Genomic DNA, 57671 nt, shown 5'->3' on the forward strand with positions numbered 1-57671 from the left:
CTACTCAACTGTGCGGAGGTGGGACGACGAAATCGAATTCTAACGAATTACCGATTTCTGTCCCACTCTCTTTTTTAGTTTAAGAATTCACAGACAACCTCTTGAAATGCTTTATTTTCTTCATAAAGAGCATGCCCAGAGTGCTTAAGAATGAGGAGTTGACAACCCGAAATCGCTTTTGCCAGTTCCTTGGAATCGTTCACACCGATCACATCATCTTCAAGTGCACCAAGGACCAAGGTCGGACATTGAATTTCTTTTAAGACCTCCAGGCTATTATGTTCCAGGCAAGACTGAGACTGAATGGCTATTCTATTTTCATCTTTGATTCGCCCCAAGCGACCCATAATATTATAAAGCAACCGCCACTTTTGATAACTCTTTTGCGTGAAGGAATGCTTTGCAATATCCAGCATGAGATGCTTAAAATTTCCAGATTGACTAAGTTTTTGCCAATGCTCAATTCGTTCTCTAGCAAGTTGACTAGGTTTTGCAGTGGTTACGGCTAAGATGAGCTTTTGAACCTTTTCAGGGAAATCCGCCACCAACCATTGGGCAATCATTCCACCTTGTGAAATCCCCATAACATAAGCGGTATCTAAGTGCAGTGCCTCCATTGCTTCTGCTACATCTGCTGCCATATCCCGCGTCGTATAGCCCTGCCTCAACTCATTGATTCGAGAAAAAACATAGATCTTATATCGCTTAGCAAGTAGACGATACGAGAGAGAAAAGAGTTGTGCCTTTCCTTTAACGGTCTGTAACCCATCCCCCAAGCCTGGTATGATCACTAATGGCTGTTTACCTTTTCCAAATGTTACATAGTCCATGGTTTTCCCATTCATGGACAAGGTAGCGTTCTTAGCTGAATACAAAGATTATTCTCCTTTCAGAGCATCAAACTTAGCTTTCATGGTTGGATTTTTCCGTGTCAATTTTTTTACAGAAACATCATCTAGCTTGTTATTAGCGAGACGAAGTTGATTTTCTGATGTAGTCAAGAACTTCTTAACTTCTTCCATCCGTTTGATGGCCTTATCGATTTCATCAATGGCCTTACCGAAGTTGACGGAAGCTGAATTGTAGTTCTTAGCAAAGGCTACTTTAAAGGCATCTAGGTCTTCTTCAAAGTGGGTGATATCGATATTTTGTTCGCGGACAAGCGCTAATTCCTGCTTGTATTTAAGGGAATTGAGGGCCGCATTACGCAGGAGCCCAATAATCTGTATAAAGAACTGAGGACGGACGACATACATCTTCTCATACTCGTGGCTAACATCGACAATTCCTGTGTTGAAGTAGTCGTTATCTGCTTCAAGCATGGTCACTAAAACCGCATATTCACAGTTCTTTTCTCGACGGTCCTTGTCCAACTCCTTGTAGAAATCCGCATTCTTATGCTTCTTCTCTGTCCCATCAGCTTCATTCTTCATCTCGAACATAATGGAGATAATCTCCACTCCATTTTCATCACACTCGCGGAAGATAAAGTCGCCTTTAGACCCACGCGCAGAGACCTTGTTGTCCTTTTCAAAATAGGCATTTGGAAAGGCAAAACTGCGAACCTTGTTGAATTCACTTTCCGCATACTGCTCCAAGCTTTCCCCAATGGCCTTGGTCGACTGTTGGGCCTTGAAGTTCTTATAGAACTCAACTTGCTCATTTGCTACCTTAAGTTGGGCTTCGTAGTTTTGCTTAACAGAAGTCAGAGAAAGCTCGTTTTCTTTTTCTTGTAATAGGAGCTGATTTTTGACCTGATCTCTTTCTTTCTCTAGATCAGACAGTGTTTTTTGCAGCTGATTTTCATGTTCCAAGCGCAAGGTGGCCAACTGATTCTCCAGTGCTTGCACTTCTTTTTCTTTCTCTAGCAGGCTTTGGCTAGCTGTTTGCTCCACCTCTTTTTTAGCCAATTCTTTTTCAGTATCAAACTGTTGAATCTGGTTTTGTAACTGAGCAATTTCTTGATCCTTCTTTGCTAACTTCTCTTGCTGCTCATTAAGGGCCTTTTGCTCTGCTAAAGCCAACTCTTGCCGAATTCGCTCATGAATTTCCTTGTCAAACTCTGCTGTCCGTACCTGTGACAAGAGTTCGCTGTATTGACTTTCATTGACTGTAAAGACTTCCCCACAGTTGGGGCACTTGATTTCGTTCATAGCATGCCTCTTTCTCTATTCTTAGTATATTATATCATGCCACCAGTAAAATCAAAACCAGCAAACGAGGCTTGCTGGTTTTAACTGAATATTCATTTCTCTATTGAGACTTTCCTTAAGTGAGGACGGACGGTAGCGACTCCCTTTGGGATTCCATACCTTAGATTTGAGCCTTCTGTCTCAAATCTACCGAGCACCAGAAACTAATACGTTTCCGATGCTTTCCTCACGGCGAAAAGTCTCAATCTATTTTGCACTAGTTCCAAAATATCTTTTTTCAATAGTCTCATTCAGTAATAACTTTAAATTTCTGAAAAGATGTTACTTGTTTATAATCTGAAACAGTGAACTTAGCTTCCTGGTCTTAACTTATTTCTTTTCAATCGGCGCGACACTGGCTAAGAGTTTCTTTAGCCCCACTTCTGGGAAGTTGATCTTGAGCTCTTGGGTACTACCACTACCAGAGACTTCTAAGACAGTCCCCTCGCCCCACTTCTTGTGAATGGCAATGTCTCCAATGGCCCATGCGACGCTTTCTTTAGCAGCAGCTCGGTTACTATTGCCAAAGGGGAGGCTTGATGATGTGAGAGTACTTGGGGCTGCTTGTCTCTTGCGCTCTTGAAGGGCTTGTGACAAGCTCATGCCTTTTCCAAAGGTCGTTCCGCCACCATTACTATAAGAAGCTTTAAAGCTGGTATTAACTGGACGGGCTAATCCTTGGTAGGTTAATAAATCCGAGCTAATTTCATTGATGAAACGCGTTGGCCGGTTGTAGCTGGTCCGTCCAAAGAGCAAACGTGAGTTAGCATTGGTCAAGAAGAGAACCTTCTCTGCCCGCGTGATCCCTACATAAGCCAGACGGCGTTCTTCCTCCAACTCATCTGGATCCTCAGCCGCACGACTAAGAGGAAAGACATTTTCTTCCATCCCAATCAAGAAGACGACTGGGAATTCCAATCCCTTGGCTGCATGAAGAGTCATCAAGGTGACTTCTGAGGTTTCTTGGGCCCCATCGTCTGTATCGGCAATCAAAGCCAAATCGTTCAAGAAACGACTCAAGGTATCCACACCTGATTCGTCTTCGACGGTCTCTCCATTTTCATCAAAATTCTTGGTAACAGATAGGAACTCTTGGATATTCTCGATGCGGGCCTGACTTTCCAAATTTCCCTGATTGGTTAGGGCCGTCATATAACCTGTCTTGTCAAGGACTTCTTCGACCAACTCTGTAATGGTCAGCTGGTCCAATCTTTCTCTCAAATCAAGAATGAGATTGGCAAAGTCCCAGATGGCTTGGGCTGCCTTTCCTTTGATGCCAGAGAGCATGATATTGGCTGAAGCATCCAGGAGTGAAGATTCTTGCATTTGAGCAAAGTCACGAATCTTATCCACTGTACCTGGCCCGATTCCCCGCTTAGGTTCATTGATAATTCGCTCAAAACTGATATTGTCACTGAGATTGGCAATCAAGTTCAGATAAGCAATGACATCTCGAATTTCCTTACGGCTGTAGAACTTGGTGCCCCCTACCATGGTGTAAGGAATGTTGGACTTGAGCAGCGCTTCTTCAATGGTCCGTGACTGGGCATTGGTTCGGTAGAGAACAGCAAAATCACGGTGCTTGTAGCCAGCTTCGCGACTCAGCTCTTCAATGGTTTTAGCAACAAAGACTGCTTCATCCTGCTCGTCATTAGCCCGGTAATAGACAATCTCTTCCCCGTCTTCATTTTGGGTCCAGAGATTCTTCGGACGGCGGTGGCGATTGTTTTTGATGACATCATTGGCTGCTTGCAAGATCGTCTTGGTCGAGCGGTAATTCTCTTCTAGGAGGACGACCTTAGCTTCCTTATAATCCTTCTCAAAGTCCAGGATATTCTGCATATCTGCTCCCCGCCAGCCATAAATAGACTGGTCCGCATCCCCAACGACACAGATATTTTTAAAACGTGAAGCCAAAAGTTTGACTAATTGGTATTGGGCATGGTTAGTATCTTGATACTCGTCTACGTGGATGTATTGGAACTTCTGCTGGTAATAGGTCAGCACATCTGGATGCTGATCAAAAAGACGCAAGGTCAGCATAATCAAATCATCAAAGTCCACTGCTTCCGACTGACGGAGTTCCTTTTGGTAAGCCTCATAACACTTGGCGACGATCTGGGTATACATATCTCCAGCCTGGGCGGCATAGGCCACTTCATCGATCAAGTCATTTTTAGCATTGGAAATAGTCCCCAAAATAGTCCGTTCATTCCATTTCTTAGGATCCAAATTCAAGGACTTCAAAATCCGCTTCATCAAGGTCCGTTGCTCACCTGGATCGACAATAGTGAAGTTACGATTGTAACCAATATGATCCGCATCTCGACGAAGGATGCGCACACACATAGAGTGGAAGGTCGCAATCAAGCAATCTTGGGTGGCTGGATTCAACTGATAAGCCCGCTCCTTCATCTCCCGAGCAGCTTTATTGGTAAAGGTAATGGCCAAAATATTCCAAGGATTGACCATTTTTTCATCGATCAAGTAAGCGATGCGGTGGGTCAGGACACGTGTCTTACCAGAACCAGCTCCCGCCATGATCAAAAGGGGACCTTCTGTCGTTTGGACCGCCTCTGCCTGGCGATCATTCATACCATTCAATAAAGGATTCATCTCATACTCCTCATTCATTCAATCGTTCTATTATACCACATTTTCGCCCTTTCTCCTTTTGGAAACAGTTGGCATCATTTGAATTTTGCACTCAAAAAGGCTATAATAAAGGCTTAAGAAGAACGAATATTTCCTCATTAACAACGATCCAAGTTTTTCGCTTAGGAGGAAATCTACAGAAGTCTGGAGGAGTTATCAGTGAATCAATCACAAAGTAATTTAAAACTAGCCGAACGTGGAGCCCTGATCAGTATTGTCGCCTACCTGATTCTTTCCGCAGCTAAATTAGCAACAGGACATCTCCTTCACTCCTCCAGTTTGGTCGCGGATGGTTTTAATAACTTATCCGATATTATCAGTAACGTCGCCCTTCTCATCGGCATTCGCATGGCCCGCCAGCCAGCTGACCGCGACCACCGATTTGGTCATTGGAAGATTGAAGATCTAGCTAGCCTGGTAACTTCCATCATCATGTTTTATGTGGGCTTCGATGTCCTACGAGATACCGTTCAGAAAATCCTCAGTAGGGAAACCACTGTCATTGATCCTTTAGGGGCCATTGTCGGAGTTGGATCAGCCCTTGTCATGTTTGCGGTCTATCTTTATAACCGGACTTTAGCTAAGAAAGCTCAATCCAAGGCCCTCAAGGCAGCTGCCAAAGACAACCTGTCTGACGTGGTCACTTCTTTAGGAACCTCTGTTGCGATTGGAGCTAGTGCTCTTAACTATCCGATTGTGGACCAATTAGTGGCCATCGTTATTACCTTCTTTATCCTAAAAACTGCCTACGACATTTTCATTGAATCCTCCTTCAGCCTCTCCGATGGTTTTGATGAAAGTCTCCTGGATAAATACAAGGCGGCTATTCTGGAATTGCCAAAGGTCAGCCGGGTCAAATCCCAACGGGGACGGACTTACGGAAGCAACATTTACCTAGATGTCGTCATCGAAATGAATCCAGACCTCTCTGTTTATGAGAGCCATGCTATTACCGAAGAGGTCGAGCGCCTTCTCAAGGAACAGTTTGGCGTCTTTGATATCGATGTCCATGTGGAGCCAAGTTCTATCCCTGAAGATGAGATTCTGGACAATGTCCTTCTCAAATTAAAGACCTATGAGGAACGCTTGCAGGCTCAGCAGGAATACCAAACCCTCCTAGCAGACAACTTCACCCTCATCAATGAGTATGGCCAAGAAAGCCACAAAGAGGACCTGGTCCGTTTGCAGGAAGAACATCAAATTCCCTTTAAGAATTTCGAAATTGAATCTATCAGTCAAAAGACCAAATTGATTCGCTATGAGTTAAATGACCAGATCCATACCAGTCTCTGGCGGCGTCATGAACACTGGCAAAAGGTCTTTCACCAAATTACCAGTAAACAGAAAAAATAGAACCCTCTACCTCAATCTAACCAGAATAAAAAGCTATTGCAATTCTTTTTTGCAGTAGTTTTTTTGTAAGAAAAAATAGCCTTTCGGCTATTCTTCTACTTTTATAAATCCAAATTTATTAAGAGGATAGAGACGTAGATTCACGACTCCTTCGATCTGATTTTTATGGATATAACCAAACTCACGGCTATCTTCTGTATCTCCACGGTTATCATTTAAGACTAGGTAAGTATCGGATGGTACACGACCAGCCTTGGTCCCTTTTAATTCTGATAAAAAGAAATCATCCGTATAATACCCATTACTCGTTGGAGCAGCTAAGTGTTTGTTGAGCATTTTATTCAGGTAAGGTTCTGGTGTTGCCTGTCCATTCAAATAGAGGACATCATCTACGTAGCTGACTTCGTCGTTTTCTTTGGCAATGACACGTCCAAGGTATTCTTTTCCACCGACCTTGTATAAGACCAAATCACTGCGATCTACCTGAGCATTTCTAGTCGCTACCACAAGATCTCCAGTTTTCACAGAAGCATTGGCCATTTTATCATTGATACTAAATGGATGAAATACAAAGATTCGAAGCAAAATCAGTGCCAAAACCAGTACAGCGACAATGATGACATTTCTAATTAAATCTCTCCTTGGCATGTATGTCTCCCTTCCTTTTTATTTATTATACCATGTTTTTGATCTTTAAAAAAGAGAAAGTAAGCATTAGTGAGTATTCTTGTCAACACACACCAGAAGAAAAAGAAAAACCTCGCGGTCAATCCTTTCGGACCAACCAGCAAGGCTTTAAGATCAAATTGTCTATTAACGTACTGTACGGATACGCATTGTGTTTGTACGAACAGCTTCTCCAACTGGTACACCAGCAACGATAACGATATCATCACCAGATTTAACAAGACCAGCTTCAACTGCTTTACGTTCAGCAATTTCGAACATATCATCAGTTGATGAAGGAGCATCTGTCAACATTGGGATAACACCCCAGTTCAACATCAATCCACGTTCAGTCAATTCGTCAAATGTCAATGCCAAGATATCAGCATCTGGACGGTATTTAGAGATCAAACGTGCAGTGTGACCTGTCTTAGTCAATGTTACAACCAATTTGATATCCATTGAGTTTGTTGCATCTTTAACAGCTGAAGCCATAACTTCTGTCTTAGAGTTACGTTCGAATGAAGCTGGGTTCAAACGACCATATTCTTTCAAAAGTGTTTGAGCGTTCATGTCGATTTTCGCCATTGTAGCTACAGATTCAAGTGGGTATTTACCGTTTGCAGATTCACCTGAAAGCATTGTAGCATCAGTACCATCGATAACCGCGTTGAAGACGTCAGATACTTCAGAACGAGTAGCACGTGGTTTTTCAGTCATTGTTTCAAGCATGTTTGTTGCAGTGATAACAACTTTACCAGCAGCATTTACTTTAGAAGTAATCATTTTTTGGTAAACTGGAACCATTTCGAATGGTACTTCAATACCCATGTCACCACGAGCGATCATGATACCATCAGTAACTTCGATGATTTCATCCAAGTTTTCGATACCTTGTTGGTTTTCGATTTTCGCAAACAATTGAACGTGGCTGTTACCAGTTTCTTCACAGATAGCACGAACTTCTTGAACGTCTTTTGCAGTACGTACGAATGAGATCGCGATGAAGTTGATACCTTGTTCCAAACCGAAGCGGATATCGTCGTTATCGCGTTCAGCAAGTGCTGGGAAAGGAATCTTAGTGTTAGGGATGTTTACACCTTTTTGTTTAGCGATGATACCATCGTTTTCAACTTCAACAACAAATTCACGTTTAGCAACGTCTTTTTCTACAACGCGAAGACCCAATTTACCATCATCAACCAATACTTGGTGTCCAACTTCAACGTCATCAAAGATGTCAAGCGCACCAGCAACGTTCAAAGCAATCACTTCACGAGTTGATTTGATGCCTTGTTTTGTAGCAACGCGGATACGTTCACCAGTCTTGTATGAATATTCTTTAGCTTCGCCTTCGAACAATTCAGTACGGATTTCAGGACCTTTTGTATCAAGAAGGTAACCAACTTTTTTACCAGCGATTTCTTCTGCACGTTTAACAGTCGCCATACGTTCACCTTGTTCTTGGTGGTCACCGTGTGAGAAGTTGAAACGGAAAGTGTTCGCACCAGCTTCGATCAATTTAGCAATGTTTTGTGCTGAAGCTTCAACGTCAAGTTTTTCAGCCCAGTATCCATCTTCACCGAATTTTTTACCACCACGGATTTCTACCGCAGGACCTAAAGTTGCAACGATTTTTACACGTTTGTTCATGATATATATGACTCCTTTTTAAATATATCTGTCTTTTTAAGACAAGGTTAACGAATTTATGAAATAAAATTAAATTGAAGACAAGCTACGGTTCAACTCGGCAAGACCAAGATCAGCTTTATGTGGATTGTTTACCACAATCTTACCATCTTCTGTCAAGCTAAAGAGGGCTCCTTCTTCTGCTTTACCAAGGATTGGATTTTCCACCATTTTTTCATTGCGGATACCAACGGCTACACCACCGATTCCTTGTTTCAACAATTTAACAGCGTGTGCTCCCATACGTGAAGCAAGAACACGGTCACGCGCAGTAGGTGAACCACCACGTTGGATGTGGCCAAGCTCAGTCACACGAAGGTCACTTTCATCACCAGCTTCTTTCAACGCTTTACCAAATTCATCTGCAGACATCACGCCTTCAGCCAAGATAATGATGTTGTGGGTACGACCTTTTGCGTAACCTTCTTTGATGCTCTCAACAACATCTTCGATCTTGAATCCTTCTTCAGGGATGATGATTTCATCTGCACCAGATGCAATCCCTGCCCAAAGAGCGATATCTCCAGCGTTACGTCCCATCACTTCGATAACGAAAGTACGGTGGTGACTAGATGAAGTATCACGGATCTTATCGATCGCGTCCATTGCAGTTGTGACTGCCGTATCAAAACCAATTGTAAAGTCAGTTCCGACGATATCGTTGTCGATCGTACCAGGAAGACCAACAGCTGGGAATCCAAGCTCAGTCAAGCGCATCGCACCATGGTAAGAACCATCTCCACCAATAACGACAACACCTTCGATCCCGTGTTTCTTCAATTGCTCGATCCCTTTTAATTGACCTTCGCGTTGAGCGAATTCAGGGTAACGAGCTGAATGAAGGAAGGTACCACCACGGGAAATAATATCTCCAACAGATGAGGCGTCAAGGGGCTGAATTTTACCAGCAACCATTCCCGCATATCCATCATAGATACCGAAAACTTCCATTCCTTCTGAAATTGCTTGACGAACAACTGCACGGATAGCAGCGTTCATTCCAGGGGCATCTCCACCACTAGTTAAAACAGCAATACGTTTCATTTCGTTGTTTGCTCCTTTTTTCTTTTACATTCTACGTAATTATAACACAAAGAAGACTAAAATTCTCGTATTTTTCGCAGTTTTTACCGATAAATCGTTTTCATAACGAGATTCTTTAGTTCATCTTCCAATTCTTTGTTTTTCTGGACTGTATAGCCCTTCAATTGAAGAGTTTTTTTCTCGTCTTCATAGCGTAATATCACAGGATATGGGCCCGGATATTTTTTCAAGATAGAAAGAATCGTTTTATCCTGACGATGATCGAGCAACTGGATCCAGAACTTTTCATTGGTTGCCAGTTGCGCCTCTGCTAGAATCATCTGCAAGCGCCCATCACGCTCTTGTATCTTCCCTGTCAGGTAATAAAAGCCACCTTCTTTTATCAAGGAGGAAAATCGATTGTAGGTTTCAGGGAAAAGGGTCACATCCAATTTTTTCTTGGTATCACTGACTTGTAAGAAAGCCATGAGATCGCCCGACTTGGTTCGAATGGTTCGAATGTTTTGTACCTCAATGAGAATGCGTGCCTGCTCTCCTTGAACTAATTGTGAAATTGGTTGAATCTCGTAGGGACTTGTTTGCCCAATCGCAACCAATGGGTGGGTACTGAGCCCGACACCAATAATGGCCTCTTCCTTCTCATATTTTTCAGCCTGGCTAAAGTCCTCCGCTTCTGTCCAGGAATAGTTAGAATCCGCAAACAAACTACCTAGCTCATCGGCAAAGACAAACAAATTCGGCAAATTGTGAAGCACCTTGCGCCTATTTTTTTCAAAAATATCAAACAATCCAAGCTCCACTAAAGGTGTTAACAAAGGCAATTTATGATACTGATTGGGTAGTCGTAAAATAAAATCTTCGACACTTTCAAAGGGACGATTGTCAATGATCCAATATGCTAAATCTCTTGGGAGTCCCTTGATATTTTTCATTCCCAAGTAGATTTTCCGATCCTGGAACTTATCCCTGTAAGGGATGGTATTGATGGATAACGGCGCGACTTTAAAATCAAACTGGAGAGCATCTGTCAGATAATCACTACTCGAATAATTGAGCATGACATCAAAGAAAACATCTGGATAATGGACCTTGAAATAGGCCATCTGAAAGGCCAAGGCAGAATAGGCATAGGCATGGGAACGGTTAAACCCATAGCCTGCGAATTTTTCCATGATTGCAAAGACCTCTTTGGCTTTTTCTTCCGTATGCCCAAGTTTAAGAGCACCTGAGACAAAATCGTCTTCCATCTGATGCATTTCAGCTGCATTTTTTTTGCCCATAGCCCGACGTAAAATATCGGCTTTCCCTAGACTAAAGCCTGCAAAACGCTGGGCAACCTGCATCACCTGCTCTTGGTAGAGCATGATCCCATAAGTGGGCCTTAAGATTTCTTCAATAGCTGGATCTAAAATCTCAACTTTTTCTTGACCGTGCTTTCTTTTGACGAAATTATCAATGTAATCACTAGCTCCTGGACGATTGAGAGAGGTGGTCGCTACCACTTCTTCGAAATGATTGGGTCTCACTCGTCTCAAGAGGCGAATGGCTCCAGCCTGTTCAAATTGGAAAATCCCCTTGGTATCCCCAGCAGCAAACAAGGCCAAGGTTTCTGGATCTTCTAAATCAATGGCTTCAATCACAATCTCTTCTTGGTACTTTTCATAGACGGCTTCCTTCATTTTCTGAACAAAGGTTAAATTTCGCAGACCCAAAAAGTCCATCTTCAACAGACCATTGGCTTCAACCGCATGGGCATCATACTGGGTGACAAACATGTCTTCTCCGTACTTGAGAGGAATGTGATCCGTCAAATCCTGGTCACTCATCACAACCCCAGCCGCATGGATAGAGGTCTGCCTTGGTTGGCCTTCAATTCTTTTAGCAATTTCAAAGCCACGCTCAAAATCTGCTCGGCTATGAATCACTTGTCGAAAAGCTAGATTCTGTTCATAAGCTGTCGTCAGTGTATCCCTAAAGCCAATCCGCTTGGTAATGGAGGTCAATTCGTACTCTGGTACCCCAAAACGTTTAAAGACATCTCGAATGGCTTGTTTGGCCCCAAAGGTTGAAAAGGTCACGATCTGAGCTGCATGGTAACTCCCGTAACGGTCTCGCACATAGCGGATAAATTCTGGACGATAGATATCAGGAATATCAATATCAATATCCGGCATGGTGTAGCGCTCCACATTTAAAAAGCGCTCAAAGAGGAGGTTCTTCTCCACAGGATCAATCCCTGTAATCCCTAGGGCGTAGGCTACCAGTGAGCCTACAGCAGACCCACGTCCCATTCCCATATAATAGCCTTGACTCCGTCCGAAACGAAGAAGGTCCCAGACAATCAAGAAATAATCATCAAAGCCCATCTGGTGAATAATGTCTAATTCATGCTCCAGACGTTCTTGATAGACCGGTCTGGTCAAGTTCTTTCGAAGGAGACCCGCTTGAGCTAATTCTCTCAGTTCCTCAACAGCTGGTTTCTGGGGATTGAAGCGAGGCAATTTCAACTGGGTGTCAATATCATATTGAATCCCTTGGACTAGTTTTTCCAGATTTGTGATGGCTTGAGGAAATCGCTCTGCAAAATTACTCTTTAAATCCTGAGGAGTTTTTAGGACTGTTGTAGGGTCAATTGGTCCTGTTTCTGTCAAGCTTTGATTGTCCTTGATGGCTGCCAGCATCTGCATGGCTTCTACATCTTCCGCCTCAAAAAATCGAACGGTATGAAGAGGGAGCACAGGGTGGCTAAACTCTTGGACCGGCGTATCCGCAAAAACTCCGATGAAGTAATCTAGACTAAGAGAAAAGGCTCCACTAGCAAAAGGCGCTGGGACAATGACTGCTATTCCTTCTGTTAGGTGCTTCACATCCTCCCAATTGCTCTTCCCCATCATTTTGACGGTCGACATCTTCATCAGATTCTGGTAGCCCTTCGTTGACAAGGCGATCATTCGAAACGGAATTGTTACATTGTCTACCTCTAGTCCAATTTCTAAACCGACCAAGGGGCTGAGCTTTTGGGCCTGACAGGCTTCGATAAATTCATAAGCACCATACAAATTATCTACATCCATGATTCCCACTGCATCATAACCCATGCTTTTAGCCACTTGGACATAGTCTTTTATGGTCACAAGGCTTTCCATAAAGGTATAGACTGATTTGGTATCTAGCTGCGTAATCACTTTTTCTCCTCCCTCACTTGTCTATTTTTGGGACTCTCTTTTGTACAAAAAAACACCACTGCTACACAATGATGTCTCAACAACGGAAGACATGGGATTCGAACCCACGCACGCTTTTACACGCCTACCGCGTTTCCAACACGGCCTCTTAAGCCTCTTGAGTAATCTTCCATGAATAAAAATATGGAGCCGGTGGGAGTCGAACCCACGTCCAAACACCTGCCAGCATATTTGTCTACAACCATAGGTTATGTCTTAATTTAACAGCTACATGACACATAACTCAAGCCCTGTACCTGCGAGTCTATCAATCTCTTATCTAACTCCTAGACCAAGCTAGATCGTATCTCGCTAAAATTAAGACCTGTCATCAAACACGAGCGATTCGAATCGGGTCACGCCTGCTGGTGTTTAGGCAGCTAAAGCGTAAGAATTATTATTTTTTGCAGTTATATTTAACTGGCGTTTTACATCCGCTAGATGAGTTGCAAAATATGCCTCATAATGCCTGTCGAATCCGTAACGACCCCAAAACGAATACAATTAGTATATCAAAATGTATCTAAAAATGCAAAAGAAAAAAATTGAACAAGAAGGCTTCCACTGGGGAGCTTCTTGTTCAATTAACTGTTCTTATTGAAGATTCAACTTATACTTGCTGATATAGTGAATCGTGAAGTACATAGAAACAATCTTGATGACTTCATAGATAAGACCTGGGATAAAGTTAGGTCCAAAATCATCAAACTTTCCATAAACCAATGCATACCCGACAGCATATGAATCTTTTAATGGGTTGACTGCTGTACCAATGATACTTAAAACAATGCACAAAAGAAAGAAAAACAGAATAGCCTTAAATCCACGACGATTTTGGAAGAGTTGGCCAAGTGCGATCGATACATAAAATAGTAAAATTCCTGAAGCTGTGGTAAAAATCCACCAAACGATAATCCAATAAGCAATAGAATGACTAAAAGCCTCAGCAATAATACTAAATACAGGAGAGAGGTCTTGTCCAATGACAGCACCCATCACAAGTATTGTGATAAAACCACTAAAAAATAGAAGGAATAGGCAGTAAAGACTCGCTACTAAAGCTCCCACAAATTTAGACAAAATGATCGCATGCGGGCTAGCTGGAAGGGTCCAGGTCAAGTAACCTTCACGTCCGTATAAGTTGGAATAGAAACGACGGATAATAATATAGTAGTTGCTAAGATAAAGACCAATGACTCCTCCAAAAATGAGAATCCCAAGAGTCCCTGTTATGATTTGCATACTATTGGTTTCCATATCCACAAAACCGTTTGTAGCACTTCCACCAATAACACCTGTAATCACTGACAAACCTAGTGCAATCAGGGTGATCAATAAATACCACTTAGCTGTCGATTTAAATTCATATTTTAATAATTTACCAAACATGGGTTCCTCCTAATAAACACGGAATTGATCACGGAAGATCTCATCGATTGATTTTCCGTGTTGATTGCGCATAACAGTCGTATTTTCATGCAAGAGGATTCTTCCTTGGTTGATGAAAATCGCTTCATCCAAAACTTGCTCAATATCCGCAATCAAGTGAGTAGAAATTAAGACAGAAGAGTTTGGACGTCTGTTTTGAATAATGGTCCGCAAAATATAATCACGCGCCGCTGGGTCAACCCCACCGATTGGTTCATCAAGAACATACAAGTCCGCTTCACGGCTCATCACCAAAATCAATTGCACTTTTTCCTTGTTCCCTTTTGAAAGGCTGTTCAATTTTTGATTTGGATGCAAATGCAAATCGTTGAGCAATTGGTAAGCTCGTTGGACATTAAAATCTGCATAAAAATCTTGGAAATAGCTAATAGCATCAACAATTTTCATATTTTCATTCAGATAAGTTGTATCTGGCAAATAGGAAACTACTTTTTTAGAAGCAGGGGATGGTAGTTGCCCATGAATATAGATATTTCCAAGGCTTGGTTGCAACAAACCATTGATCAATTTAATGATGGTTGTTTTTCCACTACCATTGGGACCCAAAAGACCAATAATACGGCCAGGTTGGATGTTCAAACTAACATCCATGAGAGCAACTTCATGCCCATAATTCTTTGTCACATGGTCCAAGTAGACCAAAGGATACTGATTCATGTAAATCTCCTTTATTTTCTATTTATGCTATTATACCTTGTCCCCTTGATGATTGCAACTTTATCTGAAAATTTGCTAAGAATTTGTAAATGCTTGTCCAAAAAAACAGGGATAAATAAATCAGAGGTTAGGGAAACCCCAACCTCTGATTTGTTTTTATGCATAGAATGTTTAACTAATTCCAAGTGCGATCCGTGCATAACGGCTCATCTTTTCAACCGTCCAAGCAGGATACCAAACCAACTTCACATCCACAGATGTCACTTCTTCTACTTCTGCTAAAACATCATGAATCTGATCTGTCAGAAGATCCGCTAATGGACAACCCATGGTCGTTAAGGTCATATCAATGATGGTTGCTCCAGTTTCACCATCAAAATGGATCTCGTAGACAAGACCTAAATTGACAATATCAATCCCAAGCTCAGGATCGATTACCTCTTCCAAAGCATTTAAGATTTTATTTTTAATTTCTTCAATTTGCTCAGTTGTATATGCCATATGACTTCCTTTTTTGCTATTTTACTCTCGATAGAATTACTTGGCTCGGGTTAAAAAGATCCGCAGGATCTGGGTCGCTTCTTCATTTCTAGGCGACCGTTAAAAAGATCCACCAGACCTTCCTCGCTTCCGAATTTTTCGGCTCGGGTTAAAAATGTCCCTCGGACTTGGGCCACCCTCTTATTTTTGGGTGGCCGTTAAAAAGGTCCCCCGGACCTGGGTCGCTTTTTGATTTCTTGGCGACCGTTAAAAAGGTCCCCCGGACCTTTTTAATCCTCTATAAAGTCACGCAGTGGTTTGCTTCTGCTTGGGTGGCGGAGTTTGCGGAGGGCTTTGGCTTCGATTTGACGGATCCGTTCACGGGTCACGTTGAAGACTTTCCCCACATCTTCCAAGGTCCGCATTTTTCCATCATCAAGACCAAAACGAAGACGCAAAACATTTTCTTCCCGGTCAGTCAGGGTATCGAGGACTTCATCCAATTGTTCGCGTAGTACCACACGAGTGGTGTAGTCTACTGGATTTTCAATCACTTCATCTTCGATGAAATCGCCCAAGTGGCTATCGTCTTCTTCCCCGATTGGAGTTTCAAGAGAAACAGGCTCTTGCGCAATCTTCAAGATTTCACGCACTTTGTCTGGTGTCATATCCATACGTTCAGCGATTTGTTCTGGTGTTGGATCTTGTCCCAATTCTTGCAAGAGATTGCGTTGTTCACGAACCAACTTGTTAATGGTTTCCACCATGTGAACAGGGATCCGAATGGTCCGTGCTTGGTCTGCAATGGCACGAGTGATGGCCTGACGAATCCACCAAGTAGCATAGGTAGAGAACTTGAACCCTTTGGTATAGTCAAACTTATCAACGGCCTTCATCAAGCCCATATTTCCTTCTTGGATCAAATCCAAAAATTGCATTCCACGACCAACGTAACGTTTCGCAATGGATACAACCAAACGAAGGTTGGCTTCTGCAAGACGTTGCTTAGCTTCCAAATCACCTTGTTCCACTAAAATAGCCAATTCTTGTTCTTCTTCATTGGTCAAAAGAGGAACAACCCCAATTTCTTTCAAGTACATCCGTACTGGGTCGTTGACCTTGGCAGAGTTGCTTCCAAGCAATTCCTCATCTGACAATTCTGGCTCTTCTTCATTGTTCAACACACGCGCACTTGGGTTACCATCTTTATCCGTGATCGAAATTCCTGCATCTTGAATACGTTGCAAAAGATCTTCAATCCCATCTGCATCTAGTGTGAATGGAATAACCAACTTGTCATTAATTTCATCATCTGTTGCAGTTCCACTCTTCTTGTGGCTGCGAATAAACTCTGCAATTTGAACGTCCAATGTTGTAATATCTTTTTGTTCTTTAGCCATTCCTACTCCATTCTTCTTTTTTGAGCGATCAAACGCTCGAGTTCCAATAAAGCTTTTTCCGCATCCCCTGTCGAGGAAGCTTCCTTCACTTTATTTCCAATTTGCTGACTTTCTTTGCGAAGAAGCTCACGATTTCGCGTTTCTTCCACTTCTTCTAATTCACCATCCGCTATCTCTTCTGGCAAATCTTCTTCTAACATCCGGTACCAGGCGTGCTGGACCCCTTCAGGTTGCTCGGACAAATCCTGAGATGTGACTTCTCCATTTTGACAGAGCAATTTATACAAGCTCTGTAACTCCGGTGTGTCGAAGACAAAATCAGGTCGCAAACGGTAATCATTGAGCACCATTGGAAAATCTTTCATCCTACTTAATAAATGATTTTCCGCCTTGATCAAGCGCGTCATCCCACGATTAGGCAGGAGATCGACTGAAAAATTCGACGTTCTTGATCGTCCACCACTTTGATCCTCCTGCCGTTGATGCAAGCGACTATTATTGACAATCTGCTCAATCTGCAAATAATCAAAGTCTGGCAATAAATCTGCCAACTTATAAATATAGGTGTTTTGCGCTGTGATGGAGCGCGTCTGGGCGATCATCGGTGCCAGCTTCTCGACAAACTCAATCTGTGCCTGTAAGTTCTCAATATACTGGGGTTTCCAGTAGTGCATCAAGAATTCAACCTTACTGATCCGCGAATTCTTCAAGAGGGAAGCTAGATCTTCTGGGGAGGTCTTTTTGAGGTACTCATCGGGATCCATCTGATCAGGGATACGGACGATCTCCAACTCCAGATCCTGCAAGACATCCAAAGCCTTAGCGGTTGCTTCAAGTCCCGCCTTATCCCCATCATAGGTCAGAATGACCTTTTTGGTAAAATGAGACAGGTGCTTGACGTGCTCTGGTGTCAAGGCTGTCCCCATAGAGGCGACTGCATTTTCAATCCCAGCTCGATAAGCCGCAATGACATCCATAAAGCCTTCCATGATATACATTTCATGTTGCTTTTTGGCGCTCGTCTTAGCTTGATCCAAATGATAAAGTTCATAACTCTTATTAAATAGACGGGTACTTCGACTATTCTTGTACTTGGCTTGATGACTGCCATCATCCGTTAGTTTCCACAGCCTACCAGAAAAAGCAATGACACGTCCACTATCATCCGTCAAAGGGAACATAATCCGATCCTGAAAGGCATCAAAAACTGTTCCAGTATCTGAGATTGTGAATAACCCCGAATCGGTAATCACTTTCTCAGAGAACTTCTCAGAGAGATTTCGATAGAGATAATTCCCTTCTGCTGGGGCTAAGCCCAATTGAAAATGTCGGATGACCTCATCCGTCAGACCACGTTCATGCAGATAATTTCGCGCTTCTTCTCCCATCTTTGTCGTCATCAGAATCGCCTGGTAGAACTTACTGGCTTCCTGATGAATCTCATAAAGTTCTTGGTTGGGATTGATAGACGTTGGTTGAGCCGGCCTTGCTTGGTACTGAAGCGCAATACCCGCTTTTTCTGCTACGATCTGAACCGCATCCATAAAAGCGACTCCACGGTATTCCTCAATAAACTTAAAGACATCTCCCGAGCGACCACATCCGAAACAATGGTAAAACTGCTTGTCTTCAACGACATTAAAAGAAGGAGTCTTTTCACCATGAAAAGGACAGAGCCCTAAAAAATTACGGCCAGCCTTGGTCAAAGAAACAACTTCTCCAATAACTTCAACAATGTTTACACTGTTTTTAATTTCTGCAATTAGCTCTTTATCAACCATAAACAGTGCCTCCATTTTACCATAGATTATCACTTTATATTTTATACTAAAAGTTAGTAAAAGTAAATTTTTTCCTACCGATTTCACACATAAAAGAAAAGATTTTCAACCTTTATCACTAATTTTAAAAAATGAGGCATATTCCTTGTCAGTCGAATATTTTTCCGTTATACTATCATAGTAAAAAATTATTATGAAAGGACATATTTAGGATATGTTAAAAGATTTGAAAGCTTTTCTCCTTCGTGGGAATATTGTTGACCTTGCTGTAGCAGTCGTTATCGGAGCTGCATTTGGAGCTATCGTAACATCACTTGTTAACGATATCATCACTCCACTTATTTTGAAACCAGCTATGAAAGCTGCTGGTGTTGATAAGATTGCTAATTTGTCATGGAACGGTGTTGCATACGGTAGCTTCTTGAGCGCTGTGATCAACTTCCTTGTTGTTGGTACTGTTCTTTTCTTCGTAGTGAAAGCTGCTGAAAAAGCTCAAAACCTTGGTAAAAAAGAAGAAGCTGTCGAAGAAGAAGCTCCTGCTCCTACTCAAGAAGAGTTGCTTACTGAAATCCGCGACTTGCTTGCAAACAAATAATCAGATAAAAAGATCCGATCTTCTAGCTAGAAGATCGGTTTTTTTGTCTTTAACGGATGAAAAAAACAAAAAACAGACCGAAGTCTGTTCTTGTATTCAATTAGAATTTTTTACGTTTACGAGCTGCTTCTGATTTACGTTTACGTTTTACAGAAGGTTTTTCATAGAATTCACGTTTGCGTGTTTCTTGAAGAGTACCAGCTTTAGTAACCGCACGTTTGAAACGACGAAGAGCATCGTCAAGAGATTCATTCTTACGTACTACTGTTTTTGACATATTTTTCACTCCCTTCAAGCCTAAAATCTTAATAATTTTATCACACTTTAAGGACGCTGTCAAGATCTTTTGAAACTTTTCTAGCCCTCCTAGCCTTCATATCATTTCTTTTTCCAACTTTTTCATTCTTCCCATTTTATGATACAATGGAAACAAAGAAAACCCTGAAGGAGATACTATGTCAGAAATTTATGATATTACAATTGTTGGGGGCGGACCAGTTGGTCTGTTTGCTGCTTTTTATGGCAATATGCGCCAAGTAAAAGTCAAACTGATTGATTCCTTACCTCAACTGGGAGGGCAACCAGCTATTCTCTATCCAGAAAAGAGTATCCTCGATGTACCTGGCTTTACCAATTTAACTGGTGAAGAATTGAGCAACCGCTTGATCGAGCAAGTCAAACGGTTTGATACACCGATCTTTCTCAATGAAACTGTAGAGGATATTCGAAAAGAAGGCGACCTCTTCACCATCACTACTTCTCGCCAACTGCATCAGTCTAAAGCAGTCATTATTGCCATGGGCGGTGGTGCCTTTAAGCCACGCGCCCTTGACATTGAGGGAGCTGAAGACTTTGATAACGTCCACTATCATGTTTCGAACATCCAACAATATGAAGGACAGCAGGTGACCGTCCTTGGTGGTGGAGACTCTGCTGTAGACTGGGCTCTTGCTTTTGACAAGATTGCTCCAACTACGATCATTCATCGTCGGGATAACTTCCGTGCTTTAGAACATAGTGTAGAAGAACTCAAACAATCTTCTGTTAGCATTAAAACACCATTTATTCCTAGCTGCTTGATTGGCGAAAATGGTCATGCCACTCATCTTGAAATCACAAAAGTTAAAACCGATGAAACCGAACTCATTCCGATTGATCACTTATTTGTCAACTATGGCTTTAAATCTTCAATCGGAAACTTGAAAGAATGGGGTGTAGAATTGCAACGCCATAAAATCAAGGTCAACCAAAAACAAGAAACCAGCCTTCCTGGAATTTATGCTTGTGGAGACTGCTGCTTCTATGAAGGAAAGATCGATCTCATTGCTACAGGTCTGGGAGAAGCCCCAACAGCTGTAAACAATGCCATCAACTACATCTATCCAGATAAGAAAGTCCAACCAACCCACTCAACCAGTTTATAATAAAAAAGGCCTTTGGTCTTTTTTAAATTGAAGTCAAACTATTTTAAGTTAATCGATTCTGCAAGTAAGTAAAAATGAGTTCCTATTTTTAGAATGAATCAAGAAAAAATAAAAACTTTCCGCTGTGAGAAAAGTGCCTGAAACAATACGTTTCAGGCACTCGGGAGTTTTGAGAGTAAAACAGTTTGGGAAACTGTTTTAGCCTGAGCCCAGAAAATAAAGAGCGAAGGGGCTCAATACGAATTGAACACGGGCTGCGGCTTGTGTCAAAAAGATAAGTTTTCCTAGAACCTAAGGTTTCTGCGTCAAACTTCCTATTTTGACTTGATCCGCAGACGCCCTTAGTATCTTGATTTAGTCATGGAACTTCTATGAAGTTTGCTGACGTCCGTACTCACCTAAGGAAAGTTTTTAAAAAGACTTTATCCTCATTATGAAAGGCCCTTGGCCTTTTTTATTTGTCTAAATCGTCTGCGATCTTATTGATCTTACGCAAGCGGTGATTGACACCGCTTTTTGAAATAGGTTGTTGCAAACTATCCGCAATCTGCTGGATGGAATAATCTGGATGGTTCATCCGGATATAGGCAACTTCTTGCAAGTCACTTGGTAAACTCCCTAGACCGACCGTATCCACAATTTTACTGATATTATTGATGGTTTTCATACTGGCTGTGACTGTGCGCTGGATATTGGCCATCTCGGCATTATTGGCCCGATTGAGGTCATTACGCGTCTCTCTCATGACCTTGATGGACTCAAATTCCTGCATGGCTTGCATGGCCTCTACGACAATGAGAAAATCAATAATATCTTCCGCTCGTTGCAGATAGGTCACCACTCCTTTTTTCCGCTCGATGGTTTTCGCATCTAGTAAAAATCCTTGCATGAGAAGGGCAATTCCTTCCGCGTGGTCTGTATAAACAGAATGAATTTCCAGCTGGTACTTCCCTTTTTCAGGATCTTTTATCGAACCACTCGACAGAAAAGCTCCCCGAAGATAAGCACGACTAGCTACTTCATCTTCTAAAACACTAGCATCAATGCCTGTCTCAATCCCAAAGAAGGCATCTGCCAAATGCAAGTCAGCTAAAATTTCTTCTACCTTTTCATCCAAGAATACTGTGTAGACACGATTCTTTTTCAAATTGGTTTTTTGATGGTGGCGAATATCTGATTTGGCCTCATAAAAATGATGCAATAATTCATAGATATGGCGAGCAATCTTGGCATTTTCTGTCGTTACCGAGAGCGTCAAGCCGCCCATTGATATGCCGAGGCTCCCAGACATCTTGATAATAGCAGCTAATTCACTCTTTTCAAATCGCTTGAGAGACAATAATTCTTCTTTGACACGAACCGTAAAACTCATTTTCTCACCTGCACGATCTGCATCAGCTCTTCGACCACTTTTTCACCATCATGAAAGGCGCCACCATTGACTAACTTCAAGAAATCGGAAGAAATCACTTGAGGAACTTGCGAGTGCAACCCCTTAAAATCGTGCTCTACCTGGACCAAGTATTCATCAAATTTATTGCTGTTCATATAAGCTGCGGGAACCTGATTGATATTGACAAGGACGGTATCGATGAACTTCTCTCCTAAATGTTTGTGGAGAACGGCAACGTGGTCACTGTCTGTGAAGTGTTCTGTCTCCCCTCTTTGGGTCATGATATTGCAAACATAGGCCACCTGAGCCTTGGTTTCAAGGATGGCTTTCCCAATCTCATCGATCATCAAATTAGGAAGGATCGAGGTAAAGAGCGAACCAGGACCCAAGACGACCATGTCACTTTCAAGAATCGCTTCCACCACTTTCTTACTAGCCTTTGGACGCTCTTGATCAAAGGTATTGGTCACATAAACATGATCAATCATGCCGGTGTAGTTGGCAATGTGGCTTTCTCCTACCACCTCTTTTCCATCTTGAAAAACGGCATGAAGGGTCAAGGGACTATCACTGGAAGGATAGATCTTGCCGGTCGTATGAAAGAATTTGGTTAACAACTGCATGGCGTTGTAGGTCGAGCCTTGCATCTCTGAAATCCCTGCAATGATCAAGTTTCCCAAAGGGTGCCCAGCCAAAGGCCCATCATCGTCCGCAAAGCGGTATTGAAAGACTTTCTCATAAAAACGAGGCATATCTGACATAGCAACCAAGACATTTCGAAGATCCCCAGGTGGTGTTAATTTTTGGATGTTCTTCCGCAATTCACCTGAACTCCCACCATCATCTGCAACGGTTACGATGGCAGTAATATCGACCGGTTTCTTTCTCAGACTATCGAGAATAACAGAAATCCCTGTCCCTCCTCCAATAACAGTTACTTTAGGTTTTCTCATGAGCGATTCACCGTTTCTTTCCGTCTGTCTTTGTCTCTATGACTGCAATTGACTTGCCAATTTTTTTCTAAATCATGCGCTAAGCGCTCTGCAAAGGCAACTGAACGGTGTTGCCCACCGGTGCAACCCATGGCGATGGTGAGAACAGATTTACCCTCCCGTTTATAGGACGGTAAAATCGGAACGATCAAGTCATGGAGGTGACGGTAAAAGTCCTCCGATTCAGGATGATCCATGACATAATCATAGACTGCTGGATCTTGACCGGTTAAATTCCGAAGTTCCAATTTGTAGTAGGGATTCGGAAGAAAACGCACGTCAAAAACGAGATCAGCATCGATCGGAAGGCCATATTTAAACCCAAATGACATGACCTCAACCCGAAAATCTGGCTGATTATCTTGACTGGCAAATTGTTCTGCGATCGTTTTTCTCAGGTTACGAGGCGTCAACTCAGTCGTATCCACCACATTTTGACTGATATTTTTTAATGGTGACAAGAGTTCGCGCTCTAAGGCAATCCCATCCAAGACACGGCCATCTGCCGCTAGTGGGTGACTACGACGAGTTTCCTTGTATCGTGCTACCAACTCACTGTCAGTGGCATCCAAGAACAAGACCTTGAAATCGAGGTCTTCTTGGTTATCCAATTCATCCAAAATGGTGCGAATTTCATTGAAAAAAGAACGGCTCCGCATGTCCACAACAACGGCTAATTTATTGTTATCGGGACTGTGGCGCATGAGCTCAATAAATTTCAGCAAGAGCGCCGGTGGCATATTATCGATGGTAAAGTAACCCAAATCCTCAAACGATTGGATGGCGACGGTCTTTCCAGCACCGCTCATCCCTGTTACCATGACCAGTTGAATCTTACTTTCTGTCATTTTCTCCTCCCATAAATAAAACAGAGTGGCCTACAGTTTCCTGCTCTCCACTCTGTCTTTTTGTCTTTGAATGGTTATTAGGCTTTGATTTCCGCAATAACTTCAATTTCAACCTTCACATCACGTGGCAGGCGTGCTACTTCAACAGCAGACCGAGCTGGAAACTCTGTAGTAAAGACTGTTTTATAGACCTCATTAAAAGGTACAAAGTCATTCATATCACTTAAGAAACAAGTGGTTTTCACCACGTGGTCGAAGTCTGTCCCAGCCTCTTCCAAAATAGCCCCAATGTTCTTTAAGACTTGCTCTGTTTGTTCTTGGATGGTTTCGCCAATGATTTCACCTGTTTCAGGTGACAAGGGAACTTGTCCGCTTGCGAAGAGAAGATTGCCTACGATTTTCCCTTGAACATAAGGTCCAATTGCTGCGGGTGCTTTATCTGTATGAATTGTTTTTGCCATAGTATTCTCCAAGTCTATTTACTTCTGCTGATTTTCTTTTGCTAATTTTTCCCTTTGTAAGCGCAATTTCCGCTTAGGATTTAGCGTATTAAAGAGTTCTTCTAGTTTTTCAGCATTCCAAACATCGGCTGCTGAAACAAAATTTCCATTTTCATCTCGAAAAGATATTGGTTTATCTCCCACTGAAAAAGCCTCACTTCTTATTTGGAATCCTTGATCCTCTGGGGATCTATCCTAATCTACAAACTCAAATTCAAATTTACCGATCCGGACAATATCGCCATCTTTTGCCCCACGCGCACGGAGAGCTTCATCAACACCCATGCCACGCAATTGACGAGCAAATTTCATGACCGCTTCATCCCGATCGAAATTCGTCATATTAAAGAGTTTTTCAAGTTTTTCACCAGACAAGACCCAAGCGGCATCGTCATCCCGACTGATGTCAAAGGCTGGCTGGTCTTCATCAAAGCCATAGTAGACTTCTTCTTGAGCCATTTCGTCTTCTGAATACAAGAGGAATTCTGGCGTTTTATCTAACAATTCTGCCGTTGCTTCTAACAAGTTATCCAAACCTTGATGCGCCAAACTAGAGATCGGGAAGATCTGTGGCAGTTCATCAAACTCATCGTAATTGGCTGCCAATTTCTTCTTGAACTCTTTCAAGTTTTCTTGACTTTCTGGCATATCCATTTTATTTGCCACGATAATCTGAGGTCGCTCCATCAAACGAAGATTATAAGTTTCAAGCTCTTTATTGATTTGAACATAATCTTCGTAAGGATCGCGTCCTTCACTCGCTGACATATCAATAACATGCAAGATAACTCGTGTGCGCTCGATGTGGCGAAGGAACTGGGTTCCTAGTCCGACTCCTTGGCTAGCTCCTTCAATCAATCCAGGAAGGTCTGCGACTGCAAACGATTCACCTGATGGCGTCCGAACCATTCCCAAATTTGGAACGATGGTAGTGAAATGATAAGCTCCAATCTTTGGTTTGGCTGAAGTGATGACACTAAGAAGGGTAGATTTCCCAACAGAAGGGAAGCCAACCAAACCAACATCTGCCAAGACCTTGAGTTCTAATTCAAGTTCGCGTTCCTGACCAGGCTCTCCATTTTCAGAAATCTCTGGTGCTGGATTTTTAGGAGTGGCAAAACGAATATTTCCACGTCCGCCACGGCCACCGTGTGCAACAATGTACTCTTGTCCATTTTCAACTAGGTCCGTAATGACCTTGCCAGTCTCAGCATCTCGGACGGTCGTTCCTTGAGGGACTCGTACATAGAGATCTTCTGCTCCCCGTCCGTGCATCCCTTTGGTCATTCCTTTTTCCCCATTTTGGGCTTTGAAATGTCGGTTATAACGGAAGTCCATCAAGGTACGCAAGCCTTCGTCTACTACAAAGATGACATTGCCACCACGACCTCCATCACCACCCCAAGGTCCGCCATTAGGGACATATTTTTCGCGACGAAAAGCCACCATGCCATCGCCGCCATTTCCAGCCTTGACCTTAATCTTGGCTGTATCTAAAAACATACTCATAAATAGATGATTTCCTTTATTTCTGCGTGCGTCTTAGTAAGAAAGAGCACCAATTGCGGTTGCAAAGATTGCACCAACCGTTACAATCAACATAATCACAATGACGACCATCGTGATCATTTCAAATGGTGTTTTTTTACGTTTTCCGTTATCTCCAAAAGCCACTTCTAATACCTCGATTACTATAAATTCATTAGCCCTATTTTACCACGAAATAGGGGATTTTTCAAATCGAGTCTACACAAAAAGACCAGACAAAGGTCTGATCTTTTATGAATAGATTTAGGAATCTTTTCTTACACGTAAAATACCAACCGATAGAACTGCTAGGAAGACACCCATGACAAGAACCACCGGTGTCATCTTTTCACCTGTACTTGGAAGAACTTTTTTCTTACCAGGTTTTGGGGCTTCTTCTTTAACAGAAGATGAAGATGATTTCGATGAAGAACTTGATGTGGATGTTGAGTTCGATGTAGAACTGGAACTCGTTGAAGATGATGAACTTGATGAAGAACCAGAACTCGTTGAAGATGATGAACTTGATGAAGAACTAGAACTCGTTGAAGATGATGAGCTTGATGAAGAACTAGAACTTGATGAGGAGGTTGAGCTAGGTGTCGGTGGCGTTTGTTCTTTCTCACCCAATCCTTCGCCAGATCCTGTTTCCAATCGCACTTCACGGGTTAAACTACGCGGTGCTGGGAAATTGGTTGCCTTCCATGTTAATGTATTATGGACAATATCGCCTACTTTCGTTCCAGGTGCCACTTTCGTAGAATATTCAATATACATTGGCCAATTGTAATTATCACCAAATTCAATCGTAAAACCAGTGGTCTTTCCATCTGCATTCTTATTGAAAACAGCTTTTTTAGTAAAGTTATCCAGAACTGGGAGACTTAATATCTGAGCTTCGTTCTTAATCCCACCTTGTACAGGAGCATAACGAACAGCGCGTAAGCTACCTTCAACCAATGTTAAACCATCTCCGAATTGGTCTTTAATGACCATTCCACGAAGCATATCTTGGCGAGCATTTAAGAGAATCCGCCATTTGATAATGGTTGGATCAGACTTATCTTGGTAACCGTATTTCATCTCATAGTCTCCAGCTTCTCCAGCTGTTTTTTCATAATTCAATGAAAAATCTGTATTTCCTAGTTTAAACTGGATTGGAGATGTTTTTGTAACTACTTCTGAATCGACTTTTACATCAAAATGAAGAGCAACTCGTTTGTTGAGTGGATGAGATGCGAAATAATCATTAAAGGTAACGGTCACTGTTTTCTTAGCTGTATCAACGACAGCTTTCCCCACCGTCTGACCATTTGATTGACCTTCCTCAAGAACATTGAATTCCAGTGCTGTGTAGAGGGCTAATTCTTTTGGCAAACTAAGAGTTAAGGTATCACCAGTTTGAATAGTTTGCGAATCTGGAAAGGCTAAATAAATACTTGCTGACAATTTTTCATTTGTCAACACCTTGCTCCCATTTGTTAGCGTGTTACCGTCTTTCGTTAGACGTGCTGTCTGTGTATATGATGAGACTTCTGCAGCATGTATTGTTTTAGTCAAACCAGCTGTGAATAGAATCGTTAGCACTAAGGCAAGTGCCCATACAATTTGACGAACCTGTTTCATATATACCTCCTCTGCTCGCCTATTTGCGAGCCATGTTTTTTACAAGGTTAAAGTCCGATTTCTGCTTGAACAACTGCAGCAATGGTATCTACATAGTAGTCCACTTCTTCATGGGTTGGTGCTTCTGCCATCACTCGAAGGAGGGGTTCAGTTCCACTTGGACGTACCAAAATACGTCCATTTCCTGCCATCTCCGCTTCCATTTTTTCAATGATTTCACGAATAGCAGGTACTTCCATCGCCTTATCTTTCATGCTATTTTCAACCCGGATATTGACGAGTTTTTGTGGATAAATGGTTACTTCAGCAGCCAATTCAGATAATTTCTTGCCGGTTTCTTGCATGATTTTAGTCAATTGAACTCCTGTTAATTGACCATCACCAGTCGTGTTGTAATCCATGATGACGACGTGACCGGATTGTTCACCACCAAGGTTGTAACCAGACTTGCGCATCTCTTCGACCACATAACGATCTCCAACAGCTGTGATTTCTTTTTGAATTCCCTTCGCATCTAATGCCTTGTGGAAGCCGAGATTGGACATGACGGTTGTGACGATCGTATTTTTTTCGAGCAAGCCTTTGCTTGAAAGATAAGAACCGATGATGTACATGATCTTATCCCCGTCAACAATCTCTCCATTTTCATCCACTGCAATCAAGCGATCGCTGTCTCCGTCAAAGGCTAGACCAATCGCTGCGCCTACTTCTTTGACTTTCTCTTGCAAATGCTCTGGGTGAGTAGAACCAACCCCATCATTGATGTTCAAACCATCTGGGTTTTCACCGATGACGGTCAATTGAGCTCCCAGATCTGCAAAGATTTGACGGGCACTAGTAGAGGCTGCACCATTTGCTGTATCTAAGACTACGTGCATGCCCTCGAGTTGGACACCTGTCGATACAAGGAATTCTTGATACTTACGCAAGCCTTCTGGATATTCCATGACCGTTCCTAAACCTTGGGCACTTGGACGTGGAAGGGTATCTTCAGCAGCATCAAGCAAGGCTTCAATTTCAAGTTCGCGATCATCATCCAATTTGAAGCCATCACCACCAAAGAATTTGATGCCATTGTCCAAGGCTGGATTGTGGCTAGCAGAAATCATCACTCCGGCACTGGCTTTTTCCGTACGAACTAGATAAGCAACACCTGGCGTTGCAATCACACCCAACTTGTAGACGCGAATTCCAACAGATAAGAGGCCAGCAATTAAGGCATGCTCTAACATTTCACCAGAAATACGCGTATCACGTCCAACAAATACCAAGGGTGTTTCTTCTTCATGTTGGCTCAACACATAGCCACCGAAACGGCCTAGTTTAAAAGCCAATTCTGGCGTTAATTCTACATTTGCTTCTCCACGGACACCGTCCGTCCCAAAATATTTACCCATTCTTCATTACCTTTTTTACTTTCTAATTACTTGAACTGGAGGAGGTCGACGACGAGCTGCTTGAGCTTGACGTAGACGAGCTACTCTTTGTGGTCACTTGAATCCGTGTTTCACTCGGCTTGACCAAACCTGGTAGAACATTTCCTTGGGCATCTACTGCATTTAAGGAAATAGTTCCGCTATAATTTCCACTAATGATCTCACTGGATGGGAAGACCGCTTGGACATGATCAATGCGACTCAAGGTTTCTTGATCGCTGGTCACTTCTACCTTGGTGGTTTCAAGAGAAATATCCGAAACCGTTATTCCATCCACAATTTGATTGTCCGGGATCGTAGCCCTGACCGCAAACGATTTTTTCGCTTTCTTCCCGATTTTTACAGAAACTTTCTGAGGCTCTACGGTTGCGGTCAAACCAGCCGGAAGATCTTCCACAATCAACGGCACTTCAACGGTACCTTCCTTGGCCTTACGAAGATCCGCTACCACGCGAAACTTCCGAGTTCCCGGCTGCATTTCGCTTGCTAGAGCGACCCGGTTTGAACCCTTTAGAAAGACTGTTACTTCCGATGTTAACCCACTGACAAAGTATGTCTTGTCATTGTACTTGGCATCAATCGGAATATTGGTCAAGGTATTGGTGTAGGTCTCTGAACTTACTTGTCTAGCGCTGCTATTATTTTGAAAATTAAAGGATGACGCATTAATAAACAAGATAAAGGACAATAAGACGGAGGCAAAAACATAAAGAAATTCTTTTTTCGATCTCATTTTGTCACCCTCCCAAATAGACGCTCTTTCCAACTACTCGTTTTATTCTCTTCAGGAACCAAGAAGGATCTCAATTCTGCCTCGAACTCTTCTAAAGTTAAATCGTGTCGGAAGGTTCCATTATAGGTCATAGAGATCCCGCCCGTTTCTTCTGATACCACAAAGGTAAAGGCATCCGAAACTTCAGACAAACCAATGGCTGCGCGGTGACGCGTTCCGAACTCTTTTGAAATTCCGGTATTTTCCGTCAAGGGCAGGTAGGCACAAGAAACGGCAATTTTATCATTGCGGACAATGACCGCTCCATCGTGCAAAGGAGTATTAGGAATGAAGATATTAATCAGCAATTCTCCTGAAATTTCCGCATCTAGTGGAATCCCTGTGGAAATGTATTCCTGAAGGGTTCTGGCCCCTTGAATAGCTACCAAGGCACCAATCTTACGTGGGCTCATATAAGCCACTGCCTTGACATAGGCCTGTACCATTTTCTCTTCCTGACTGACTTCACTCGTCGTAAAAAATTCTGTCGCCCGACCTAAACGCTCTAAGCCAATCCGAATTTCAGGGGAGAAAATCACAACCAGCGCGATAACCCCATAGGTAATCACTTGATTGATCAGCCAAGAAATAGTCGTTAAACCCAAAAAATTGGCTAAAAATTGAGCCAAGAAAAAGATAATAACTCCACGCACCAAAATCATGATCTTGGTCCCGACGATGGCCTTGATCAAAAAATACAGCAACCAAGCCACCAGGGCAATATCGATGATATTGATAATAACACTCCACCAATTTGGGAACAAACTGGTCCAAAATTGTGGATTTGAAAACTGTTGAATATTCATATTCTCATACCTACCACTTCTCTAAAAGACATCATCTTATTATAACACGTTTCAACAGATTTTTCTGTAACCTTCTGATGCTTTTTATGATAAAATATGATTTATGAAGATAAATACAACCTTGGGCCTTCTGGCAGGAAAGCTTTCCGGCTCTATTCTAGAAAAGATGGGGCGGGGATCAACCCTACCAGGTAAAGTAGCCCTCAAATTTGATAAAGATATTCTCAGTCAACTGGCAAAAAACTATGAGATTGTTGTGATTACAGGGACAAATGGAAAAACCCTGACCACTGCGCTAACAGTAGGTATTCTCCAAGAAGCTTTTGGACCTATTTTGACCAATCCAAGTGGGGCCAATATGATCTCTGGGATTACAACGACCTTCTTACGTGCTAAGCATTCGAAAGCAAATCGACCGATTGCGGTACTTGAAATTGACGAGGCCAGCCTCTCTCGGATTTGTGATTATATTAAGCCCAGCCTTTTTGTGGTCACTAATATTTTCCGGGACCAGATGGACCGCTATGGAGAGATCTATACGACCTACCAAATGATTTTGGATGCTATTCACAAGGTCCCAACTGCCACGGTTCTGTTAAATGGAGATAGTCCTCTCTTTAATAGTCAGACCTTATCCAATCCGATCCAATATTATGGATTTGATACTGACAAATCAGAGCCACAACTAGCTCATTACAATACGGAAGGAATCCTCTGTCCGCATTGCCACAACATCCTCCAGTACAAGCTCAATACCTATGCTAATCTTGGGGATTATATCTGTGAGCACTGTGGTTTCCACAGGCCTTCTCTGACTTATGCCGTATCGGATCTCCTCTCATTAACCCAGCGCTCTTCCCAATTCCGGATCCAAGGGCAAGATTACCACATCAATATCGGTGGTCTCTACAACATCTATAATGCCTTAGCAGCTGTTTCCGTTGCTGGATTCTTTGGGGTTCAACCTGAAGTGATTAAGCAAGGATTTGATCGCAGTCGCGCTGTCTTTGGTCGCCAGGAAACCTTTAAGATTGGGGATAAGGAATGTACCCTAGTCCTGATTAAAAATCCGGTTGGTGCGACCCAAGCCATTGAAATGATCAAACTAGCCCCTTATCCCTTTAGCTTGTCGGTTCTCCTCAATGCGAATTATGCAGATGGGATTGATACCAGCTGGATTTGGGATGCCGACTTCGAGCAAATCACTCAGATGGACATTCCAGAGATCAACGCTGGCGGGGTGCGCCACTCTGAGATTGCTCGGCGACTTCGGGTCACTGGCTATCCTGCAGAAAAGATCACAGAAATGGCTGAATTAAAAGAGGTTTTCCAACGCATCCAGCAACAGGAAACCCCTCACGCTTACATTTTAGCTACCTATACAGCCATGCTAGAATTCCGTGAACTTTTGGCCCAAGAACACCTGATTGAAAAGGAGATGCACTAATGACTTATACTTCCCTAGAATCTTCTGATCAGGCACAGTATCCCTACAGCCTGCGTATTGCCCATCTCTATGGCAACTTAATGAATACCTATGGGGACAATGGGAATATCCTCATGCTCAAGTACGTTGCGGAAAAGCTTGGAGCCCATGTCACTGTTGATATCGTCTCTCTCAAAGACCGGTTCGACCCTGATGCCTACGATATCGCCTTTTTCGGCGGCGGGCAAGACTACGAACAGACCATTGTATCCGAGGATCTACCAGATAAAAAAGAAGACCTCGAACGCTTCATTGATGACGATGGTGTAGTCCTTGCTATCTGTGGTGGCTTTCAGCTTCTAGGCCAATACTACATTGAAGCTTCTGGCAAACGCATTGAGGGACTTGGCATTATGGGCCACTATACGCTCAACCAAGTCAACAACCGCTATATCGGTGATATCAAAATCCATAACGAAGAATTTAACGAAACCTATTATGGTTTTGAAAACCACCAAGGTCGGACCTTCTTGGCTGAGGATGAAAAACCGCTGGGTAAGGTCATCTATGGAAATGGGAACAACAAAGAAGATGGGTGCGAAGGGGTTCATTACAAGAACGTCTTTGGCAGCTACTTCCACGGTCCTATCTTGTCCCGAAATGCCAATTTGGCCTATCGACTAGTGAGCACTGCTTTAAAAAATAAATATGGCAAGGACCTTTCCCTACCGGCTTATGAGGAGATTCTAAGCCTAGAGCAGCCGGAAGAGTACGCTGATGTGAAAAGCAAGGCCCCTGCTGAACAATAAGGAGATAATGATGAACAAAAATAATCTACACTACATTGCTTTATTACTTTTAATTTTATTGATTGCTGGTATTTCCCTTGCAAACATGCAATCAGTCACTGTGAATTTCCTCTTGGTCCAATTTAAATTGCCCTTGATCATTCTGATCTTGCTCTGTGTCCTCTTGGGTGCATTTGTCATGACCTTGGTTAATTTTTCAAAGGGCTTCTCCCTAAAAAAAGAACTCAAGAGCACTCAAAAGCAACTGGAGGAAGAAAAGAAAGAAGTTAAAATAGAAGAAAAAAATAACAACTAAAAAAGCACCGATCGGTGCTTTTTTTATGCTGATGTACCTTCTTTTGCTTGTAATTTCTTGGCGACTACTTGTGCTAAGAGTGAAAAGAGGATGACGCCAGCTCCTATCAAGAGAAAAGATTCTACACGGACACTTGGCAACCAGGTCATCAAGCCTTTAGCCACAGGCATAAAGAGAATGGCCAAGGTAAAAATGGTGCTTAAGACCCGGCCCAGATAGTCTCCTTCTACCTTGGTTTGAACCTGGGTAAAAAAGTGGATGTTAAAAATTGTCATAAAGAGCTCACAGACTAGATTTCCAGAAAAGGAAAGAAGAGGCGGAAGGGGCAAGCCCATCATGAAGACTCCTACTCCTGTTAAAATCAATAAGAAAAGTAGCATTTCCATGCTTGATTTAAATTTATTAGCAATCAAGGCTCCGATGATAGAGCCAATAGCGCCCAAGGTTAAGATGGTCGCATATGCTCCTTTGACCCCGTAAAGGCGATTCGAAAAAGGAATCAAAAACTCAAAAGCTGCAAAAAAGAAATTGACGCTGGAAGCCACCAACAAGAGAAAGAAAATCTCTTTCTGATGCCAGATATAGTGCAATCCATCCTTCATATCCGAAAAAATATCTTTTCCCGTAAGCCGTTTCTTTTCCTGAACCTTGGCTTCTTCTTTCGGAAGGAAAGCGACCAGAACAAAGGCGATGAAAAAAGTTAGCGCATCTAGTAAGAGAGTCGCATGGAGACTGGCAAATTGTAAAACAAGGAAAGAGAACACAGGAGAACTAACACCGACCACTTGTAAGGTCAACTCCAAGCGGGCATTATAGGTCACAATCTCATCCTTTTCTACAACTTCTGTGATAATGGCTTTATTAGCCGTACGAGAGAAAGCAAAAGCAATGGCCTGGACAATATTGGCAACAATCAGGCCTGCAATCATCAAGCTATCATTTGTGATAAAAGAAATTCCCAAACAAAGGAGACCACAAACCAAGTCGGTCGTCATCAAAATCTTGCGACGGGAAAAACGGTCTGAGATCACGCCTCCAAATGGATTGACTAGAATGGAGGTGACGAGTTCAGAAATCTGATAAATCCCCAACACTGTCTTTCCTACCGTCCCCATCGAAGCCAGCCAAACACTGTTCCCATAGTCATAGAGCATATTTCCCATTCTATTGATCGCCCCACGAGCAATCAACTGGATAGCATGTCGATTCATAAAAAACCTCCTTCATTTTCTGAAACTATTGTATCAGTTCATGAAAGAGGTTTTCATTTTGTCCCCTATTTGGGAAAATTAATGCTTTACAAATTTATCAAAGGATCCCTACTGTTCTTTTGATTGAAGTTGCTTAGCTACTAGCTGAGCCAAGAGTGAAAAGAGAATAACCCCAGCTCCAATCAAGAGAAATGATTTCATACGGACGCTTGGCAACCAAGTCATCAACCCTTTGGCGATGGGCATAAAGAGAACAGCCAAGGTATAAATTGTGCTCAATACTCTACCTAGATAATCATCTTCCACCTTGGTTTGTACTTGAGTAAAAACGTGGATGTCGAAAATGGTCACAAAAAATTCACAGACCAAATTTCCTGAAAAGGAAAGATAAGGCGGAAGGGGCAAGCCCATTATGAACACTCCTATCCCTGCCATGATCAGTAAAAACAGGAGAATTCTCATACTTGATTTCATTTTATTGGCAACAAGCGCTCCTAGAATAGATCCAATAGCTCCCAGCGTTAAAATAGTCGCATAAGCTCCTTTAACCCCGTATAGACGATTCGAGAAGGGAAGTAAAAACTCAAAAGCTGCAAAAAAGAAATTGACGCTAGAAGCCACCAACAAGAGAAAGAAAATCTCTTTCTGATGCCAGATATAGTCTAACCCATCCTTGATATCAGAAAAAATATCTTTCCCGGTAAACTGTTTCCTCTCTTGCACCTTAGCTTCTTCTTTCGGAAGGAAAGCCACTAGGACAAAAGCAATGAAAAAGGTCAGTGCATCTAATAAGAGGGTCATATGAAGACTGGCAAATTGTAGAACTAGGAAAGAAAAAACAGGTGAACAGACACTAACAACCTGTAAGACTAACTCCAAGTGAGCGTTATAGGTCACAATCTCTTCTTTCTCTACTACCTCGGTAATAATGGCTTTATTGGCAGGTCGAGAAAAACCAAAGGCAATGGCCTGAACAATATTGGCAAAAATAAGAGCCGCAATCATCAAGCTATCATTTGTGATAAAAGAAATCGCCAAACAAAGGAGTCCACAAACCAAGTCGGTCGTCATCAAAATCTTGCGACGAGAAAAACGGTCTGAAATCACTCCTCCAAAAGGATTCACGAGAATCCCTGTCACTAACTCAGAAATCTGATAGATCCCTAATACCGTCTTTCCTATAGTCCCCATCGAGGCCAGCCAGACACTATTCCCATAATCATAGAGCATATTTCCAATTTTGTTAATAGCTCCACGACTAATTAATTGGACCGCATGTCGGTTCATAAAATCTCCTTTATCACTGTCCTATTAGGAACATTCATTTTTTACAAATTTATCAAAGTGTTCTTGATAATAGGCCACCTGCTCTGGCAGTCCCAGCACGTCAAAAATATGCATGGCTTCCTGCATTTGCTGCCGCCCTTCTTCTGTTTGCCCCTTTTGGTACCGAGCAAATCCCTTAAGATAATGAAAAACATTGCGTTCGTAGAGTTTGATGCTCTTCCCGATAATCTTTTCTACATAGGCTTCAAAATAGCTGGCGTTTTCAAAAGAACAGTGTTCTAAACAATGTTGGTAGCAATTCAGAGCAAGAATCAAGACCAGTTTGCGATGGCGACCAATTTCTTTGTAGAAATCTTCACGCTCCATCACTTCTCTCCCAAGCCGTGTGACATAGTCCACATCATAAAAGCTGTAGAGATTGCCAAAGAGGATCAATTCATACATGGTCCACTCTTCCGTTTGAAAGAGGTAATCTGACACCTTGTCCAGATCACGCTGCTGCATCGTGTAGCTAGCATCTCTCTGGCAAATTAGCCCTTGTAGCAGGATCCAGTTCAATTCAAAATAGAGGGGATTGGTGGAATGTTTGGCTTTTTCAAGTTGTTCTCTTTGAAGCTTTTGAAAACCTGCAATATCATTTGAATAGTAAAGTGGAATAATCTGAGCCATTAAGGCGACATGCTCATGGTGTTGAAAATTTCTGGCCTTATCCATAAAATTCTCAATTGTCACATGGATATTGTCCAAAATGTCAAAGAAGCGAGAAGCAGCCAGATCCGACTCCCCCAATTCAAAACGGGATAATTGGGAGGTCGAGCAAGCTTCTCCTGCAGCTTCTTTTAACGAATAATTTTTACTGATTCGAAATTCACGAAAAACTTTTCCAAGATCTTCCATCTATTCCACCTGCTCTGACAGTTCTGCCCACTCTTCCATGACCGCTTCCTGCTGGACAGTTAGTTGATCCAGCTCGCTTTGGAGTTGAATCAAGTCAGCTGCATCGTTGGTGCTATGCATAGTTTCGGTGATGTCTTGGATTTTTTTATCCAGCTCTTCCATCTCTGCTTCCAATTGCTCAATGCGACGAGTGATTTTCCGGAGTTCCTTCTGGTTTTGCTTTTGCAGGTGATAGTCATTGCTGGTGACTTCTTCGGTCGAAGAAACAGGCACAGCTTCTGCTTGTGCTGCAGCAAGGGCCTCTAACTCCGCTTTTTTCTCCAGATAATAATCATAGTCTCCTAGATAAAGAGTTGAGCCTTCTTCCGACAGTTCCAAGACTTGTGTAGCCACCCGATTGATAAAGTAACGGTCGTGACTGACAAAGAGCAGGGTGCCATCAAAATCAATCAAGGCATTTTCCAGCACTTCCTTGCTATCGATATCCAAGTGGTTGGTCGGCTCATCGAGAATCAAGAAGTTGTTATTCTCCATGGACAGCTTGGCTAGAAGCAAGCGCGCCCGCTCTCCACCTGACAGCATGCCGACGATTTTCTTGACATCATCCCCAGAGAAAAGAAAGGCTCCTAGGCGATTGCGGATTTCTACTTCTGGCGTCAGTTTAAAATCATTCCATAGCTCATCCAAGACACTGTTGTGAGGCGTTAGTTTACTTTGGGTCTGATCATAGTAACCCACCTCGACATTGGCCCCAAAACGAGCTTCCCCCTTGATAAAAGGAATCTGCCCGACGATGGACTTGATAAGAGTAGATTTCCCGATCCCATTTGGTCCCACAATGGCGACTGCATTCATCTTGCGGATATCCAAATTAATAGGCTCTGAGAGGATTTGATCGTCATAGCCGACGGCTGCCTCTTCTACAGTCAAGACGACATTGCCCGATGTCTTATCAGAATGGAAGGTCATATGGGCAGACTTGATCCCAGCTTCTGGCTTGTCTAGGCGCTCCATTTTTTCCAACTGCTTGCGCCGAGACTGAGCCCGCTTGGTAGTCGAAGCCCGCACCAAATTGCGATTAACAAAGTCTTCCAGCGCCGCGATTTCTTTTTGTTGCTTCTCGTAGTTCTTGGCTTCGGTCAGCAATTTTTGCTCTTTTTGCTCAACAAAACTGGAGTAATTACCGACATAGCGATCTAAAGAATGCTTGGTCAAGTCCAGTGTAATGGTTGCGACCTTATCTAGGAAATACCGGTCGTGGCTGACAATGAGAAGGGCACCACTATAATTGACCAGATAGTTTTCCAACCAGGCGATGGTCTCAATATCCAAGTGGTTGGTCGGCTCGTCCAGTACCAGGAGATTTGGTTTTTCTAAGAGCATCTTGGCCAGAGCTAGACGGGTATTTTGCCCACCAGACAGCTCTTCAATCTTCATCTGCCACATGGACTCATCGAACTTAAAGCCGTTGAGAATGGCGCGGATATCTGCTTCATAGGTGAAGCCACCAGCCTGACGGAATTCTTCCGAGAGACGGTCATAGTCCTGCATGAGTTTTTCTAAGTCAGCCCCAGTTTTTTCCCCCATCTCAAGTTCCATCTGGCGCAAAGTTTTCTCCGTTTTACGGAGATCGTCAAAGACGTGGAGCATCTCATCGTAGATAGTATTGGACGACTCAAAGCGACTATCCTGGGCTAAATAAGAGAGAGAAAGATCCCGCTTTTTATTGATTTCTCCTGAAGTTGGTTCTTCTTCTCCCACCAAGATTTTTAAGAGGGTAGACTTGCCGGCTCCGTTCTTTCCGACCAGGGCAATCCGGTCCCTTTCATCCACCTGCAGGCTGATATTATCAAAAAGAACCTCCCCTGCAAAAGAGCGTTCAATTTTGTTGGCTTGTAAAATAATCATGTCCCTATTTTACTATCTTTTTACGGATTAAACAAGAAAAGACGAGCCATCAAAAAAATCCTGAGCCCCTTGAGGCTCAGAACTTTTAGAAAGTATTTTAAAACTTATTCTTCCTTATACAATTGTCGAACTGCTTCCACATCTGTATCCTGAATACTGTAGAAGGAACCAGCCGGTTGCATGACCGATTCTCCATCAGTGTGGTCCAGCCCTATCGCATGTCCTAGCTCATGCTCAGCTGTATTGACAATTCGATCATAACTATAGTTATAGACATAATTTAAAAGATAATGGCGATTGAGACGCACTGTGATGTGGGTGAAGCGGTTGGTTAAGAGGTTGGTCTGAGAGGCAGTCTCTCCAGCAGCAGAAACCGATGCGTTATCCATTTCCGTCAAGACCACATTAGCCTCTTTTTCATTTGTAACCAGCTTGAAGGTAAAGGCGCCTGTTTGGTTCCAAGCCTCAATAGCATCCCGATAAGCTTTTACAAAAGTTTGACTGATATTGGGATCCAGGTAGACTGTTGCTTCCGCTTTTTCCCAGCGAGCCCCACTATGCTCATGATTGTCTGTCTGCGTGGTCTGTGAGCTAGGTGTCATTCCAAAGCGCGATGCAAAACCCTGATCTCCAAATAAATTGCCGACTTGATAGACAACTTTTTGGGCAGCTCGTCCAAATCCATCCATACCAGAACTAGGAGAATCTGTGAAATAGATGATCCCCACTAGGACGAGAAAACTGATGGCAATAGTCCAGAAAAATCCCCAAAAGAGACTCCAAGCCATACGAAGGATTCCTCTGAAAAATCGAAAGATGGTTCTCATACATTCTCCTTTCTCTTAAAGAAGGTATGCCATTGTAACACTCCATTCTTAAAAATAACTTAAATAGCCATGCTTTTCAGCTTATTGATGGACGGTTACCTTGCCTGTCTGGTAATCCAGGCTAATCCCACTTTGAACATTAGGAACAAAAACATTGAATTCAAGCGTCCCGTCACTCGATTTGGCTTCGATATGAGAACCTAATGGAATCAAATCTTTCGGCTGATTGTAGATCAAGGTCACCCGATAGCGGATCCGCTTGTTCTTATCCAGTGCTTTTCGGACCAGGGTCTCATAGTAGTTTTGACCGGTGGAATGAGGATCATTGGCTTGATTGGACCAAGCCGTTTGCACAGCGATATTTTTGGGATTGCTAGTCGAAGCATCAAAACCTTTGAGATTGCCGATCAAGGCGTAGCCCAATAGATGGCCCCGATCCACAGCATGGTCATACTCACCGGACAGATTGTGGACCTGATGCCAACCTGCTGGTTTCCAATCGGTTAGGCCACTACCTGTTGCATCACGATCTCTGTACTGGCGAGTTGCCTTGGTCATAATGGCGTTCGCAACCGTCGGTACTGTCTTTCCATTCACTTCTTTTGTCTTGTTATCCGCATAGGGTTGACTAGCCACGCTGGCATCCAGATCTGTGCGATTTCCCTTAACTACAAAGGCTCCAGCACCATTCCATTCCAAGTCATTTCCCAATTGTGAACGGGCAGATTTCGTTAGTACAGAGCTAGCTAACTCTTTACTAGGTGTTTCTTGTTGGCTACTAGTCACCACCGAAACAACCTGATCTGTCGCTTCTTTTACCGTCGGTTGATTAAAATAATAGCCCCCAATAGCTAGGGCCGTTGCCACCACAAAACCTGCTAATGTTTGTTTGGTTCGTTTGCTTACTGTTTGTTTTGCCATACATCTCTCCAAAAAAGAGCAGCGCTAGATGGGTCATTGACTCGATTCGCTGCTCTCCTTTTTACTCAATTTTAGTTAAAAGCTTATTTGCCTGTTAGCTTTCCAATGATCTCTGACCAAGTGTCCGGAGAGAGAATGGACCATGGATTTTTTCCATCTCCAATCACTCCATAGCCAATGACCAAACCAACTGCAAAAATGATGATTCCAATCACAGCCAACAGGAGGACAATTCCTAGCTGTTTTCCAACATAGCGAAGATTAGTTTTCATCGTCTTCTTCCTCTACACGTTTCACGTCTGCACCTAGTGCCACCAATTTCTCATGGAATTGATAATAACCACGATCTAAGTGACTTAATTTGCTGACTTTCGTTTCTCCTTCTGCTACCAAGCCCATCAAGACCAAGGTTGCACTCGCTCTTAAATCAGTCGACATGACCTCTGCACCTTGGAAGCTTTCTCCTCCAACGATACGAGCTGTATCCCGCATAATGTCTGAGTGAACGCCCATCCGACGCATTTCTTCCAAATGCTGGAAGCGATTCTCAAAAACCGTTTCAATCATGGTAGACTCACCTTTAGCCATGGCCATCAAGGCTGTGAATTGAGCCTGCATATCGGTTGGGAATCCTGGATAGGGAAGGGTTTTAACCGTCACTGGACGGAGCTTACTGATATCCGATTGAATCCGAATTCCATTTTCTTCTTCGGTTACCGTTACCCCCATCTCCTGCATCTTAGATAGAAGCGGACGGTTGTGTTCCCAAATGGCATCTTCGATCAAGACATCTCCACCAGTCATGGCTGCCCCAATCATAAAGGTTCCAGCTTCGATGCGGTCTTGCACAACATTGTGGTTTGCACCATGCAAGCTCTCCACTCCGACGATGGTCAAGGTCTCAGTTCCTGCTCCCTTAACATTAGCCCCCATTTTATTTAGCAAGAGAGCTAGGTCAACAATTTCAGGTTCTCGAGCTGCATTTTCAATCACAGTGACTCCATCTGCCAAGGTTGCGGCCATCATAATATTTTGTGTCGCACCTACTGATGGGAAGTCCATATAGATGTGTGCTCCCTTGAGACGATCTGCTTTTGCTTCAATATAGCCGGCTGTTTGGGTAATTTCAGCTCCCATAGCTTCCAGACCTTTGAGATGGAGGTCAATCGGACGACTACCGATCGTACAGCCTCCAGGCATGGAAACTTTGGCATGGCCATTGCGTGCCAAGACAGGACCTAGGACAACGATAGAAGCACGCATTTTGCTCACATACTTATAAGGTGCTTCCTCTGATAATTTTGCTTGCGCATCTACGACAACCGTATTGTCTTCTTCATTGAAGGTTACTTGTGCATTCAACCCACGAACAACATTGTTCATTGTAAAGACATCTGATAAAACAGGTACATTTTTCAAGGTTGTCACACCCTCGCTTGCTAGAACTGTTGCAGCAAGAAGAGGAAGGACAGCATTTTTTGCTCCTTCGATTTTGACGGTTCCAACCAGTCGATTATGACCACCATTAACGATTATTTTTTCCATACGGGATTGTTCTCCAATTTCTTAAAGTCACGCTTTCTATCATACCATATTTTTTATAAAATGTGGCTAGAATTGGCCAATAAAAATCTGTCGACTCATCTCATAGACACTGATAAAAAATGAGCTGGCTAGATAGCCGATTCCGACGCTGATCATCAAGATCAAAAAACGGATTTTAACCGCATTTTCAGCACTTACTTTTAAAAACTTTTCCCATTGAACCAGGTTCATCAATAGGTAATAGGCAAAAAAGATAAACAATAGATGGCTTGAAAGATTAAAAATCATTTGAATCATACAGCTATTATACCATATTTGGTCCGTACTTTCTTCTTTTGATTCTCTCCCAACAAAAATAAGGTGAGGACATACCTCCACCTTATTTTGAATATCTTATAAACGATTTCCGACATTAATCCGGTTAATGGCGCGTTGAAGAGCAATTTTAGCACGACGTTCCATATCAACCGAATGCTGATCTTTGGCTTCTTCAATCGCTTTTTCAGCTCGCAGTTTGGCACGTTCTGCACGACTAATGTCAATATCTCGAGCACGTTCGGCAGAATCGGCAACAATGGTAATGACATTATCAGCTACTTCGATAATCCCACCATTGACTGCAATCCAATCAATATGTTTGTCATCGTCGACACGACGAACCTTTACTTGGTCTACAGCCAAAACCGCAATGGTATTGATATGATGAGGTAAAATCCCTAATTCACCATCAATTGTCTTGACAGATACAAATGCGGCATGATGATCATAAACCAGTCCATCCGGTGTAACGATTTGGACGTTCATTTGACTCATCTTTCACCTCTTCTTAGAATCCCATTTTTTCAGCTTTGGCGATCACATCTTCGATCGATCCAACACCACGGAAGGCATCTTCAGGAAGATGGTCATATTTCCCATCCAAAATTTCTTTAAAGCCACGAACAGTTTCTCCAACTGGTACATAAGAACCAGGTTGACCTGTAAATTGTTCCGCAACGTTGAAGTTTTGTGACAAGAAGAATTGGATCCGGCGAGCACGAGCAACCAAGGTCTTTTCTTCGTCAGACAATTCATCCATCCCCAAGATAGCAATGATATCTTGCAATTCATGGTAACGTTGAAGGACGCGTTTGACCTCAGAAGCTACTGCATAGTGTTCTTCTCCTACGATTTCTGGAGAAAGGGCACGTGAGCTTGATGCCAATGGGTCCACCGCAGGGTAAATCCCCAATTGTACCAATTTACGTTCCAAGTTGGTGGTTGAATCTAAGTGAGCAAAAGCGGTTGCTGGCGCTGGGTCTGTGTAGTCATCGGCTGGCACATAGATGGCTTGGATGGATGTAACAGAACCTTTCTTGGTTGACGTAATCCGTTCTTGCAATTGCCCCATTTCAGTTGCCAAAGTAGGTTGGTAACCAACGGCTGATGGCATCCGTCCCAAAAGGGCTGATACTTCAGATCCGGCTTGGGTGAAACGGAAGATATTGTCGATAAACAAGAGAACGTCCTGACCTTCGACATCACGGAAGTATTCCGCAATGGTTAAACCAGTCAAGGCAACACGCATCCGTGCTCCAGGTGGCTCATTCATTTGTCCAAAGACCATGGCTGTTTTTTCAATAACGCCAGATTCTTTCATTTCCCAGTAAAGGTCATTCCCTTCACGTGTCCGTTCCCCAACACCGGTAAATACAGAAATACCACCGTGTTCTTGGGCAATATTATGGATTAATTCTTGAATCAAGACGGTCTTCCCAACTCCGGCACCACCGAAGAGTCCGACCTTCCCACCTTTCAAATAAGGGGCTAAGAGGTCAATAACCTTGATCCCTGTTTCAAGAATTTCTTCTGAAGTAGAGAGCTCGTCAAAGGATGGAGCTTTTTTGTGGATGGAGTCACGAGGAGCATCCTCAGGAAAAGGTTGATCCAAGTCAATGGTATCTCCAAGAACATTGAAGACACGTCCCAAGGTTTCTTTTCCGACAGGAACAGAGATTGGACGACCAGTGTCCAAGACTTCCATTCCACGTGTTAAACCATCAGTTGATTCCATGGCAATGGTCCGTACGACCCCATCACCAAGTTCCAAAGCTACTTCAAGAACGACTTTTGATTTTTGTTGGTCATTTTTATAGACTACAAGCGCATTATTGATCTCAGGAAGTTTATCTCCAACGGAAAAGGCAACGTCTACGACGGGACCTACGACCTGAGAAATTTTGCCTAAACTCATGTCATTCTCCTATTCTAAGTAATTTCTACTGCTCAAAAGTTCTCTTTCGAGCATCTGTTTTTGTATATAAAATTGTATCCGACAACTATTCAAGGGCGCTAGCACCAGCAACGATTTCAGTAATTTCTTGTGTAATCGCTGCTTGACGAGCACGGTTGTATTGAATCGTTAATTCATCAATGACTTTCTTGGCATTGTCTGTTGCAGTTTGCATGGCCATCATCCCAGCAGCATTTTCAGCTGTTTTAGCATCAATAATGGCACCATAGATCATGCTTTCAGCAAATTGAGGAAGCAATTGATCCAAAATGGCATCTCGACTAGATTCCAATTCTAGATTCAATACATAGTCCTCATCCGCTTCATTTGGGTCCAAATCAATAATTGGAAGCATTTGTTCCACCCGCATTTGACTCGTCAAACTGTTGACGTGGTGGTTGTAACAGACGTACAACTCATCAAACAAGCCTTCCTGATACATTTGGACTGTTTTCGAAATGATCTTGCGAACTTCCTTAAAGCTAGGATGATCAGGCAAACCACGCAATTCATAAACCGGCTGAATCCCACGGGCACGGAAGAAATCCGCACCGACGCTTCCAATACAGATCACTTCAAAGTCATCTCCAGTTGGATGGTATTCTGCCTTCATTTCCATCATGGTTTTAAGGATGGAGGCATTGTAACCTCCAACCAAACCACGATCGGATGTAATCACGATATAAGCTGTCTTTTTTACCGGGCGACTCACCAACATCGGATGGGACTTGGTATTTTCTGTTTCATGTCCATGGAGCAAGTCTGTTAAGAGCTTACGAACCTTAGCAGCATAAACCTGAAAATCCTTGGCTGCCTGCTCAGATTTACCAAGTTTGGCAGCGGACACCATCTGCATGGCATTGGTGATTTGACTGGTGTTTTTTGTGGATGCAATTTTATTTTTAATATCATTTAATGAAACTGCCATCTTCCACTCCTATTTCTATTTGAAATTTGACTGGTTGACAAATTCAGTAAGGGCTGCATCCAGTTCTTCTTCTGCTGGAAGATCATGTGTCGAACGAATCGTCTCAAAGATTTGATGATAATGTGCTTCAAAGTAATCAAACAACTCTTCTTGGAAACGAAGAATGTCGTCTACTGGAACACTATCTAAGAAACCATGAGTCAAGGCATACAAGATCACGACTTGTTTTTCAACTGTCAATGGTTCATGAACAGGTTGTTTCAAGACTTCCACTGTCCGACGACCACGGTTCAATTTCGCTTGAGTGGCCGCATCCAAATCACTACCAAATTTCGTGAAGGCTTCCAACTCACGGTAGGAAGCGAGGTCGATACGAAGGGTACCAGCAACCTTCTTCATAGCCTTGATTTGAGCAGATCCACCAACCCGGGAAACAGAAGATCCGGCATCAATGGCTGGACGAATACCGGCATTAAACAAACTATCTTGCAAGAAGATTTGTCCGTCTGTGATCGAAATCACATTGGTTGCGATATAAGCGGAGATGTCCCCTGCTTGGGTTTCAATGATTGGAAGAGCTGTAATAGAACCCCCACCCAATTCATCCGAAACTTTCGCAGAACGTTCCAACAAACGGCTGTGGAGATAGAAGACATCCCCTGGGAAGGCTTCACGTCCTGGTGGACGACGAAGAAGAAGGGACAATTCACGGTAAGCTACGGCTTGTTTTGACAAATCATCATAGACGATCAAAACATGTTTACCGTTATACATGAACTCTTCTGCCATGGCAACCCCAGCATAAGGTGCCAAATAAAGCAATGGAGACGGTTGAGAAGCCGAAGCGGTTACCACAATCGTATAATCCATAGCTCCGTATTTACGGAGAGTTTCTACTTGCGTACGAACTGTTGATTCTTTTTGACCAATCGCCACATAGATACAGATCATGTCTTGACCCTTTTGGTTCAAAATGGTATCGATGGCAATCGAAGTTTTCCCTGTTTGACGGTCCCCGATGATCAATTCCCGTTGACCGCGTCCAATTGGAACAAGGGCATCAATGGCTTTCAAACCAGTTTGTAGGGGTTCTGAGACAGATTTCCGTTGCATAACACCAGGAGCTGGTGTTTCAACTGGACGGAATTTATCTGTCACAATCTCACCCAAACCATCTACTGGTTGGCCAAGTGGGTTAACAACACGACCAATCAAGGCATCCCCTGCAGGGACTTCCATGATTTTACCTGTACGACGGACAGAGTCTCCTTCACGAATATCCGTGAAATCACCCAAGATGATGATCCCGACATCCGTTGTTTCTAAGTTTTGGGCCATCCCGTATGAGCCATTTTCAAAGATTAACAACTCACCACTCATGGCATTTTCAAGCCCATGAGCGCGGGCAATCCCGTCACCAATGTAGGTTACAACACCTGTCTCAGTGACGTCAAAGTTTGGCTTGAAATTTTCAATTTGTTGCTTAATTAAAGCGCTGATTTCTTGTGCGTTAATCGCCAAAATTCACACCACTTTCTATTTCAATTTAGATTTTATAACTTGCAATTGGTGTTTGAGACTGGTATCCAACGTTTTATGATTGGCTGTCACGACAAAGCCACCAATTAAATCTGGATCGATCTTTTGTTGGATCGAGCGAACTTGAATCCCAAATTTTCTTTCGATAATGGGTACTAGCTTTTGCTCTTGAACAGGATCCAAACCAGCAACTGTCGTAACAGTGACGACAAACGCGTTGCTCAACAGTTGAATCTGATCCAAACAAATCGTTACAATGTCATAAAATAAGGCTTCACGATGATTGAGAATAACCACTTCAATCAAATGGTCGAGTAATTGTGAATCAGAGGGTTGAAAAAGTCTTAGACTTTTTGCTTTCTCTTCATCCTCTACACCGATATGAGCTAAGAAGTTAGCAAGTCCAGTCTCCTCAAAAATGCCCTTGATTTGGGTCAATTTTTCAAAGACAAGATCTTGTTCTCCTTTTTCAAAGACCAATTGAACAAAAGGCTGGGTATATTTCTCAATCACCATCAGTTGCTTTTTGTCCATTAGGCTTCTCCTAATTCATCAAGATAGCGATCGATCAGTTGGCGTTGACCTTCAGCATCCAGCTGTTGACTCAACAATTTGCTGGCAAGATTGACAGTGAGATCTGCCACATCGCCTTTGATACTGTTCAATGCTTCTTCTTTGTTATGCGCAATTTCTTGTTGCGCTTTTTCTTTCAAACGTACTGCTTCTTGAGTGGCTTCTGAAAGGATCTGAGATTTATTCTTTTCTGCAGTTTCCTTTGCATTTTCGACGATAGACGCAGCTTCTTTGCGGCTACCTGCCAACTCTTCTTCACGTTTACTTGCTAGTTCCTCAGCTTTTTGACGAGCTGATTCTGCTCCATCAATATCATCTGTAATCTTTTTGGCACGCGCTTCTAAAATTCCATTGATATTGTTCCATGCAAATTTCTTTATTAAAAAGATTAATAATAGGAAGGAACCAGCAATGAGAATAAAGTTACCAATAATTTCACTCATTGATACATGCATTCTTCTACTCCTCCTCTACTTACTCTTCACCATTAATTTTCTTACCAATATAAATTGATGACAACATGGTAAACACATAGGCTTGGATACATGAAATGAAAATCGAAAACGCTGTCCACGCCATGCTTCCAATAAAGGCAAATGGATACCAATAAACAGCTTGATGCGACAAAGTCACAAGCAAGCTTGCTAGTACCTCACCCGCAAAGATATTTCCGAAGATCCGAAGTGCCAAGGAGGCAAAGTTCGTTAATTCTTCCAAAATATTCATGGGGGTCATAAATCCGGGTGTCACAAAAGCCTTTAAATATTCCTTCACACCACGTCTGCGAATTCCTTCTACATGGGCGATTAAGGTGATCAAAAATGAAAAGGCAAAGTCATAACCCAGGTTAGCGGTTGGTGATGTCCACAAATTGTAACCATTGGTCGTTTCGATTTTAGCCATCAATCCAATGTTATTGGCTACTAAAAGAAAGAGGAAAAGAACAAACAAGAACAAGGAATAGTCCTTTATGTAATGTTCCCCAATATTTCCTTTTGTAAAGCCTACGACAAAGTCATATGCGTATTCCAGCACATTTTGTTTGCCTTTTGGTCGGATCGACATTTTTCGACTGGCCCAATAAATGAAGCCAAAAACGGCGAAAACAGAAATCAGGGTCATAGCAAGTAGGGTCAAATTAAAAGATACAGGTCCAAGAGTAATCGTTGGATTGATACTTTCTTCCAAGGTTTGACACCTCCTTTTCTAAAATAGAAGCGTCTATTTGATAATAAAGGCCATAACCAAGGTTACGAAGAAAGTACCTTCGACAAAGGCAACACCAAGAATCAAGAGGCTACGCAATTGACCGATAATTTCTGGTTGACGAGACGCAGATTTCAATAAGCTACTCATCATCAAACCTTCTGCCAGTGATACACCAAAACAGGCTAAACAAAGACCTAAAAATGTTAAATTCATGATGAATTCTCCTTTTATAAATTTTACCTCCTTAGTTTACTCCTAAAAGATATAATAGTCAAATATTTCCTATAAAAGTAAGCGTTTTAGTGAAATTACGTTATTTTTTTAATATGATAATTTTTCCTATCTACGATTGATTTCTTTTAATTTTTAGACGCTTTGTCCACCTCTATTCATTTTTTCTTCTAAAAAACTCTCACCTGCTCAGCAGATGAGAGAATTCGATTATTTAAAGATAAACGTTTTGAAACTGTCTGTTTGTTGCAGTAATTTCTTAAAGATTTTTTCTTTCAAGGCAAGGGTATTGTCAAATTTGACAGAACCGTTCTTCAAACTGGCCTGATCTTTTTCAACCGCAGTTGCAAAGGCTTGTTTTAAGTCCTCATAAGAGCTATAAGTAGTCCCATCCACTTCAATAGCCTGAAGTCCATTTTTGGCACTGGTTACCACTTCATTGAAGTAGGCTTTCTTCCAGTCTTCAAGAGTACTGAATTTCCCATCAGAAATCTTTTGAATGATGTAATCATCCCCTAGAGTCGCATGACCTGCTTGTTTGGATTCTTGTTTATACTTGTTTGAAGCATAGCCTAAGAAGCCTTTTTCATAGCCATAGTAACCCCAGAGTCTGAAGGTATTGTGTTTGAAGGACATGGCTCCAGGAGCCCCTTCACTGGTGTTTCCACCATAGATCCCTGTCATCATCGGTACCGTCACATAGGCGGAGCCAAAGTCAGATGGATTATAGACTCCATTTCCAGGACTACGATTGGTCATGAAGTTGTTGGTGATGAGATCATCTACTGAATGTAAGGTGATCGCTTTTTCCTCATCGCTCAAAGGACGTACCTTATCAAATTGATTCTTGGTGTTAGCCCCTCGGTATTGTTTATCAACCTTCTTGAACCATGCATTGTTCAAGTCTTGACTGCCTTTGTTGAGGACAGCTTCTCCTTCTAGGTAATCCAGAAGCATGAGGGTGTCGTTATAGCCTTTCATATACCGATCAATTTCGTCACGTGACTTCAAATCATTTGGATTGGTATTGTACCATTGGTTCCCATCATTTGGACGTTCATAGGCCATGTTGATACCTAAGGCCTTGTATTCCCCATTTGGATTGGATACGGATGGCGTTTGTAACATGCCTTGGGCAAAGGCTTCGATATCGGTTCCTTCTCGGTGTCTCCAACCACCTAAGTATACCATGCGGTCATTGACGTGCGTTGTTTCGTGGGTAAAGGCAGAGACCCCAAAGTCACTGATCATATCGGTCACCATGAAGAAAACAGAGTCGTCTTTATATGGGTTTCCGTAAATTCGCGCCACAGCTCCCATGCGCCAATCTGTCGCATGGTAACGATCGGTTGGACCATACAATTCACGGATTGGAGCGACATCTTTGCCACTGTTGGTATGGCCGTAACGGTCTGTACTAATGCCCTTGTAGTTTTGGTTATCAAGGACAGGGGTCGGCACCATATTATTGCTCTTCAAGAGTTGATTGCGAACCTTATCCGTTGCTAGACGTGACCAGAAATCGAGATAATTTTGTTGCCCTTTCGCCACCTTGTCAATTTCCGCTTTGAAGGCATTCCGCTCTGCTTCCGTGTTCTTACCATATTTCTCGAAGGAACTATAAGCCATGGTATTGTATGTTGAAATCAAGAACATATGGGCATCTTTTAAGTTCAAGAGTGGCAAGATCATTTTACCGTGAACATCATTGTTTAAGCCCTCATAGGCTCTATGCTTAGCAGATGCGAAAGCTGGATTGGTCGTCTCAGGCTCCACAATATAGACATTGTCTTTGGTTGCTTTAATGAACCAATCATTCAAGTCTGTCTCTTTTGTGAAGAGCTCCATATTGTACTTCAAGAAGTCATTTAGGTTCCCAGAAAGAGTCGATTTAGCCACGACTTCTCGGAAGGCATCGTGGGTACGAGTCCCTTTGATGTAGTCTTCTTTTGAACCAATTTCAATCAAGCGGTCTAAGACATCAACATTCTTCCCATAGAAATCTGGCTTGAACAACATGAGCTGTTTGAGATTGACATCATCGAACTTCACTCCATAATAGCGATTGAGGTATGACAAACCAAGAAGAACAGCGGCCTTGTTGTCATCAACTTTCTTGATAAGGGCCCGTTTGGCAGCCTCATCTGTATTTAATTGATGATCTTGGTTTTCAACTAGTTGTTTGACAAAGTGAGTCAGATTATCCTTGACTGCTTGGAAGCTTTCTTCAAGGTAAAGGTTCTTAATAGCATTGACCTTGTTAGGACCTGTTCGACCAAGATGGGTGTAGATTGGATCTGATTGTAATTCGACAGGGCTTAATTTTTCAACGATCGCACCAATGAGATCGCTCCGGTCTTTGTCCACCATATTTGGCGTATAGACCACTTCACCGAGCTCCGCCACACTGTACTCTTTGACTTGTTTAACTTTAGAGTCTTTCGACGTCATGCTAAAGATATCTTTTGTCTTATCTGCGTAGTGGATCAGGATGTGATCAGCATTAGCTAGTTCAGTAACAAAATCATTGCCCTTCATAGCGGTCACAGACAAGACTTCCTTGGTCAAGAGAGGACTCGTTGCAGCCAGTTTATTTCCTTGGTCGACAATCCATTCTTTGTTGTAGAAAGGTTGCAATTTAGCAATATTACGGTAAGCTAGCTCACGATTCGCATCGTAAGCAGTGATGGCCTTGTATTGATCGTCTTTGCTAACAAGGTGATTGAGCGTGTCTTCAATCGGTTTACTGCTGGTGAATTTATCAGCAGTGATTCCCATTGCTTCGATTTTCTGCTCAGCTTCTGCCAGCGAGATGCTTGGGATTTTACGGGAGTTGTTAAAGGTTTTCTTCCCTTCACTCACGCCTTCCACACTGTAATTGCGCTTGGTTCTTGAATAGGTGAAGTAATCATCTGCGTCAATATCTGAGTGACCAAAAACCATCTCACCAGTTTTGACTTTCATCATGGTGATGTTGTCTTCAATAGTCCCCAAGGCCCAGTTGGTCCCTAGTAATCCACCAGACTGAACAGCTTCTTTTAGTTCAATCGAACCTTTAGCAACGGAGTTTCTGAGAACCCCTTCTTTACCGACTGTGTGGTTATTTCCACCATTTTGAGAGGAATAAACGAGACCTGCAGCTTTGGCTTTATTACCAGTGATTTCAGCATCAACGTAAGCTTTTTCAACGACACCTTTCCAGTTCTCACCAACAACACCCGCTAGATAGCCACCTTTGTTCCCAGCAGCGTGCAGTTTACCGATAAAGGCAACGTTGCTGACCTTCCCACTAACATCAATTTTATTGACAATTCCTGCTACATCATTGTTCCCGACAACACTTCCTGTTACTTTAACATTTTCAACAGTTGCATTATTTTTGATAACACCTGCGATTGGGGCTACTCGATCTGTCCCAGGTAGGTCGATATTGACATTTTCAAGCAAGAGATTCTTAACCGAGCCACCTTCGATGTTCCCAAACAATGGTCTTGTAATGTTATGGATGGCAAATGTATTCCCATCCGTACTTTCCAAAATTCCCTTGAAAGCATTGGTCACATAGGATTTCCCTGCTGGCTGGACATTAGCCGCATTCATATTGCTACCCAGTTTAAAGGTTCCAGTCGGATTGGCTTGCATGGCTTTTACAAGTTCGTTGAAATTGTAGTAGACATCACCTTCATGAGCTTTTGGTTTCGCAATATAGTGGACATAGTTCTCATTGAACTGGTTGTCCCCAGTCCGTTGGACCAAATCTGGAGCTTTGGCTGTTACTTTGTAGAGGGTCGCGCCATCTACCGTCACTTCTTCGATTTTATCAACGGCTAGTTTCGTGACCTTATTATCATGGGTGGTAACTTTTAAGTAGTATGGCTTCACATCAGACGGTGTTTCAGACAAGAGGCTGCTATCGGTCTCAAGACCTTGGTCATCCACGCTAATCAGACTGGTTTCCTTGATGTTTTTGATTTCAACTTTTTTAAGATCAATTCTCAGTGGTTCTTCCTTGAGAACTTCTTCTTCATCCCCATTTCCACGGTCATACACCATGGTCGTTGCGAGCGTATAATCCTTGTAGTAGTCCAAGTCCGCTAAAGCAGCTGCCAAGTCTGTCTCTGAAAGGGTCAGGGTTTTCACCACTTGATCACCCTTCTTCAATACAGCCTGGATGGACTTGATGGTCACACCGTCTGGTTTGTCCAAACGATAGGTAGCTTTAGCACTGCGCTTCAACACTTCCTGATCAAGATTGGTCAAGGTCAAGGTTGGCTTGTCTAATTCCTTTGTCCCTTGTTGAATGATCTGATCTTGCGCTTGTTCTACCACTTCTTCGGAAATTGTAGGAGCATCCGTTGTTTTGACACCTTTAATGGTCTTGTAGACCTTGGTGATTTTCTTCTTCCCATTTTTACCGGCTTGAGAAACCCTTTCAGTTCCTTTTAGCAAGGTGGCATCTTGTTCGGTTACCGTCTTAAATGGAATTTCTTCAAAAGCAACTTCCTCTTTTTGGCCTTCAATCGCCTTAGTCCCACGACTAATTTTTTCTGTCACAGGAGCTTTGACCGTTTCAGTGGTCGTACTGAGAGGCTCTCCAATCTTCTCACCATTGACCGTCTTATAAACACGACGAATCTCCTGGCTACCAGCCTCTCCTTTTTGAAGGAGGCTTTCTTCATCGGTGTAACGATTGGCGTCCGTTACATACTCTGTTTCATATGGAAGGATTACCGTTTCTGTCTCGGTTACCGTCCCTTCCGTAACTTGATAGGTTGGATTCTCCGGTTGAACGGGGGCTTCGCCAACATGGCCTTCTTCCTGTGTCCCTTTGGCTTCCACCATACCTGTATAGGTTGGGTTCTCCGGTTGAATAGGGGCTTCGCCGACATGGCCTTCTTCCTGTGTTCCCTTGGATTCTACTACACCTGTATAGGTTGGTTTCTCCGGTTGAACAGGAGCTTCGCCGACATGGCCTTCTTCCTGTGTTCCCTTAGCTTCCACCACACCTGTATAGGCTGGGTTCTCTGGTTGAACAGGAGCTTCGCCGATATGGCCTTCTTCCTGTGTTCCTTTATCTTCCACCACACCTGTATAGGTTGGCTTCTCCGGTTGAACAGGAGCTTCACCGACATGACCTTCTTCTTGTGTCCCCTTAGCCGTTACAACTGGAGAAGGATTGGGTTGAGGGGTTGGTTGGGCATCTTCTTTTGTCCCAACAGCAAGAATTTGTGAAACTGGTTCTTTAGTGACCTTGCTTTCAACGACTCTGCGAACTTCTTGTCCATCTACCACACTCACTTCTGTCAATAGGGTCCGCTCCCCATTTTGACCAGCAGTCAGCACCTTGGTTTGCCCTTTAGGTAATGTAGGATCAGCTTGTTTGACAGTTTCAAATGGCACAGGCTCAGTAGAGACTTCCAGGCTTGGTTTTTCAACTTGAGGAAAGGCTGGAGAGACTTCTGGGGTCACACGAGCTTGTGCTTCCACTTGTGGAATACCTGTACTTGTTTTGATCGTTCCTTCTACAGAAGGTTTCGTTTCCTGCATAGCCTTTGGCTCTCGTAAGCTCGTCTTTTGGACTGACGGGTAGCGCAGATAACCAATATAGTCATAACCGTCAATTTGAATCACGCCATTTGCAAGATCTTTGCTCGATGCGATCGCAAGATCCTGATTATAGGCGCGCAAAACTTGATTTTGTAGGGCTGCGACTTCAACTGGAAGTAGAAGACTTTGTCCCATGGCTCCAATCAAAAGGACGCCCATGACCTTCTTCCGGTGCTTTTTAGAGAGTAAGAGGACCGCAAAGGAAGCTGTGGCTAGACTTAGCCCAAAAAGGGCGACTTCCTGACTTCCTGTTTGAGGAAGAACCGACTGAATTGCTTCCTTCTTCTTATAGACGAGATAGAAAGTATCTTCATTTTGATACTCTTCAGGGATTGCATGAATCACCTGTGCTTTTTCTTCAGCAGTCAGCTCTTCTTCTGTCACATATCCTAAGTGAACATGAGCAGGTAGAGTCATCTGATCAGCTTGGACAGGACGAGCTCCTAACAAGCTTCCTCCTAATAAAAAGGCTCCAATGGCCACCGGACCAACACCGACAGTTAATTTCCGAATCGAATATTTGGTCATTTTTTCAAACGTTTGTTTCGCTTTTTTCATCCTAAAATTCCTATATAGTAATATTTAACCCTCGAGCAGGGACCTGATTATTTTTAGAGAGGATGGGATCCTTTCCAGAAATAAGAACCTTCCCGGGATTTTTTACCTTTACCTATCTTATCTTTTTTCTTCTATTTTAGCAAGCTCTAAAACTCAAAAAAATAAACCGTTTTCTTTATAGGAAGAAAGCAACACAAAAAACGCCTCGAAAGGCGTTTGTATTATAGATCTATTTATAAGGATTGGTACAAATCATTGTATCGTTGACTAGCCGTATCCCATGAGAAGTCACGCGTCATAGCTTGCTCTTGGAGACCATACCAAGCCTGTTTGTCATTGTAGTAGACAGCCAAGGCTTCATCAACTGCCCAGTTAAACCAATAGCCAGACAAATTATTGAAACTAAAGCCTGTTCCACTTCCATCAACAGCATTATACGGTTGGACCGTATCTCGAAGTCCGCCGACTTCATGCACTAAAGGAAGGGTTCCATAACGCATGGCCATCATTTGAGAAAGACCACACGGTTCAAAACGGCTTGGCATCAAGAAGACATCCGACGCTGCATAGATTTCTTGGGCCAATTGGACATCAAATGTGATATTCGCTGAAAGTTTATCTGGGTAGGCTTGACCAAACCAAGCAAAGGCATTTTCAAATCCAGGATCTCCTGTACCGAGCAAGACAATCTGAATATCCTTTTGCAAGAGTTGATGCAACTCTTCTACCACCACGTCAAAGCCTTTTTGACGTGTCAAACGAGAGACGATCCCAAACAAAGGAACATCATCGCGAACAGGTAGACCGACACGTTCTTGAAGAGCTCGTTTACTAGCTGCTTTACCTGAAAGATCTGAGAGACTGAAGTGATACGTCAAGAGTGGATCCGTTTCAGGATTATACAGATCTGCATCAATCCCGTTAACAATTCCGGTCACCTTGCCAGACTCCATCCGAAGGATCTGATCCAAGCCACAACCATATTCAGCAGTCATAATCTCATGCGCATAGCTAGGAGAAACAGTTGTCACACGGTCAGCATATAGAATGCCGGCTTTCATCCAGTTCAGGCAATCATTCCATCGAAGTGTTCCATCTGCATAGCGTTCAAATCCAACTCCGAAAAGATCCCACAACATTCCTGGGTCGAACTGACCTTGGAATTCCAAATTATGGATGGTCAATACTGTCTTAATTCCATGATAAGCTTGAATCCAACGGTATTTTTCCTTCAGCAAGAAAGGAATCATCGCCGTATGGTAATCATGGGCATGAAGAACATCTGGAATGAAGTCAACTCGTTCCATCGTTTCTAAGGCCGCGAGCTGGAAGAAGGCAAAGCGTTCGCCATCATCGAAGTCACCATACACATGACCTCTAAAGAAATAATGTTGGTTATCAATAAAGTAAAAGGTGACTCCATCGCGCACAATGCGTTTCACACCAACATATTGACTTCTCCAGCCAACCTTGGTCTCAAAATGCAAGACATCTTCGATTTGATCTCCAAACTTAGCCTCTACCATATCATAGTAAGGGAGGATCACGCGCACATCATGACCACTTTTCGCTAAGGATTTAGGAAGAGCGCCAATAACGTCTCCCAAACCACCTGTTTTAGAAAACGGTGCTCCTTCAGCTGCAACAAATAATAGTTTCATTAGACAATATCCTCTGTAACAATCGTTCCTTTTTTAACCACGACAGGTGCTTCTTCTGTCCCACGAATCGTCACACCAGCAGCCACTTCGACACCCTTATCCAGGATGGCATGTTCGACGATTGCATTTTCATGAATCACAACACCAGGGAAGAGAAGACTACTGCGGACCTCTGAACCTTGATGAAGGTGTACCCGACGTGAAACAACGGAGCGTTCAACGGTTCCTTCTACAATACTACCCGAAGCAAATTGAGACGATTTAATATGTGAAGTCTTGGAATAATACGTTGGTTCTTCATTCTTCACTTTCGTATACACTTTTTGATTTGGTGAAAAGAGCTTCATGAATTTTTGGTTTTCCAACATATCCAAGTTTGCATGGTAGTAGGATTCCACTGAATGAATATTGGCAAGGTAGCCTGTATATTCAAAGGCAAAAGCATTGTATTCCACTGCCAAATCACGCAAGATATAGCGCAATTTTTGTGGGTATTCTTTCTTGGCTTCTTCTTCAATTTTTTCAATCAACCAAGGAGTGTCCACAATAAAGACATCTGTTGACATGTTGTAGACTTCGTCAGGATCCTTGCCATCAAAAAGTCTTTGCTCTGTAACATGGTCTGTTTCATCAATTTTCAAGACAGCATTGACTTCAGAGATATTTTGAAGATGCAACTTCTTATAAACCACTGTAATCGGACGGTCAACGCTATTATGCAAGTGGAAAACTTGATTGAGGTCAATATTCATCAAGACATCACAGTTCAAAGCAACCGTTTGGTTGGAACCAGACCGTTTCAAATAGGTCAACAATTGTTGGTAATATTCTGGCCCTACCGTTGTATTTTCAACTGGAGTATTATAGATTCCGAGATAATAGTGGCTCAATAAAGTAGACAAGCCCCACTCACGACCTGAACGAATATGGTCAAAGACCGAACTAATATTTTCTTGTTGGAAAATCCCAAAAACACTACGAATACCAGCATTCGCAAGACTAGACAACGGGAAGTCGATTAAGCGGTATTTCCCATCAAACGGTAGGGATGCTACCGGACGATGGCTAGTCAAAGTGGACATATCATGATACCCAACTGTATTTCCTAAAATGGCTGAATATTTATCAATCTTCATCTGTTGCTACCCCCACTTTTTCATTGTAACCGACAACTTGTACTTCCTCTGTTCCATCAATCACGACACCTTCTGCAATGACTGCACCTTCCCCGATAATCGCGCGTTTCACGACAGCTCCTTTACCGATAATGGCATTGCTCATCACGACAGCATCTTCGACAACTGCTCCTTCACGAACTTGAGCTTCTGTTGATAAGATGGAGTGTTTGACTGTACCGTCTACCGAACAACCGTCGACGACAAGAGAATCTTCGACGTGGCCATGTTCCCCAAAGAAGTTCGGTGGAGAAATGAGGTTGCGTGAATAGATTTTCCA

General features: G+C 42.8%; 51 protein-coding genes, 1 tRNA gene and 1 other RNA gene (1 of these 53 running past the window's edge). 6 read left to right on the plus strand and 47 right to left on the minus strand.

What is annotated here, in order from left to right; all coding sequences use genetic code 11:
• Nucleotides 1–74 precede the first annotated feature (74 nt).
• The 3 genes from NFR56_RS05240 to pcrA form a co-directional block, all read right to left on the minus strand.
• Nucleotides 75–875, minus strand: a complete 801-nt coding sequence (locus NFR56_RS05240) for an alpha/beta fold hydrolase (RefSeq protein WP_420910733.1) — start codon at nt 873–875, stop codon at nt 75–77.
• A gap of 3 nt (nt 876–878) precedes the next feature.
• Complete coding sequence (locus NFR56_RS05245; protein ID WP_247913643.1) at nt 879–2153, minus strand: DUF2130 domain-containing protein; 1275 nt, start codon at nt 2151–2153, stop codon at nt 879–881.
• Nucleotides 2154–2522: 369 nt separating this feature from the next.
• Nucleotides 2523–4808, minus strand: coding sequence for a DNA helicase PcrA (pcrA, locus tag NFR56_RS05250; RefSeq protein ID WP_049472276.1), 2286 nt, complete (start codon nt 4806–4808; stop codon nt 2523–2525).
• A gap of 198 nt (nt 4809–5006) precedes the next feature.
• Here pcrA and NFR56_RS05255 point away from each other — a divergent pair, with 198 nt between their 5' ends.
• Entirely contained in the window at nt 5007–6200 is a 1194-nt protein-coding gene (locus NFR56_RS05255) for a cation diffusion facilitator family transporter (protein WP_031576616.1), read from the plus strand.
• Nucleotides 6201–6287: 87 nt separating this feature from the next.
• On the opposite strand, the gene lepB is transcribed toward NFR56_RS05255, so the two are convergent.
• The 11 genes from lepB to dnaG form a co-directional block, all read right to left on the minus strand.
• On the minus strand, nt 6288–6848 hold the full coding sequence (gene lepB, locus NFR56_RS05260) for a signal peptidase I (protein ID WP_214255159.1): 561 nt from the start codon (nt 6846–6848) through the stop codon (nt 6288–6290).
• Nucleotides 6849–7013: 165 nt separating this feature from the next.
• Nucleotides 7014–8519: a pyruvate kinase gene (gene pyk / locus NFR56_RS05265; RefSeq protein ID WP_021152957.1), complete on the minus strand. Its 1506-nt coding sequence runs from the start codon at nt 8517–8519 to the stop codon at nt 7014–7016.
• 69 nt (nt 8520–8588) lie between these two features.
• On the minus strand, nt 8589–9602 hold the full coding sequence (gene pfkA, locus NFR56_RS05270; protein ID WP_021152956.1) for a 6-phosphofructokinase: 1014 nt from the start codon (nt 9600–9602) through the stop codon (nt 8589–8591).
• Nucleotides 9603–9685: 83 nt separating this feature from the next.
• Nucleotides 9686–12787 (minus strand): DNA polymerase III subunit alpha, encoded by a 3102-nt coding sequence (locus NFR56_RS05275; protein WP_251458017.1) that lies wholly within the window; start codon nt 12785–12787, stop codon nt 9686–9688.
• Nucleotides 12788–12870: 83 nt separating this feature from the next.
• A tRNA-Ser gene (locus NFR56_RS05280) sits at nt 12871–12958 on the minus strand.
• A 10-nt stretch (nt 12959–12968) separates the two neighbouring features.
• Nucleotides 12969–13317, minus strand: a transfer-messenger RNA (tmRNA) gene (gene ssrA / locus NFR56_RS05285).
• A gap of 103 nt (nt 13318–13420) precedes the next feature.
• Nucleotides 13421–14215, minus strand: coding sequence for a hypothetical protein (locus NFR56_RS05290; protein ID WP_251458020.1), 795 nt, complete (start codon nt 14213–14215; stop codon nt 13421–13423).
• Between the two features lie 9 nt (nt 14216–14224).
• Nucleotides 14225–14932: an ABC transporter ATP-binding protein gene (locus tag NFR56_RS05295; protein WP_251458023.1), complete on the minus strand. Its 708-nt coding sequence runs from the start codon at nt 14930–14932 to the stop codon at nt 14225–14227.
• A gap of 171 nt (nt 14933–15103) precedes the next feature.
• Nucleotides 15104–15433 carry a metal-sulfur cluster assembly factor gene (locus NFR56_RS05300; protein WP_004220168.1) on the minus strand — a complete coding sequence of 110 codons (330 nt, stop codon included), beginning with the start codon at nt 15431–15433 and terminating at the stop codon, nt 15104–15106.
• A gap of 269 nt (nt 15434–15702) precedes the next feature.
• Nucleotides 15703–16812 carry an RNA polymerase sigma factor RpoD gene (rpoD, locus tag NFR56_RS05305; protein ID WP_021152924.1) on the minus strand — a complete coding sequence of 370 codons (1110 nt, stop codon included), beginning with the start codon at nt 16810–16812 and terminating at the stop codon, nt 15703–15705.
• 2 nt (nt 16813–16814) lie between these two features.
• Nucleotides 16815–18593, minus strand: a complete 1779-nt coding sequence (dnaG, locus tag NFR56_RS05310) for a DNA primase (protein WP_251458026.1) — start codon at nt 18591–18593, stop codon at nt 16815–16817.
• A gap of 214 nt (nt 18594–18807) precedes the next feature.
• Here dnaG and mscL point away from each other — a divergent pair, with 214 nt between their 5' ends.
• Nucleotides 18808–19188: a large conductance mechanosensitive channel protein MscL gene (gene mscL / locus NFR56_RS05315; RefSeq protein WP_021152922.1), complete on the plus strand. Its 381-nt coding sequence runs from the start codon at nt 18808–18810 to the stop codon at nt 19186–19188.
• 100 nt (nt 19189–19288) lie between these two features.
• Here the strand turns inward: mscL and rpsU are convergent, their stop codons facing one another.
• Nucleotides 19289–19465: a 30S ribosomal protein S21 gene (rpsU, locus tag NFR56_RS05320; RefSeq protein WP_000048054.1), complete on the minus strand. Its 177-nt coding sequence runs from the start codon at nt 19463–19465 to the stop codon at nt 19289–19291.
• A 178-nt stretch (nt 19466–19643) separates the two neighbouring features.
• Between rpsU and NFR56_RS05325 the strand changes: the two genes are divergently transcribed.
• Nucleotides 19644–20612 carry an NAD(P)/FAD-dependent oxidoreductase gene (locus NFR56_RS05325; RefSeq protein WP_251458029.1) on the plus strand — a complete coding sequence of 323 codons (969 nt, stop codon included), beginning with the start codon at nt 19644–19646 and terminating at the stop codon, nt 20610–20612.
• Between the two features lie 454 nt (nt 20613–21066).
• Here the strand turns inward: NFR56_RS05325 and whiA are convergent, their stop codons facing one another.
• The 11 genes from whiA to cdaA form a co-directional block, all read right to left on the minus strand.
• The gene (gene whiA, locus NFR56_RS05330; protein WP_003006525.1) at nt 21067–21984 is read right to left on the minus strand and encodes a DNA-binding protein WhiA; all 918 of its coding nucleotides are present in this window, start codon (nt 21982–21984) and stop codon (nt 21067–21069) included.
• Nucleotides 21981–22958 carry a YvcK family protein gene (locus NFR56_RS05335; RefSeq protein ID WP_003017791.1) on the minus strand — a complete coding sequence of 326 codons (978 nt, stop codon included), beginning with the start codon at nt 22956–22958 and terminating at the stop codon, nt 21981–21983. The genes whiA and NFR56_RS05335 overlap by 4 nt, the downstream gene beginning before the upstream one ends.
• Nucleotides 22955–23845, minus strand: coding sequence for an RNase adapter RapZ (rapZ, locus tag NFR56_RS05340; RefSeq protein WP_251458032.1), 891 nt, complete (start codon nt 23843–23845; stop codon nt 22955–22957). Before rapZ ends, NFR56_RS05335 begins: the two co-directional genes overlap by 4 nt.
• Nucleotides 23846–23922: 77 nt before the next feature.
• The gene (locus NFR56_RS05345; RefSeq protein ID WP_003006514.1) at nt 23923–24306 is read right to left on the minus strand and encodes a RidA family protein; all 384 of its coding nucleotides are present in this window, start codon (nt 24304–24306) and stop codon (nt 23923–23925) included.
• An 18-nt stretch (nt 24307–24324) separates the two neighbouring features.
• On the minus strand, nt 24325–24489 hold the full coding sequence (locus NFR56_RS05350) for a hypothetical protein (protein ID WP_003006512.1): 165 nt from the start codon (nt 24487–24489) through the stop codon (nt 24325–24327).
• 51 nt (nt 24490–24540) lie between these two features.
• Nucleotides 24541–25854, minus strand: coding sequence for a GTPase ObgE (gene obgE, locus NFR56_RS05355; protein ID WP_023917726.1), 1314 nt, complete (start codon nt 25852–25854; stop codon nt 24541–24543).
• 33 nt (nt 25855–25887) lie between these two features.
• Nucleotides 25888–26019 carry a DUF4044 domain-containing protein gene (locus NFR56_RS05360; protein ID WP_003011566.1) on the minus strand — a complete coding sequence of 44 codons (132 nt, stop codon included), beginning with the start codon at nt 26017–26019 and terminating at the stop codon, nt 25888–25890.
• A gap of 117 nt (nt 26020–26136) precedes the next feature.
• Nucleotides 26137–27498: an LPXTG cell wall anchor domain-containing protein gene (locus NFR56_RS05365; protein ID WP_049472166.1), complete on the minus strand. Its 1362-nt coding sequence runs from the start codon at nt 27496–27498 to the stop codon at nt 26137–26139.
• A gap of 47 nt (nt 27499–27545) precedes the next feature.
• Nucleotides 27546–28895: a phosphoglucosamine mutase gene (gene glmM / locus NFR56_RS05370; protein WP_023917722.1), complete on the minus strand. Its 1350-nt coding sequence runs from the start codon at nt 28893–28895 to the stop codon at nt 27546–27548.
• 22 nt (nt 28896–28917) lie between these two features.
• Complete coding sequence (locus NFR56_RS05375) at nt 28918–29667, minus strand: CdaR family protein (protein WP_023917720.1); 750 nt, start codon at nt 29665–29667, stop codon at nt 28918–28920.
• Nucleotides 29664–30512: a diadenylate cyclase CdaA gene (gene cdaA / locus NFR56_RS05380; protein ID WP_023917718.1), complete on the minus strand. Its 849-nt coding sequence runs from the start codon at nt 30510–30512 to the stop codon at nt 29664–29666. Before cdaA ends, NFR56_RS05375 begins: the two co-directional genes overlap by 4 nt.
• Nucleotides 30513–30615: 103 nt before the next feature.
• Here cdaA and murT point away from each other — a divergent pair, with 103 nt between their 5' ends.
• Genes murT through NFR56_RS05395 form a run of 3 tightly spaced genes read left to right on the plus strand, consistent with a single transcriptional unit; the run spans nt 30616 to nt 33042 of the window.
• The gene (murT, locus tag NFR56_RS05385; RefSeq protein WP_023917716.1) at nt 30616–31959 is read left to right on the plus strand and encodes a lipid II isoglutaminyl synthase subunit MurT; all 1344 of its coding nucleotides are present in this window, start codon (nt 30616–30618) and stop codon (nt 31957–31959) included.
• Nucleotides 31959–32747: a lipid II isoglutaminyl synthase subunit GatD gene (gene gatD, locus NFR56_RS05390; protein ID WP_049472163.1), complete on the plus strand. Its 789-nt coding sequence runs from the start codon at nt 31959–31961 to the stop codon at nt 32745–32747. The genes murT and gatD overlap by 1 nt, the downstream gene beginning before the upstream one ends.
• A 10-nt stretch (nt 32748–32757) precedes the next feature.
• Nucleotides 32758–33042, plus strand: coding sequence for a lipopolysaccharide assembly protein LapA domain-containing protein (locus NFR56_RS05395; protein WP_024056107.1), 285 nt, complete (start codon nt 32758–32760; stop codon nt 33040–33042).
• Between the two features lie 23 nt (nt 33043–33065).
• Here NFR56_RS05395 and NFR56_RS05400 read toward each other — a convergent pair whose 3' ends face one another.
• The 21 genes from NFR56_RS05400 to NFR56_RS05500 form a co-directional block, all read right to left on the minus strand.
• Nucleotides 33066–34253, minus strand: a complete 1188-nt coding sequence (locus NFR56_RS05400; RefSeq protein ID WP_045759262.1) for an MFS transporter — start codon at nt 34251–34253, stop codon at nt 33066–33068.
• Nucleotides 34254–34361: 108 nt separating this feature from the next.
• Complete coding sequence (locus tag NFR56_RS05405) at nt 34362–35540, minus strand: MFS transporter (RefSeq protein ID WP_049472161.1); 1179 nt, start codon at nt 35538–35540, stop codon at nt 34362–34364.
• 24 nt (nt 35541–35564) lie between these two features.
• Nucleotides 35565–36437, minus strand: a complete 873-nt coding sequence (locus NFR56_RS05410; RefSeq protein WP_049472159.1) for an XRE/MutR family transcriptional regulator — start codon at nt 36435–36437, stop codon at nt 35565–35567.
• Complete coding sequence (locus tag NFR56_RS05415) at nt 36438–38345, minus strand: ABC-F family ATP-binding cassette domain-containing protein (protein WP_049472158.1); 1908 nt, start codon at nt 38343–38345, stop codon at nt 36438–36440.
• 104 nt (nt 38346–38449) lie between these two features.
• The gene (locus NFR56_RS05420; RefSeq protein WP_009732560.1) at nt 38450–39172 is read right to left on the minus strand and encodes a M57 family metalloprotease; all 723 of its coding nucleotides are present in this window, start codon (nt 39170–39172) and stop codon (nt 38450–38452) included.
• Between the two features lie 81 nt (nt 39173–39253).
• Nucleotides 39254–40093 carry a DNA/RNA non-specific endonuclease gene (locus tag NFR56_RS05425; protein WP_070595168.1) on the minus strand — a complete coding sequence of 280 codons (840 nt, stop codon included), beginning with the start codon at nt 40091–40093 and terminating at the stop codon, nt 39254–39256.
• An 83-nt stretch (nt 40094–40176) separates the two neighbouring features.
• Nucleotides 40177–40365, minus strand: a complete 189-nt coding sequence (locus tag NFR56_RS05430) for a DNA-directed RNA polymerase subunit beta (RefSeq protein WP_003006464.1) — start codon at nt 40363–40365, stop codon at nt 40177–40179.
• Nucleotides 40355–41638: a UDP-N-acetylglucosamine 1-carboxyvinyltransferase gene (gene murA / locus NFR56_RS05435; protein WP_049474821.1), complete on the minus strand. Its 1284-nt coding sequence runs from the start codon at nt 41636–41638 to the stop codon at nt 40355–40357. Before murA ends, NFR56_RS05430 begins: the two co-directional genes overlap by 11 nt.
• Before the next feature lie 66 nt (nt 41639–41704).
• Complete coding sequence (locus tag NFR56_RS05440) at nt 41705–41935, minus strand: DUF1146 family protein (protein ID WP_003006458.1); 231 nt, start codon at nt 41933–41935, stop codon at nt 41705–41707.
• A 96-nt stretch (nt 41936–42031) separates the two neighbouring features.
• Entirely contained in the window at nt 42032–42451 is a 420-nt protein-coding gene (locus tag NFR56_RS05445; RefSeq protein ID WP_003002471.1) for a F0F1 ATP synthase subunit epsilon, read from the minus strand.
• A 13-nt stretch (nt 42452–42464) separates the two neighbouring features.
• Nucleotides 42465–43871, minus strand: a complete 1407-nt coding sequence (gene atpD / locus NFR56_RS05450; RefSeq protein ID WP_003011794.1) for a F0F1 ATP synthase subunit beta — start codon at nt 43869–43871, stop codon at nt 42465–42467.
• Nucleotides 43872–43956: 85 nt separating this feature from the next.
• A complete protein-coding gene (locus tag NFR56_RS05455; protein ID WP_009732556.1) occupies nt 43957–44838 on the minus strand; it encodes a F0F1 ATP synthase subunit gamma in 882 nt (293 codons plus the stop codon).
• Nucleotides 44839–44853: 15 nt separating this feature from the next.
• A complete protein-coding gene (gene atpA, locus NFR56_RS05460; protein WP_009732555.1) occupies nt 44854–46359 on the minus strand; it encodes a F0F1 ATP synthase subunit alpha in 1506 nt (501 codons plus the stop codon).
• A gap of 15 nt (nt 46360–46374) precedes the next feature.
• Entirely contained in the window at nt 46375–46911 is a 537-nt protein-coding gene (locus tag NFR56_RS05465) for a F0F1 ATP synthase subunit delta (RefSeq protein ID WP_013903319.1), read from the minus strand.
• Nucleotides 46911–47405: a F0F1 ATP synthase subunit B gene (gene atpF, locus NFR56_RS05470; RefSeq protein ID WP_004219970.1), complete on the minus strand. Its 495-nt coding sequence runs from the start codon at nt 47403–47405 to the stop codon at nt 46911–46913. Before atpF ends, NFR56_RS05465 begins: the two co-directional genes overlap by 1 nt.
• A gap of 19 nt (nt 47406–47424) precedes the next feature.
• A complete protein-coding gene (gene atpB, locus NFR56_RS05475; protein WP_024055550.1) occupies nt 47425–48138 on the minus strand; it encodes a F0F1 ATP synthase subunit A in 714 nt (237 codons plus the stop codon).
• 33 nt (nt 48139–48171) lie between these two features.
• Nucleotides 48172–48372, minus strand: coding sequence for a F0F1 ATP synthase subunit C (locus NFR56_RS05480; protein WP_003006433.1), 201 nt, complete (start codon nt 48370–48372; stop codon nt 48172–48174).
• Between the two features lie 228 nt (nt 48373–48600).
• Entirely contained in the window at nt 48601–54555 is a 5955-nt protein-coding gene (locus NFR56_RS05485; RefSeq protein ID WP_251458036.1) for a ZmpA/ZmpB/ZmpC family metallo-endopeptidase, read from the minus strand.
• 233 nt (nt 54556–54788) lie between these two features.
• Nucleotides 54789–56216 (minus strand): glycogen synthase GlgA, encoded by a 1428-nt coding sequence (gene glgA / locus NFR56_RS05490; RefSeq protein ID WP_003006424.1) that lies wholly within the window; start codon nt 56214–56216, stop codon nt 54789–54791.
• On the minus strand, nt 56216–57352 hold the full coding sequence (glgD, locus tag NFR56_RS05495) for a glucose-1-phosphate adenylyltransferase subunit GlgD (RefSeq protein ID WP_003006422.1): 1137 nt from the start codon (nt 57350–57352) through the stop codon (nt 56216–56218). Before glgD ends, glgA begins: the two co-directional genes overlap by 1 nt.
• Nucleotides 57342–57671 carry the 3' portion of a glucose-1-phosphate adenylyltransferase gene (locus NFR56_RS05500; RefSeq protein WP_014713084.1) on the minus strand. Its footprint extends 813 nt past the window's final position, so the window shows 330 of its 1143 coding nt (coding positions 814–1143); its start codon lies beyond the right edge, outside the window; it ends in the stop codon at nt 57342–57344. Before NFR56_RS05500 ends, glgD begins: the two co-directional genes overlap by 11 nt.

This window comes from Streptococcus caecimuris (assembly GCF_943193075.1).
GTDB lineage: Bacteria > Bacillota > Bacilli > Lactobacillales > Streptococcaceae > Streptococcus > Streptococcus caecimuris.

What these genes read in the sequence shown, in the direction of transcription:
- mscL (WP_021152922.1), top strand. Translation starts at nt 18,808, where the DNA reads ATGTTAAAAGATTTGAAAGCTTTTCTCCTTCGTGGGAATATTGTTGAC.
- lepB (WP_214255159.1), bottom strand. Translation starts at nt 6,848, where the DNA reads ATGCCAAGGAGAGATTTAATTAGAAATGTCATCATTGTCGCTGTACTG.
- NFR56_RS05410 (WP_049472159.1), bottom strand. Translation starts at nt 36,437, where the DNA reads ATGGAAGATCTTGGAAAAGTTTTTCGTGAATTTCGAATCAGTAAAAAT.
- NFR56_RS05335 (WP_003017791.1), bottom strand. Translation starts at nt 22,958, where the DNA reads ATGAGAAAACCTAAAGTAACTGTTATTGGAGGAGGGACAGGGATTTCT.
- NFR56_RS05290 (WP_251458020.1), bottom strand. Translation starts at nt 14,215, where the DNA reads ATGTTTGGTAAATTATTAAAATATGAATTTAAATCGACAGCTAAGTGG.
- NFR56_RS05295 (WP_251458023.1), bottom strand. Translation starts at nt 14,932, where the DNA reads ATGAATCAGTATCCTTTGGTCTACTTGGACCATGTGACAAAGAATTAT.
- NFR56_RS05395 (WP_024056107.1), top strand. Translation starts at nt 32,758, where the DNA reads ATGAACAAAAATAATCTACACTACATTGCTTTATTACTTTTAATTTTA.
- NFR56_RS05325 (WP_251458029.1), top strand. Translation starts at nt 19,644, where the DNA reads ATGTCAGAAATTTATGATATTACAATTGTTGGGGGCGGACCAGTTGGT.
- NFR56_RS05245 (WP_247913643.1), bottom strand. Translation starts at nt 2,153, where the DNA reads ATGAACGAAATCAAGTGCCCCAACTGTGGGGAAGTCTTTACAGTCAAT.
- rapZ (WP_251458032.1), bottom strand. Translation starts at nt 23,845, where the DNA reads ATGACAGAAAGTAAGATTCAACTGGTCATGGTAACAGGGATGAGCGGT.
- murT (WP_023917716.1), top strand. Translation starts at nt 30,616, where the DNA reads ATGAAGATAAATACAACCTTGGGCCTTCTGGCAGGAAAGCTTTCCGGC.
- murA (WP_049474821.1), bottom strand. Translation starts at nt 41,638, where the DNA reads ATGGAAAAAATAATCGTTAATGGTGGTCATAATCGACTGGTTGGAACC.
- glgD (WP_003006422.1), bottom strand. Translation starts at nt 57,352, where the DNA reads ATGAAGATTGATAAATATTCAGCCATTTTAGGAAATACAGTTGGGTAT.
- NFR56_RS05430 (WP_003006464.1), bottom strand. Translation starts at nt 40,365, where the DNA reads ATGAAAACTAATCTTCGCTATGTTGGAAAACAGCTAGGAATTGTCCTC.
- cdaA (WP_023917718.1), bottom strand. Translation starts at nt 30,512, where the DNA reads ATGAATATTCAACAGTTTTCAAATCCACAATTTTGGACCAGTTTGTTC.
- NFR56_RS05440 (WP_003006458.1), bottom strand. Translation starts at nt 41,935, where the DNA reads ATGATTCAAATGATTTTTAATCTTTCAAGCCATCTATTGTTTATCTTT.
- gatD (WP_049472163.1), top strand. Translation starts at nt 31,959, where the DNA reads ATGACTTATACTTCCCTAGAATCTTCTGATCAGGCACAGTATCCCTAC.
- pyk (WP_021152957.1), bottom strand. Translation starts at nt 8,519, where the DNA reads ATGAACAAACGTGTAAAAATCGTTGCAACTTTAGGTCCTGCGGTAGAA.
- glmM (WP_023917722.1), bottom strand. Translation starts at nt 28,895, where the DNA reads ATGGGTAAATATTTTGGGACGGACGGTGTCCGTGGAGAAGCAAATGTA.
- whiA (WP_003006525.1), bottom strand. Translation starts at nt 21,984, where the DNA reads ATGAGTTTTACGGTTCGTGTCAAAGAAGAATTATTGTCTCTCAAGCGA.
- rpsU (WP_000048054.1), bottom strand. Translation starts at nt 19,465, where the DNA reads ATGTCAAAAACAGTAGTACGTAAGAATGAATCTCTTGACGATGCTCTT.
- dnaG (WP_251458026.1), bottom strand. Translation starts at nt 18,593, where the DNA reads ATGGTTGATAAAGAGCTAATTGCAGAAATTAAAAACAGTGTAAACATT.
- NFR56_RS05480 (WP_003006433.1), bottom strand. Translation starts at nt 48,372, where the DNA reads ATGAATTTAACATTTTTAGGTCTTTGTTTAGCCTGTTTTGGTGTATCA.
- pfkA (WP_021152956.1), bottom strand. Translation starts at nt 9,602, where the DNA reads ATGAAACGTATTGCTGTTTTAACTAGTGGTGGAGATGCCCCTGGAATG.
- NFR56_RS05445 (WP_003002471.1), bottom strand. Translation starts at nt 42,451, where the DNA reads ATGAGTCAAATGAACGTCCAAATCGTTACACCGGATGGACTGGTTTAT.
- obgE (WP_023917726.1), bottom strand. Translation starts at nt 25,854, where the DNA reads ATGAGTATGTTTTTAGATACAGCCAAGATTAAGGTCAAGGCTGGAAAT.
- NFR56_RS05400 (WP_045759262.1), bottom strand. Translation starts at nt 34,253, where the DNA reads ATGAATCGACATGCTATCCAGTTGATTGCTCGTGGGGCGATCAATAGA.
- NFR56_RS05365 (WP_049472166.1), bottom strand. Translation starts at nt 27,498, where the DNA reads ATGAAACAGGTTCGTCAAATTGTATGGGCACTTGCCTTAGTGCTAACG.
- NFR56_RS05420 (WP_009732560.1), bottom strand. Translation starts at nt 39,172, where the DNA reads ATGAGAACCATCTTTCGATTTTTCAGAGGAATCCTTCGTATGGCTTGG.
- NFR56_RS05345 (WP_003006514.1), bottom strand. Translation starts at nt 24,306, where the DNA reads ATGGCAAAAACAATTCATACAGATAAAGCACCCGCAGCAATTGGACCT.
- NFR56_RS05405 (WP_049472161.1), bottom strand. Translation starts at nt 35,540, where the DNA reads ATGAACCGACATGCGGTCCAATTAATTAGTCGTGGAGCTATTAACAAA.
- atpD (WP_003011794.1), bottom strand. Translation starts at nt 43,871, where the DNA reads ATGAGTTTAGGCAAAATTTCTCAGGTCGTAGGTCCCGTCGTAGACGTT.
- NFR56_RS05375 (WP_023917720.1), bottom strand. Translation starts at nt 29,667, where the DNA reads ATGAGATCGAAAAAAGAATTTCTTTATGTTTTTGCCTCCGTCTTATTG.
- glgA (WP_003006424.1), bottom strand. Translation starts at nt 56,216, where the DNA reads ATGAAACTATTATTTGTTGCAGCTGAAGGAGCACCGTTTTCTAAAACA.
- atpF (WP_004219970.1), bottom strand. Translation starts at nt 47,405, where the DNA reads ATGCATGTATCAATGAGTGAAATTATTGGTAACTTTATTCTCATTGCT.
- NFR56_RS05455 (WP_009732556.1), bottom strand. Translation starts at nt 44,838, where the DNA reads ATGGCAGTTTCATTAAATGATATTAAAAATAAAATTGCATCCACAAAA.
- NFR56_RS05425 (WP_070595168.1), bottom strand. Translation starts at nt 40,093, where the DNA reads ATGGCAAAACAAACAGTAAGCAAACGAACCAAACAAACATTAGCAGGT.
- NFR56_RS05300 (WP_004220168.1), bottom strand. Translation starts at nt 15,433, where the DNA reads ATGGCATATACAACTGAGCAAATTGAAGAAATTAAAAATAAAATCTTA.
- NFR56_RS05415 (WP_049472158.1), bottom strand. Translation starts at nt 38,345, where the DNA reads ATGATTATTTTACAAGCCAACAAAATTGAACGCTCTTTTGCAGGGGAG.
- NFR56_RS05465 (WP_013903319.1), bottom strand. Translation starts at nt 46,911, where the DNA reads ATGGACAAAAAGCAACTGATGGTGATTGAGAAATATACCCAGCCTTTT.
- pcrA (WP_049472276.1), bottom strand. Translation starts at nt 4,808, where the DNA reads ATGAATCCTTTATTGAATGGTATGAATGATCGCCAGGCAGAGGCGGTC.
- NFR56_RS05485 (WP_251458036.1), bottom strand. Translation starts at nt 54,555, where the DNA reads ATGAAAAAAGCGAAACAAACGTTTGAAAAAATGACCAAATATTCGATT.
- rpoD (WP_021152924.1), bottom strand. Translation starts at nt 16,812, where the DNA reads ATGGCTAAAGAACAAAAAGATATTACAACATTGGACGTTCAAATTGCA.